Genomic DNA, 57671 nt, shown 5'->3' with positions numbered 1-57671 from the left:
ACGACTGGTAGATAGCAGTTAAGCCTGAGGGTCTAAAGAAATTGATAGTTTCTTCTACTCCGTCAATTAGAATTTTAGCGCCAGAGTCATACTCAGATAACCCAATTCCAATAATCCTAAGTTTTGTCCCTGTAAAGTTAAATTTTATAGAAACTGGGTTAGAATCAGGTGGGATGTTTGAACCTGCATGTTTATAATGAATGGTTTTGTTGTAGCATCTACCATCAGCATCGCTTGTTGCCCATACACCATTGTATTCAATATTACTATCTGTATCGTCAATTCGTTGCCAACCAGGTTGAGGCTCGAATAATACATCACCAAGGTTAGTAGGAGTTTCTACTAATTCTCCTCCTTTTATATCAAAAGCGTCTACTGTCATTAACGTACCAGTGAGTTTCACTGTATGAACGCCGTTGGGTAAGTTTTTCTCGTATAGTATAACCTGATACTGAGTCTTGTCCTGGTCAGTTGTAGTGTTAACCTTATATTTCTCAGTCACACCGTCAATTTCAATGGTAACATCCTCCCAAGAACTTTCGGAGTAGGTTGCTGAAATGACACGAAGGCCTGTACCCTTGAAAGAGAACTCTACTGTCCCTAATGTCCTGTTCGAATAGCTTGGGACTCTATAAGTTGCTGTTTTATTGTATCCGCCTTTATACCCTCCATCCTTAGCTAAAGTCCAGTAATCACCTCTGTAATGAATTAGCGGATTTGTATCATCTACACGAGTCCATCCTGGTTCAGGTTGTAATAAAATGTCTCCTACTTTAGCAGGTGGGTTTGGTTTTACTAAAGACCCCGTTTTGTCAATATCGATTGCATCTAGCGTTATGTCTATACCAGATAACTCAACTAAATGCTCTTTATCTTCAAGTTCAGTTGCTTCGAACATTAAAGTTTGCTGAACTCCGTTAATTGGTGATCTTCCTTCAACCTTAGTTAAGTCGTAAGATATTCCGTCGATCTTTAAAATAGCTTTTTTCTGGAAGTAACTGCTTAATGCTACAAGTCTTAACTTAGTCCCTTTAAATTTAAAGCTAGCAGACGCTTCTTCTGTACTCCCCGATGGTGCAGAATAATAATGAATAGTTTCATTGTATGCACCTTTCTGAGTAGTTATGAAATTCCATTTTCCATCATATTGAATATTTGAATCTGCGTCATCCATACGCTTCCATCCAAATTCTGGTTGGAGTAATTGGTCTCCTACTTTAACAGGTGGTTTTTCAATACTTCCGTCAATATCAATATCAATAGCATCAAAAGTTAACGGGAAAGGCGAATTAGTTCCGGATTTAATAACCACATCGTGAACACCTTCTGCCAAACCTAATTTCTCATAAACCAATGTTTGATATCCAACTTTAGTAGCTTGCTCACTGTAAAATTCCTCTTGGCCATCGATTATAATCTTAATATCGTTACTTCGATACTGGGACTCGTGTATACAACCAATAATTCTAAGTTTAGTGCCTGAAAATTGGAATTGTACTTCCCCTAAAGCTCCGTCAACATAGTGGAATGTATTGTTAAACCATTCAGGAGTAGTATTACCCGACTTCCACCAATCACCTACATATTTAAAACTAGAATCGGTATCGTCAATACGCTTCCAACCCGGTTCTGGTTGAATTAATTGGTCACCTACTTTAGCAGGTGGTTTTTCAATACTTCCGTTACTATCAATATCAATAGCATCGAAGGTTATATTAAAACCGGATAGTTTAACTTTATGCTCACCGTTTGCTAAACCTAGTTTCTCATAAACTAAGGACTGATATTGAGTATTTGGTTGCTCGAAGTTTATAGTCTCAACCGGTTGTTCGTCAATCCAAATTTGACCTTCTCTATACCCAGCAGAAAGTAATCCTATTAGTCGTAACTTAGTGCCATTGAATACAAACTCAACAGTAGCAAGTTTATCTGAGTTCGGGCAATAGTGAGTAGACCCTCCAGACCATTTGGCATCTGAATGAGTTGCCCATCCGTCTCCTGTATATTTAAAGCTCGAATTAGAATCTTCAATTCGTTTCCAACCATCTTCAGGTTGTAACAGTTGGTCCCCAACCTTTACTGGTGGCTTACCTCCAATTGAACCAGATTCATCAATGTCAATAGCATCGAGATTCATAAATTTACCTTTTATTTCAACAGTATGCAACTGATTAGGTAAACCTGTCTTCTCGTATATTAACGCCTTGTGGATAGGTGGGAAGTCTTTAGGTCTGAAGAAATTGATAGTTTCCTCTACACCATCGATTAAAATCTTAGCATTTGCGTCATACAATGATAATGCAAGTCCGATAATTCTAAGTTTTGTTCCTGAAAAGTTAAACTTTATCGAAACCGGGTTAGAATCAGCTGGCGTGTTTGAAGTTGCATGTTTATAATGAAACGTGTTGTTATAGTATCTATCATCAGCTGTACTCGTTGCCCATACACCAGTGTATTCAATATTATTATCTGTATCGTCAATTCGTTTCCAACCCCGTTGAGGTTCTAGCAATTGTTCACCCACATTTATTTCAGAAACAAAATACTCACCATCTTTTAAGTCTATAGCAGATAAACTTAAATTACCCGACTTATTAGCGTAGATTTCTACGGTATGAATTCCTAATGGTAACCCTAACTTTTCAACAGATATCCGATCTCCATCTGAATCTCCTCGGAAGTTGTAGTAACTCGAGATGCCGTCTATGGTTATCTTTGCATTAGTTGCTGAGTTATTAAAGTGAGTTGATATAACTCTAATAGCACTACCATAGAATTTAAATTTAAGGTAACCGACATCTCGAGTTGTTGTATATTTATCAGTGTCCTTGTAGGGTTCCCATGCACCCTCGGGGTAGTATTTTATAGCTACTGTACCATCACTTAATTTCGCATTAAACTTATGACGCTTCCAACTAGGTTCCGGGTTTGGTAGGAGGTCACCTTGTTTAGCTTTAGGAACAATAGTGCCACCTAAAATATCGAATGCATCAACAACCATGTGAGTTGTTCCGGTTAACTTAATTTCATGTACTTTATCTTCGAGACCTAGGACTTCGTGAGCTACAATTTGACCCTTAAGGTTATTTACTTTCGAATCCCATATTTTATAACTACCGTAAGGAACACCATCAATTTGAACATTCATATCAGGTCTTTGTGATTGATATCTCGGACTAATTATTCGAATACCTGTACCTTTAAAGTAGAATTGAACAGTACCCTCGTCAGTAGCATTAGAAGACCTGTTTGTGTAAGTGTCTTTGTAATAACCGGTTAACGACGTACGAGGTGTCCAAGTTTGACCTATATACGTAATATTCTCATTTGTATCGTCAATTCGAGTCCAACCAGATTCTGGTTCTGTCAGTACTTGGTCTACTTTAGGAGTAAAAATAGACCCTCCCTGAACATCAACTGCATCGAAATACAATGCATCTGTACTGATAATTACTGTATGAGGACCGGGTTCTAAGTTTAATTCCTCAAACATTATACATTGATATACAGTACTTACAGAACTGTCGTACATTTCAAAGGTTCCGGAATCTACTCCATCAATAACAACATTTGTTTTTAAACCTTTAAACTCAGTAACGGACGTTTTCTGAGCCATTAAACGTAACCCTGTACCGGTGAATGTAAACTTAATCCTGTAAGGTGTAGTCTTAGGGTACGCTTTCATATGAACTGAGTTATTGTAAGTAGCAGGACTATTTGTAGATACTAGCCAATCACCTGTATAAAAAATATTCGTGTTTATATCATCAAAACGACTCCAGCCCGTTTCGGGCTGAAGAAGTACATCACCTAATTTTGCCATAATATCACCTCTCTATTTTGTCTTACGATAATTCCACTTGCTCCACCAGTAAGGTCTACTATGTCATAACCATACTTACCAACAGCTTGATGGATCAATAAATTTAAATATTTCATGCATAACAGAAAGGAACTAATTTACTTACTAAAAGACATTTAAAATACAATTGAACTGCTTAAGCTTTTACTTTTACAACAGCTCTAGCAGTTCAATTTTAAAAATTACATAATGCCATAAAATACAAATATTCGATATCATATACTTAAATAAAAACTAATCTAGCACTCTACTTTATTATCTCGTTTTCTTCCAATTCCAATTATTCCACCAAGATTCCCGGCTATGTTTTAACCATATTTTTGGTTCTTCTTCGATTAATATATCGCTTTCCTCAAATTCAACCGGTTCTTCTGCCTGATAGATATTTTCTAATTTAAACGTATCGTTTTCAACAAGTATACTTTCGTTGTCTAAAATGCGATTAAATTGTTCTATTTCATCTATATTCGTATGAACGAGATTTCTTCTATCCACTGGAGTTGATTGGATCTCTATACTAGATAATTCTCTTACATTTTCAAACATACCGTATGTATTTATGGATGCTTTATGAGTTGATTTTCTTTCCCATTCATATAGCTCATAAATATTTGAAGCCCCTTCAATTGACTTCCGATGCATATCCTTCAATTCCACAATATTCATCATTACATTTCGTACTGTACGATCTAATTCTTCATTCTTCACTACATTTGTATTAAATTCTCTTACACCTTTATGAGATTGATCCGTTACTACTATATTTGCCTCTGCCTCTTTCATAAGCTTTTCCATTGGGGCAGATGTAATATTCTTTACATACCAGTTTCGATCATTCATTGCAGTTTCATATTGTTCAATACTAATCTGTAACTCTCTGTCAATGATCTTAAAATTCTCTTTATCAATTATTTTTGCAGCTAATTCTTTTACGACTTTTACATTATCTATCGTTGCAACAGTCGCATCAACTTCTTGCAAGACATTACCAAACTGATAGAATGAACTAATTTCTGCTCTTGTTTCATTTTCTTTATTCATTATTTCATACGTATCTATATTTGTTTGTAATTCTCTTTGGATTCTTGCAAACAAATCATAATCTGGTAAATAAACTGGAATCCCTAATCCTTCGAATAGATCAAACTCTTCATACAATGCTTCTATTTCTTTTACTTTTTCTAATACAAAAGTATCACTTTCAACAAGTATACTTTCGCTGTCTACTGTTCGGCTGGATTGTTCTATTTCACCAATAGTAGTATTAAAAGTATTGTACTTATTCGTTAAAGTTGTACGGATTTCTTCACTAGCTAGTTCTCTTCCAGATTTACTTACATCATATTCATGTATTGATGCTTTATTATCTGCTTTTCTTTGCCATTCGTCTGCCTCAAAAATATTTGACTCGTACTCATTATTGATTTGTCGCATATCATCAAAATGCTTAATTTTCATTATGAGTTGTTTCGTAAGTCGTTCTAACTCTTCACCCTTGATTACATTTGTATTACGTTCTTTTATTATTCTCTCGAGTTGATCAGTAGCGATTATATGCGTATCTATTTCTGGCACTCGTTTTGTCATCGGATCAGATATAATACTTTCTGCACACCAATTCCTATCATTCGTTGCGGTTTCATATTGTTCAATACTAGTTTGTAACTCTTTCTCAATATGTCCTATATCAGTACTATCAATTATATTAGTTGCTACTTCTTTAACTAGATTACCAATCGAATCAACCGTATTAATTTCTGCTTCTATATTATCTTCTATATTTGCTATTTCAGCTGTCTCTATATTCGTTAGTAATTCCCTTTGAATCCTTGCGAACAAATCATACTCCGGTAAGTAAACTGGAGTTCCTATTAAATCAAAAAGATCAAATTCTTCGTAACGAGATTCCTGTTCTTTTACATGTCTATTAACAAGGTCATATCCTTCTTCATTATGTGCTATCAATTGTTCTTGCTTTGTAAACTCTACAGGGCTAATACATTCTGATTCATTATCGACTTTAACTCTTTCACTTGTTATTGGTTCATTACTTTCTTCACTTATAAACAATCGATCATACAATACAGAATCCGCTACTTTATCATCCTCCACTAACAACTCGTGAAGGTTGCGCTTTGCTAATTCATAGACATTTGTAAATGGAGTTTCTATTTCACCTAGAATCCGATCCATGGAAGATATATCCGCTTGGGCAGTATGATACTGTCCATTTACTCGATTAAAATGTTCATATCCATATATCCCCATTGCTTCTTGCTCATCTATAACTCGATTAGAAAGTTCATAAGAAGGTACATTCACTTCCATTTGTAATACTTTTCTATCTATAGCAGCTACATCGAAAAAGACTCCCTCTTTCTCTTGCATGCTTCTATCTGCTAAATCCGTATCACGAACATTACCATATACTGAACGTATGTCTCTTTTAGCTGAATTAACTGTTATTTGTTTCGCTTGTAGTTCTCTCTGTACACGAGCAAATAAATCATAGTCTGGCATATAAACTGGGATTCCTAAACTATTAAAAAGATCAAATTCCTCATAAAATCCGGTCAATTTTTTGATTTGTCTACTAGCAAATTCATAGTTATCTTGAATAGTCCCCAATAATTGTTTATGTATTAGGTCCATTTCCTCATGGTGTATATATTCAGTCCATACATGTTTCGTTTTCTTATTAACTTGTTCTTCTTCAGCTAATTTTACTTCTACTTCTTTTGTGAGCACATCACTCTGTATCATTTCTGGAAGATTATAATCCATGTACAAATGATTCTGAATTGATACCATCAATGTTTCTACTAAATTTACCTCATTAGAATGGTACTGTCTTTCCAATAACTCATATTCACTTATGAATTTACTTTCATATTCATGCGTTATATGATTCATGTCATTCATTTCTATGTGAGATGAATCATATTCTATTAATAGTTTTTGAGCGTTATTATATACATGGCCACCATATGTATATATGTCTTCCATTATGCGGTCCGCAAATGACACATCATATTCATTAGTTTGAAGTTCTAACTTTTTACGTTCTAAATCTTCTATATTAATAAATCTTCCATCTATCTTCAGCGCTTTTCTATTTACAAATTCAAAATAATTTATTTCACCATTTCGCTGAATGGCATTTCTATTCGCTGTATTGTAATTTATATTACGAGCCTGTATTTCTCTTTGTTTACGAGCAAACAAATCATAATCTGGCATATAAACCGGAATTCCTGTATCAGTAAATAAATGAAATTCCTCATAAGAAGTAGTTACTTCTCTTGGCATGTTATTATAAAGCTCAAAATCACTTATATCTTGTACAGGTAATTCTTTTTGGCTAATCTCTACATGATCCAAATTTCTAACTACAGTACTACATATTTCTTTTTCTCTTCTTTCAGTCAATATTGTTTCATAAAATCCTTCGCCATATAAAATACGTGCAACCTGTACCCATCGTGGTATTTCATCTACATTGGTTGCAAATTCTTGTAACTTCTGTTTTACTCTCTCTTGCTCAATTGGAAGCATATTACCTGCTTTATATATCTTACGATCTGTACTAGACATTTCTGTTACATCTGCATACTTTGTATCTAACCTGCTTCCGTTGTTCCCTTCCATATGTTCCATATCAAAAGTTCGGTCATGTTGTATTGCTTTCTGATAGTAATGAACATCTGCAAGTATTTCTTTAAGCGGTTTAGAATCCTGTATGCTTAACAGTTCCATGTTGATACTCCGCATTAGGTTTGCAATATCCACTTTAGCAATATTAGCAGTCACCTCAACTTGCCTTATTGCCTCTACAACAAGGTCTGTTAATATACCTTTTCCCTTTACTATTTTGGTTGCAAATACCCCAGCATCTTCTTCCTTAACAGCTTTGAATCTTGAATATGGTGGCAAACTGACTGGAAAATTATTCGCATTTTTTACAAAAGGATTTAAAACAGAAAGCGAGAGACTATATGTTTTTTTCATTGTTGATCCCAAAGGAATCGAAACAACATGACTCTTCTTTTTCGTACATAAAGAAGGGGAAGCAATAGAATAAATTTTCTCACTCACTCTCTGCATTCCCCCTTATATGATTAATGATTAAATATCTTCTTTATAAATAGCTAGACCAATCGGATTAAATGGCGTTGCTTTCGCTTGTGTCATCGGAGAGACTGCGGTAGTCGGCAACGTATAACGATATAATTGTGCAAATTCATAACTTGCTGTAATCTCTACCCCGTTAATTGGAATTTCTTTAAACGTCACTGTTTTATCATCTTCATTTAAAATAAAGTCAGTATTAGGAACTAGAGTACAAGCATTGAACAACTTAAGTGTTCCTGCTTTCGGTTTATGCTCTAAATGGAAAACTTTTCTCATTCCATTTCCTTTTCCTAAAGATTCACTTATAACTTCCTTTTCAATTTCCAATTCATCGGCCTGTTGAATATTTTTTGGGTGAACAGCATAAACATCATCTAATTTCCCAACATATCCATCATTAGGATGAACGATATAAATCTGTGACAGATGATATTTCCCACTATAGACAGATGGATTAAATCGACCTTGTCCACTATCAATATCCATATCGTGCGTAATAAATGATAAATAATGTTTTTGATACATTGCACCTGTGTATGATTGAGCTAATAATACAGAATCATTTCCATTACCTGTATTTTCTCCGTAGTCTAAATTTGCATTTCCAATTTTTTTATTAGGCGCATAATTATATTGATCTCCGTTACGACAACCACCAATAATTACAGTGTTTTTACGCGGTGCATTATCAAATGTGTACATTCTTCCAATATATAATGGTACAAATAATGCTCGAACAGGACTTGGAGTTGGATCTACACGCATAAACATAACAATACGGTCTTTGTTTCCATTTCCATACATATAAACGACAGAATCACGTTTCCAATCTTTTGTAAAACGAGCATCTGGTGTAAAACTAATTGGTGTATAAGGCGAAGGGTTTACAAAATTAACTGTAGAATATACTTCAGCCATAATACTTTCCATTTTTTGCACGTCAAATGATGTCTTTGCTACTAAAGTATCTAACGTTCCGTCTGCCTTTGGTGCTAAAAAATACACTCCAGAAAATTTAATGTTCTCGGAACTTTTTGGGGCAGTTTGAAATTCAATTGCTGTATCTGAAATTGTATATTCCCCCGGATCGACCATCTGATTATTTCTATAAACCATAAAACGACTTTCATCAAAATTTGAAAATGGCAAATTAAATGATTTTTTTGAACCGGTACCGTTTCCTAAATCACTTTCAGCATCTGATAACTTTACTTCCTTCTCAATAAAATATTGGTTAAACGTAAAGAAAATCATATCATTATTTGGTTCGTATGCATCATTTGTTAATCGATACTCACAGGTGATTTTATCTCCTTTTGAAATCGCTTGATTAAAAATAACTTTCCCCGCTTTAGCATCAACTTTATATTTATCCTTTTCTAGTAAAATGCTATTTACATACACTAATAAAGAACTTTCAACTACAGGAAATGTCGGAATTTGAAATTCCTTTTTCACTCCATCTCCCATGCCTAGCTTTCCTAATGGAGAATCCACAGGAATAAATCTACCATCTGTAAAATCAGAATCGCTCGTATCATAAGCATTTGCCACTCCAAATCTGCGCCATTCTCCATCGCTACCTAACGATTCAAATAATCGAACATCAATAAATTTATTGATACCACTTCTAATTTTAAAGTATAACTTTCGACTCCATCCTCGCTCTGTAATCATTTTCTCTAATTCAACCGGTAATGTTTGTAAATAAGCTACTTTATCAAACCACATGTTTTTCTCTCCCCTTTACATTGACTTCTCATAAATTCCTAATCCAGCTGGACGATATGGTGTCGCTGGTCTTTTTGTAATTGGCGAAATCGCATCAACATTATAAAAACGATAAATATCAAATGTATCTGGACAAGTATTTTTTCGCACTTTTAATTTATCCCCATTCAATAATCCTAAAGGAGATAGTAAAACCATATGAGGTAAGAAACCTCGCACACCTTCATCTGGATGAACAATATAAGCACGAGATGTATGAACTCGACCACTATATACCGAAGGATTAAATTGATACTTATATTCATCATTATCATGAGACTGCCAAGCTAGTGGATATTGACCACCATTTACTCCTTTTCTATCAGGCGGCATCTCATTTGGAGCAACATTCCAAGCAATATAATGTGCTTGATATCTAGCCCCTAATCGCGAACGCTTAATAATAACGTTATCAATACCATTACCCGGTGATTTAGGATACGTTTTTAAGATTGGCAAACTATCATTCACATTTCTATATGGTTTCTTATCATTAAAATCAAATGCATGTGAGCTATTTTCTGTACCTGTATCAAATGCTGTCCCAGCCCAAAGTGCGTCACCAATTTGATCATCTTTCGCATAGCTTTCAATTTTGCCCATGTATAAAGGTGTAACCGGAACTACATTATTTTCAAATGCAGGTGTATTATCTGCTTGAATTAATAAAACTACACGATCCTTATCTACTTGGCCAGTCACTCTAACTAATGAATCAGGCCACCAATTTGTTTTTACATCAACCCCTTCTAAATTTGGGTTACGTAATGTAATTTTTACAAACGGTGACATCATAACATCCGTATTAGCACTGGTATAATCTATACTTGGATAGCCATTCTTCATAAGAATATCCGTTTTACTCACTTCTACATCTATTAAAATTTTCGTGAAAGAATCATAAGCTACTGCTGTCGCTGTCCCATCTTTAAATGCAGGATCTTTTTCAATCATATAAACATAAAAACAAGAACGATCAAGATTTTTACTATATCTTAATTTTGCATCCTTAATAAATTCTGCTTTATCCTCTTCCGTATTAAATTTATACGAAAGATCCTTTTTAGCAATATTCCAAGATGCAATTTGGACTAATCCATACATAGCCCCTTCTGCATTTTTAATAATCGTATGTTCCGCAATTCCAAACCGGTACAATGTTTCATCCATACCAGAATTCCTTAAAATTTCTAATGGATAACCTGCTTTTTGAAATCTTTTAACCTTTGTCCAGCCGTTACTAGTTGCTACATTTATAAGATCATCTAAGAAACTTCCTTCTTGAAATACCTTTTCAATAAACGCCACTTTACTTCACTCCTAATCTTTTAAAAATTGATAATTAAGCCAAATAGCTTTTTTCTCTAAAGATTTATTTATATATTCAAAACGGATAATCGCTTTCGCAGGAATTTGTTTAACAACAGAAAAATTGAATCCTTCGGGAACATCTTTCATATAAATTTCATCTGCTATTTTTTCATTATTAATATATAAATTCCAATAATCGTTATCGTTATATTTTGATGCACCAATAGAAAATGCAATCATTTCCATATCAACTGGTGCTATAAATTCATTATGATGAATATTTTCATAAACACCTATTCTTCTTCCTTTTATAAAAGGAATTGTTTTGGTTGGAAAGTATGGAGCATCTAATCGGCCACCAGCCATATAATTTACAGCAAAACTCATAATCTCCCTCCAATTACTTCAAAAACTGTAAAGCTATCCATACTTGCTTATTATTAATTCCTTGGTTATGAAATTTAAAAATAATTTTATCTCCGGCCTTTAATTGCATATAGGACATAAGACTTATACCTTCTGGTATTTTTTTTGTATAAATATCCTCACAAACAATACCGTCATTTACAATAAGCGACCATTTATCATCGATTTCATACATAGAACTACTCACGCTAATGGCATAAAACTCCATGTCAATTGGTAATACGTATTCCATCTTATCTTCTGTCCATGCTTTAGAATCCATTATAAAACCTTTCATATACGGAAAAGTTTTCGTTGGATAAAATGGCGCATCTAATCGGCCACCAGCTATATAAGTTGTTTCAAACAAAGGTAATCACCCTTTTTATTGTATTAAAAAATCCCCATACATCATTACGACACATCGGGAATTGGTAAATCTGATAACATACCGTTACCTTTATTAATAAGCCTTGGTTGTACTCGATCTAATTGTTTATTTGCGTTATAAATTAGTTGCATCTCCATCTTTTTACCTGTTATTTTATGGGATATAATGACCTTTTCAAGTAGTGCTTGTCCATTAAAAACCAAATCGTAGTGCAGATATTTATCTCCATCAACTGCCGATAAACGAGCACCATCACGAACCAGTGTATACCCTTCGGTCATAGCCTCTTTAAAAACATCATTTGGATCATCACCAGGCATCGGTTTTCCACCGCTGTAAAATTCTCTATCAATTAATCCTTTCATTAAATACATAATAGGATCATATAAGTTCTTTTGCATTATCATAGAATCACCCCTAATTTACCCTTGTAACAGACCAAGTTTTTGCTGGCCTTTGGGTATAATAGTGATCTTTATCTTGATTTACTCGAGGAAATGATAAATCTGGTAAGGAACCATAATCGAACAAGATATTATTCTTGGTATCTAGTACTTGCAAACGGCCTGTAAGAATCCCTTTAGGATTTCGAACCGCTTCAAATACAATGATATTTACTCCATATTCAAGCGAAATATCAACGTATGTAGGATTGTTCCGAATAAAATAATTTTCTTCGACTAATTTATTGTTACAATAAATATTTAATAAATCTCCATCCTCTACATCCCAATCCCAAAGCTTTAATCTTAATGTATCAACATTTACTGTGATTCCTGCTATATCTGTATATGGGGTAGGTTCATACCCATAGTTAACAGATAAATCTAAAGTTTGATAGAATCCATCATCAGCAGAAATCATTGTGTTAATTCCTTTAACAAAGTAGTTCCATTGTTGCCCAGAATCCCTATTATAGACGGAAACCACATCAAACAATTGAATTCGCGGATCCCCTATCACAGCAACTGTTAATGTTCTGAACTTTTGAATCGCTTTTAAATGATAAGCTGCAGCAACTGCCCTTCTTGCAAAGAATGTTGTTGCCCAAGGTACTTCTATCATTTCCTCTCGCAAATCCCCTAAAGAGACATTTTTAAGTAAGAATGAATTAATAAAACCATTAGCATAATCTCCACATTTAATAACAATACTGTTACTAATGTCCTGATCTGTTAATTGCATATCTAAAGAGATAAGGTTTTCGCCTTCTCTAAAACTAAACTTTGCAGGCTCATTAATTGCATAGTCTGGCATTTTCATAAATGTACAACTTCCATCTGGTTCATGTTTAATGTAGTGGAATGTTGTATCTATAATATCCCTTACAATTTCATCCCACTTTTGAAACCTCTTTCCAGTTGCCCCTTCAACAATCCAGCTTTGATTTGTACCGGGAATATTTACCCTACTACCGTGTAATGTAACTCCTGCTTTTTCAAGGAAGAATTTCACTACATCATACACATTTCCAGTCGGTGCAACAATTTCATCTGATCCCGGCGTTGGAATTACTGATTTTTGTAGAACCTTTTTATAAGATGTTGTGCAGGTAACTGATATTGTGCCGCTTTCGGCATTCACCTTTACGTCAGATACAAAACCATGTATATACGGTAAAGCTTCTTCACCATAACCGATAGAAACCTTAAATTCAGTCTGCGGATATAGTTGGTTTGTGTTTGTTACTTCACTGTTGTAAAACCATTCTTGAATGGAAGAAAACTTACCATACCAGTTATCAGGTGCCATTTGCCCATATTCATTAGCAAAGGTAATAGAAAATGTACTTGCGAACTGATCTGCGTTCTCTTGCACTTCCAGGCTTACTACACGATGTTGTATTTGTACATAAGAAGAAGATTCTCTTTTTTTCATATAAACAATTAAATTAGGAGCATTATTCCCCACTTGGAAATAGCTCCCCAACATTCTGATTAAAGAAATAGATCCTTCTCTCACATTCCATCAACTCCAATACCTGCTTGTGACATAGATATTAATTTACACTTTGCTATTACTAGTGTTCCTTTACGTATTGCATCAACTTCATTAGGTGGAATAATACCACCATAGGTACCGTAATCACCTGTAATAATATGAGGGCGATATATTTCACTCATGAACTCACGCCAATGACTGATATCATTGAATAAAGCAGTAAATTCTACTTCACATCCTTTATTACCAGTACTTTGGTAACGAGGATATCCATGCATAACATTGTAATTTTTTAATCCGTTTAAGGATTTAGGCATTTTCGTTTGTTCAATCATTGCAATTGTAGGTATCGGTCCATATGCATGATAATAAACATCGCGCAAATAGGCTACGTCAGAAGAACCGTAACCGATTGTTGTAAATTCAATTGTTTGTGGCCCTGCACCAACAAAAATTTCTCTTGCTTCCCAGGCATAAGCACCTCTTGCTCTAAATTTTTCAATACCATTTACTCGAACAATAAAGTATTTATCTGGTAACATACCATCAGAACCAATAGGAACTTGGGACATAAAAGAAAAATTATATGTCCCAGGCCATGAAAAATTAATAGTATATTTAATTGTACTTTTTAATTCTGTAACATCCCATAAGAGATGATATGAACCAGCTCTTCTATGCAATGTTTTTAATATACTCATACATTACGCACCGCCATTCCCATTAGATCGTCAGCAACTACGTTTTGTAGTAATTTTCTCATTTTCACAAAATCCTCTGCAGTTTGCAATTTTTCAACAGCAACTTTGAATGTAGCATTTTGAATTGTAACACCTTTATCTGTTTTCTTTTCAACAGAAGAGTGTCCAGCAAATGGATGTGCAGATTTTCCAATCATATCAGCAGAATGTGCCCCCATTTGTCCAATTCGGGTAGATACATCCGTTACTAGTTGCATCGGTTTCGGTGGAACAACCGCTTTATTTAACAATCCAGAAGCCTTGTCCACAGCCGGGATCATTTTTTCCATCCCTACACCAAGACCTTCTGTAATATATCCGCCGTACTCCATCATTAGACGAGAAGGAGATTTTATACCAAAGAAACTTTTAACTGCTTTTGGTATTCCGTCTACAACGCCTTTAGCTTTATCAACAACCCAGCCAGCCATAGATGTCATACCTTTACCAATACCAGCAATAATATCTTTCCCCCAGCTTACAGCGTCGTTTGCTATCCCTTTCACTATAGAACCAACTTTACCGAATACATCCTTTACTGTATCAACAATGCCGTCAAACGCTCCGACGATAGCTTTTTTAATTGCTGCAAAGTTACTTACTATGAAATCTCTAATAGCACCAACAACACTAAATATTGTGTTTTTTATCTTATTAAAGTTATCCACCACAAAGTTAACAAATGTCCGAACAGCAACTATTATTGTTTCTTTAATAAAATTCCATGCGGTTACAATAATAGACTTTACGATATCCATTACAGTCGTAATTGTGTTTTTTATAAAATGAAATGCTGTAACCACAAAATTCTTTATAGTCTCTAATACAGTTATAAAAACTGTTTTAATTACATTCCAAATCGTAGAAATAACCGTCTTTATTCCATTCATTACAGTTGTAATTATGCTATGAATTGCTTGAAACACACTACTTACAACTGATTTTAAGAAGTTTAATACAGTCGTAAAAATTGCCTTTATTCCATTCCACACTGTAGAAATGACGGTTTTTATCCCATTCATCACAGTCGTAATTATGCTGCGAATTGCTTGAAATGCACCACTTATAAATGTTTTCAAAAAGTTTAGCACCGTCGTAAAAACTGTTTTTATAATATCCCAGCCAGTTTTAAAAATATTTTGCCATGTTTTAATAGCAGTAGAAATATAGCTTTTAATAAATTCTAAAGCAAACTTAACAACACTTTTTATTACGTTTAGCACTGTATTGAATATCGTTTTTATTAAATTCCAACCAATTTCAAATGTCTTTTTCCATATGTTGATATACATTGTAATTACAGTAGTAATTATTTTCCATGCGCCGCTAAGTATTTTATCTATAAACGATACCGCAGATTGGAATACTTTTTTTGTTCCTTCCCAAAAACTTGAGAAAAACTTTGACAAGCTATCCCATACTGACTTCGCAACTTTAACGATAGCATCCCAGGCTTTAGAACAAATATCACTGATCCACTGCACTGCTTGCTTTGTATATTTCACAATTGAATCCCAATTTTTATACAGCACATATACTAAAGCAACCATTGCAATTATCGCAAAACCCCATGGGCTTAATACTAATGAAAACATTGATTTTCCAAGACCAGTCAATATCTGTGCGAACTCACTAAAAACTTTAATTAGTTTTAAGGCATCTTTAATAATTGCCGTAATTGCACCCGGTATTTGCATTAATGTTTTAACTATATTTACAAGGCCACCAATGATTTCACTCGCTTTAGATATAAGACTAGAAACAGATTTGATTAACTCAACCGTTTGTTTCAACGATGGTATTACTATATTAGAAATCTTCACGACTTGTTGAGCGATAGGTTGAATAGTTCCAGCCAAACTCTTTGCATCTTTTTCAGTTAACCCCAGCATATCCTGTAGTTTTTTTTGAGAACCTTCCACATCGTTAGCAAATTGTAAAGCTTTGTTATTGACTTGTTCTATCGGTTTTGTGACTTTATTTGAAATAGTGTCACCAAACGTTTGCATTTGCTTGCTAATATTCCCAAGAGAATCTGCTGATTTTTGGATTTTTTCTTGCATTGTATTAGAGGCTTTTTGCACTCTCTCTTCAAACTTTTCTACACCTTTATATGCCTGATCCGCTTTGTTACCAATCTTCCCAAAAACATTGGTCGCCCCGCTACCAAATTTTTGAATTTGGCCATTTATTTGATTAAGTACTTCTGCTGGTTTTTGAAATTTTTCTTGTATGCTCTTAGAAGCCTTTTGTAAACTTTCCTCAAACTTTGCTAAATCCTTATAAGCTTCATCTGCTTTAATTCCAATTGTACCGAACAACTGGAATACTTCTGTAAACATTCACTCCCCCCTTTCTAACTAGGAAGTTTTTTATTCCTTATCGTCTTCAAACTGAAACTCTGCAATCAGCTTATTTGCATGGTCGATACATTCCTCTTTGGACCAAACTTCCATAGTCTCATTTTCTTCCCCATCCGACCTAGATTCCGTAAGTCCAAAAGCTTGCAAATAGTCCTGAAAAGTTGTTCCTTCTTCTAATTGCCTTGTTTGAAATCCGATAAAGGCCATCTTTTTCCATTCATTTAATTCTTCTTGCTGCTCTTCCTGACTAATAAAAGAAAATAAGTCCATTAAACGAGAATACGGTATGGATAAGACATAATCATCTGTCCATCCATACCGTTTTTGGACTTTATCAAAAGCCCTTAGCATATTTTGCTCTGTTTCTTCTATGTATTTATTAGAATCATTTTCTACATTTCTTGTTTGTTCCACTTGAGACTTTGAGATTTGATTAGACCCTTGACCTGATTGAAAAAAGACATTAAATCTTCACTTTCTAATAATCCTTCAATAACTGCTACCATAGCTTCTGGTGGTAACTGATCGAATTCTTCACGCTTAATCTGTAATAGACTAGAGAAAAATTCTGAAAACTCATCTTCACATTCCGGAATCATAGACAATAATTGAAAGACAAACTCTAAACCCTTTTCTTTTTGTTGTTTTTCAATTTCATTTAACTGTTCTTGTTGCCCTTCATTCATTTGGGCCAATTTGATTTTTTCATCGATTTCATTCTTTTCTTTCCCAAACTCCATAAAATCAGTCATTGCATGACGACCAACTTTAGAAATAATCTTAGTAAAGCGCCAAACATCTTTTACATTTAAACGTCTCATCTTCATCTTCTGGCCTGAAATTGTAATTTCTGTACTATTTTGCATCATTTTTTCTAGCATTGTTGTCATATTCAATATCTCCTTTTATAACCTAAAAATAAAACCTACAACTTATTTACTTGTTGTAGGTAATTTAGGTGCTTTTTTCTTTGGTAAATAAATTTCATAAGGGGGTGTATTAGGCGAACTTTCGCTATAATGACCAATAAATTTGCATTTAAGTCCTACAGTTCCTTTACCATCTTTTAAATCAATTTCTACAGAAGAAACAACCATTGCATTTCGGATAACAAAAATAACCGGAATATCACTTCCTGAAACTACACCTACTATTGCAATATCACTATAACTTGTGTCTTTAATTTCATTGGTTGGTTTTACAATGTTATAATCGTTATCAGTCGTACTATCTACATCTACGCCTGGTAGAGCTAACTCTAAATTTTCTTTCGTAAATTCTACAAGTGTAACCTCCATATGTGGTTCATCTTTTAATAGCCATTTTCCGCGAACTAGTTTTCCTAAAACACCATCAATATCAGCATCATAGTATTCTCTAGTAAACCCCACTTTACAGCCACCTGTAGTAGCTCCTAACATCTCACCTAGGTCTTTTACACTTTTAAAACCTTTATACATTACACCCGGTCCAATAACAAAATTATCAGTTGTACCCTCACGTACACCATTAATAAGCTTCCAACTCATTTTTTTCCCTCCTTAATATAATTCCATTCTTCCTACCCGTACAAGAAATTTAATAGTAATATGAATAATTGATGGATCTTCATCCGGAACTGCAACACTGCCTGCTCGATGAATTGTAATAATACCAGAATCTCTTAACAATCCCGCTTCTCTGTCTAACAAAAGTTCTATTCGCCTTGAAATTACATCCGCTTTTTCATAATCACCTTGGCCACAATATATATCAAAAGTGAGGATCATCCGATCAATTACCTCTATATCATCCGGATTATTAGATTCAATTCTCATTACCGCATAAGGCATTTTCATATCTTTTTGTGCAGTTTGAAATGTAAGAGCGGGCTCTCCTTCATATTTCGATAGATTACTTTGCACAATTGTATCTTTCTCAATAATATTTCTGATTGTTGCAATCGCTTTTGTCGTCATTGTTCTCCTCCCAATGTCCTTTTTAATTCCCCACGCTCTTTTTCAAACGTTTTTAAGAAAAAAGGTCGGGCTTCTACAGTACTTGTACCATTTTCCACATACACCGCTCTTTTTAATTGACTTCCAATCGTTCCTACTACTTCGGTATCTGTAATATGTAAGCCATATTTAATGGAATCTTGTAATTCTCCCGTTCTAGAAGCAAATGTCTCTCCTGGTTTTGAAGCAATATATGTGCGACTCGATCGTGGAATTTTATACTTCACACCATTGTGACTACCTGATACTGTTTGTTTCATTTCTCGTTGAAGTTGATTGCAAGCACTTATAATTCTTTCTACCATCATTTTATTAAGTTGTTCTTTAACCTGTTCTACATTACGTGTAACCATGAATTCTGATGTATTCGTCATTTTATTCCAACAACTCACAATACAATTCAATATGGTGATTTAAAAATGATGGATTTCTTGGTTCTCCTCTTACCTCAAATACATAATCATGAAAATAGATTACATCATTTGTATGGATGTTATGTTCTGCAGAAGTATAAATTTTAAAATTCGGCTCAAAATTTTGTTTATTTCTTTTTAACCTTTCATTATCTACCGCTGTGTGTGTTGTTACACGACACTTCATTCTTTCATAAATAATGACAGGCTCTTCTTTAAAATTTCCTGCCGGCTGTTTTACCTTTTGATTCCTTTTCACAGTTACTTCATGTATATATAATTCTTCCATATCTAATGTTCACAGCCTATTCTTTCATTCATAATGCTATTAAAGGGTTTCTACTTCGGTATTTTTTTAATACTTTTAAAATCTTTTTATTAACAGTTTCCTCATCTAGCGATTCAATATTTATTTCATATGAATAATCTCCGATATTTGCTGATTTTTTCATATTTTCATATTGTAGATTTGTTCGAATTACCGCATAACACGTCATATCGATGATGCATTTTTTCATTAAAGTCAAAAGCCCATCATAATCTTGTATGGTATACTCAAATTCATATAATTGATTCTCACTTAAACCATATACAGTGCAACCATCAGAAAAAACTGAATTGGTAACTTCTTCTCCAGAACCAATATGGATTACCTTGATCAAATTTTCTGCTCGAAAAGAAAGCCAAGCCAATTTACTTGTTCTAACTTTCTCTTTCATTGGGTTACTTGGCTTACTCCTCAAATAGTTTTTTGTAATCAATTCATATTGACTAATGAGCTCCTGGATTACCGTATCGGGCATTCGTTGAACATTCACCCTGTTCTTTATGTCCTGTACAGTAATTTCCATCCTTCCACCTCTTTTACTTCTCTTTCTTTTTAACCTCTATACTATCTATTAACTTAAAATGTCCTGTACTTAGTAAATAGTTTGCTTTTTCATTTGCAACCTTTTCCTTTACTCCGTTAAAAAAAGTATAGCCATATGCAGTATATGTACCGCCTAATTTTAATTCTATAATCTTCATATACAAATTACCTTACTTAATTCCCAAATTTATCGGGTATATTAGTAAGAATTGCTACTGCATCCATTTCTTGAATAACTGCATCATCATCCAAATGAATAACATAGAATCGCTTATCTTCCATAACAGCAGATTTACCTTCTACAGTCTTACGAACTCGCGTGTCATACGTATTTACCGCAATAAAGTTTTTAGGATCTGCAAAAATAATTACATCATCTTGAATAGAAGGGACTGTAACAATCTCATACCCCAACGGCTTATTAACTTGATCCCCTGTACCTAATAACGCAGCATCACCTAAGCCAGTTGAACGAGTTGTTAAATATTCAATCCACTTCTCTCTACGAGCAGGTGACATAATCCACTTTAAACCTTCATTTTTATATTTATTAGGCATCGCCTTAGATAAATTAAAGATTGAGTCTTTACTAAACCCAGCACTAGCTTCAGCATCTCCCGTTCCCGTCACTAATTTAAAATGATCGACAATATGAGATTTACTTGATTGTTTAATTTGTTTTAACCAGCCATCATTAATTTGTAGAAATGGGTCCTCTGAAGTTACATCCCCATTCCAATGAAGGTCTTCAAGGTCAATACCTAACTGAGTTGACATTAATGTCATAACAGTATCTTCATATCCTTCACCTTCGATATTTTCTCGAAGTAGCTCCTCCGTAATCTCCCATGGTAAACGAATAGAAACTGTATCATATTCAACTTTCGACGTTTCTACACCTGCTCGATAGCCATCATCACTATTTTCCATTTTCCTACGTAAAATTCGACCACCGATTGCAATTTTATCTAATTCACCTTTTTTCGCTTTGCGAATCTCTTTACGATGCAATTGAGAAAATGGAGTTGCATCAAATACCATTCGGAAAAATTCTTTACTTTGTTCCGGATATAATAGCCCCGCTTTCATTCCTCCTGTTGTCATTGTACTCTTTTCAATTCGTTCAATACGTGCTAATAATTCTTTATTATTCATAGATTCATTTCTCCTTATCTTTATAGATCTAATCCTACCCATTTATTTACTGGTTTTCTCATCTCGTTTGTTGGTTTGGCATCAGCCCCAAGACTTTTACGAACTTGTGCTGATCGCTCAATTACTTCAAGTCTCTTTGAAATGGGGTCTATTACCTTCTGAATAAATTCACTTGTCTTTTTAGATTCTCTGTCATTTTCTAATTCATTAGTATCATGAGTTGATTCAAGTTCTTTATTTAACTGTTCTTCCAACTCCTGTAATCTCTCAAGAAAAGGACCCATTTCTCTCTTTACAATGTCTGCAATCTCATCTGAATTTTGATCTGCGTTTTTTTGTAACTTATTTTCTTTAATTTGGTTCATCAAAGAAATCATTTCATCAAATTTTTTATCATTTTTCTTATATAAGATTTTGCCTACTTCATTTATGGAATTAATAGTAATATCTTCCGGCGAGAAATCTGTATCACCACCCTTCATTGTATTTAAAATGTCCTTCATTTCATCTAAGGTGGAAACCATTCGCTTAATATCTACATTTCCCTCCCAAATCCCAACATAAAATACATCTTCAAACAAATTAAATACATTTTGCATCTTAGAGTTTTGTTTACTATTTACTGACTGATTATCCATCTCCTGAGTTTGTTCCTCGTCATAATGTGACTTAAAAAAATTAAACATCTTACGAATTACACCTTTCTCATCTTGTGTAAACTCATCCATTTGTGGCATCTCCATTCTTTCTCCAACCCCGCCCATCGAAAAGCCTGTAATTTTCCCTTTTTTGATCTCTTTCCATGTTTCACTATCGTCTACTCGAACAGTCATAAGCCATGTTCCCTTTTTAATATTTTGTTTTCCAACAACCGTATTATTTTTAGAAATCCAGCTTTCTACTACTGTTCCTTTTCCTGCCAACTCGTCATGATTTTTATCTATATATCTATATTTCTCCAAAAAATTATAAGCCGCTCTTTCAATTTCCTCAGCCGTCATGATATCACCATGTGCATCTTCTATATTGGGTTCATAAACAACCCCTGTTACAAGTTGTTTTTCATCTTCCCTCTTTAAAATAGGAACATTTTTCAAAACATTAGAGCCATTCATATTCATACCCTTCATAATTGCAAATGGCCTACCATTAGCCCCCTTTGTTACTAATGAAACATAACTAATTTCTACATTTTTCAATTCATTTGGCATAATATATTCCTACTTTCTAGCAAGACTACTAAATCGAATTTGAATCTTCATTTAAAAATTTATCTCCTTCTAGAACCGGTTCGTATCCAATGACCTTTCGGCATTCATTTCTTGTTAATATACTCTTTTCGTATCCGTCTATTGCATATTGCATATCACTCGCTCGATCATCTGTATCAATTTCATTTAATTGAAACTGCCAATCCAATTCCCCTAATGTTCCTGAAAACTCTTTAAATAATTGTGTATTTAATCGATGTTCTAAAATTTGTTGACCCGGTTCAATAATTGATCTTTTATACATTTCATTCATTTCTTTTGCTGTCGTCTGCCCAAGTGATCCTGTCATAGCCCAACCAATTCTATATGGTGGCACCCGATGAGCTACACAAATTTCCATAGCATTATCTTGACGATATAAACGAAAACTCGCTTCTTTGACATCAGGCCCTAATTTCTCTAAGCGAGCTTTGGCTCCTTCAGGGACAGGAACAACTGCTAACTTATGATGTTCTCCTTTTGTTTCGACAGAGAAAAATGTTTTTAATTCTCTTTCAACTGAATCATCTATTTCATCAACACCCTCAACAAACAAAACAGCATCTGGAATTGTTTTACCAGTGAAATAATTAATATTGTAATCTCTTACAGCTTGTGATCCTACAATGGAACCAATAGAACTCACATAATCCGGAATACCATAGTATGATGATCTAGAACCAAATTTACGAATTACAATAACTTCACCAGCTTTTTCTTCAGTGTCTAATAACGAGTTTTCATTTAAGCTATCACTAATTGTTTCTCCATCTACTAACCTAAAATCATATGGATAACTAAATCGTTTAAACCATCTCTCCTCATTATTTACAATTTGCGCAAATCGAATCTTATCTTTATGCGCACGTACCGTATGTGCTGGAATATGGTGAAGCTGCGCTGGTTCACCTTTCAAGTTACGAACAACCTCTATAATTCCCCAACCTACAGTTTCATAATCCTCCCAAACTGCCCTAAGTATTTCGCTACTTGTCATTTCATTGTTGCAATACCTCATAAAACGCTTTAATTCTTTATATTGTTCTTGATTTGCCTCTGTCACTTCATCTAGCGGTGCAAAATCAAATCCCATACCAGCAATATCATTTACTTTTGCACTAATACATGCCGAGTGAATAGGGTTACTTTCTCTCAAATTTAATAATACTTGCATATCATATGGAGGCTTTACTAGTTCCTTATCACCGTACACTTGTGCAAATGGATCAATTGCCATTTGTTTACTTTGAAGTTCCTCATTACGTAAATTCATCTCACGATTTTGTAATTTAAGTACTTTCACATTCTTAATTGCTTTCTTCTCAACCATAAAACCTATGCCTCCTTTCATATACAAATCATCTATTCAATCTTTTTCATAAAAACTTTACCAATATAAAAAAGCTGAACATTACATGTTCAGCTAAACTCTTTTTATTTTTCCACCCATTATTTTTTTTTGCTTAGTAAAAAAGTATTCTAAGGCTTGTGACGTTGTATCTACTTGATCATTATGCTTACCAGATGGGAAAGAAGCTAATTCATCTACATAATCATATACCCAAGATTGTATTTTAGGATTAGGTATATATACATTTCCAGATTGAAATTCAGGGGATATCGCCTCAGCACGTGTTTCTTTTGAACCCTGTGGATTTATAGGAATAATACCACTTATTTCATTCTTCAATGAACTAATAATAGCAGGGCCATTTGCTTTTTTTTCAACTAATTTCGGAATGGACTTTTTAAAACCAGAATTCCGAAGAATCGACTCATATTTATGATGAAAAACAACAAATGCTTTCTTTGTTTCTAGGAAATTCATTTGCGCTCTCACTTGATCAATTAAATATTTGTCTCCATCTATTTTCCCCCAAATCTGTCCGACCACAAATGAACTTTTATTTGTAGTATTATCAAAAGCCATATCCCAGGAAGTAATAATTTGATCAAATTGTTCCCAATTTGGTAACACATCATAATATTGAAACCAGTTCCTTTTAAAAATATTCCCTATATCACTCGATGGTTTTTGTTGCCATAAAGATAACCAAGAGCGTGCAGAGGAAAACTTCTTTTTATCTTCATAATAATTTTGGCCATAGTGTTCAACCCATAAACCTCTGCCTATTTCTCTGTTCAATGGATCATCCCTTGACTCTGCTATAGCAGGAATTGATAACATAGTCCATTTCTCTTGTTCTTTCTCTAACAATCTACCAGCTAAATCGTCCTCATGCCATCGCGTCAAAATTAGAATTACCTTTGCACCTTTTTGTAAACGTGTAGATAGAGTATCTTCCCATTCATCCCATAGTCGATTTCGGTATGTAATTGATTCGGCCTCTTGGCGATTTTTAATAGGGTCATCAATAATTAATAAATCTGCTCCTTCCCCTGTAATTGAACCACCAACTCCTACAGACAACATTCCACCAGAGTGGTTATGTATTGCCCAATCTGTTACTGAACCTTGTCGCTCATCAATTCTAATGTTAAATATTTCTTTACCAAACTCTTCAATCTTAGCACGATTTCTTCTACCAAACTTTTCAGCTAAACTTGATGCATAAGATACCTCTATAACTCTCTTATTTGGATACTTTCCTAAATACCAACTTGGCAATGTTTCTGTTATAGACTGTGATTTTGAATGCCTAGGTGGCATAAACACCATTAATCTATTAGTCGATAATTTCTCTTCAATTAAATCTTGGCAAATCTTTGTTATTAATTTTGTGTGTTTTGCATGTTTATAGAATCCCTTATGTGTATACTGAACATAGAAAGGGGTAGTTCACTTTTGCCAATTCCTTAAATGTATTTTCATCTATTAACTTATGCATATTCATCCGTGTCATGATTGTAATTCTCCTCCTTGAACTTTCTCAAATAATTTCATAGCTAAATCAAGCATTTCCTCATCACACCCAATTTTCATGGCCATTTTATTATGCTCTACTTTCATTTCTCCTGAATGATTTACGTTTGCTTGCAATTGATCTTTCCTTCCCCATTTAGTTGGGAATTTTCTTTCTAATCTCCATGCTGCGGCTTTCCAATTAGATTTTGCATGCTCCCCAATTGTCTCAACGTCTCTAGCTTCACTAAATGCTAATGCCTGATCAATTTCCATGACTAACTTCACATAAATCTTATCTTTTCTCGGTATTACTTCACCTGTCTTTTCACTCGTTTCAATTGCTCTACGCCCTTGTTTTAACCAAACATAAACTATACTTCTACTAATTCCAACTAACGCACATGCGGTTTCAATATAATTCCCTACTTTAATATATTGGGTCAACCTATTTATCAGCTCATCATTCAATTTCATTGGTCGCGCCACTAGCATTCCCTCCCGTTTTAACTCATCATTTGTACTTCTTTTTCTAAACACTCAATACATATTGTTGTTATATTGTCGTCAACTACCTCACGAATTAATATTTGTTCACAATACTGAATTGTGATTGGAAATTTCAAAACCCACAAACATTTTTCAAGACAAATTGAACATATTGGCATTGTTTCTATATCTTGTTCTAACATCTAATCGCATCCTTCTGTAGTTTTTCATGTACTACTGCCTATTTTGTAGTAAATAAAAAGATGCCGTCACTTTTAAAATCTCTCATTTAATTTATAGATATCCTTTGGATCACTCTTTCTTTTTGCTAGTATCCATTCTTCATTTTTTATATTTCATTTAAACTTATTTTATTACTCTCTATTTATAGGTGGCACTATGGTGACAAGAATGTATTTGTAAATGAAAAAAAGCCTTAACTACTTTCGCAGAAAAGACTTTTTCTTACTTGTTTAGCAATTTTTATTTCAGATCTATATAGAATCGTTTTAATTGTGCTTCTTGAAACATTCAAATATTTAGCAATTTTCTCTTGTGTAATGCCTCTTCCTCTTGACATGATATATATTTCTCTTTCATATTTTGTCAAAGTAGAGAGCGCATCTTCTAGTTTTATTCTTTCCCATTCTGAAATGACACTTTCTTTGTTTTCATCATCCCATTCATATGTTGTATCAGTACTACGAAAATACCTTTGCATTAACAAGGAATCATATGATTTTTCTCGTTGATAAGCAGCTCTACGTTCTATTCCCCTGCGATTACCCGGCATCTTTGCATTCTTCATCCACTCCAAAGCATATGTGACATCACTAATCATACTTGTTAATATTTTAATCTCTTCTTCTTTTGCACTTATTTTTGCACTCTCTAGCTTACATAACGTTTCTTTATATTGGATAATTAAATCTCGCATATACCATTCCCACCCTTATAACAAAGCAAAATTGTTAAAAATAGAGACCATCTAAATCTACATTTAATTTCCATTTATTTTTTCTCATCAAAAACTAAAATTATTTTAAAAAAATCTTCCTTAATACTATTTATCATTGCTACTTTGTACTTATATGATATATGTATATAACGATTCGTTTTTATCTCTTTTTCATCATTTTTTTACATAAAAATAACCACCTGTTTGTTTACACAGGTGGTTATAATCCATATTAAAAACTTATTTATGATTAATAATCTTAACAATCCTCAACCTCAATCCCTAATGCATATGCATAGTTGTAAAAAGCAGTATTTCTTTTTCTATAATAATCTCCCTCGGATAAATTCAACTCTTTCATAACCTCATATCTATTAACTCGATTCTTTAACAAATATTTTTGAATAATTATTCTATCACTTTCAATATCTAGCTTTTCTAACCCTTTGTTCATCGCAATAATATAATTGACCCGCTCTTCTTTCGCATTTTCTTTTAATACATTTTCTTTCGAGAGTATCGTTTCATTAAGATAATTACACTTCATAAATAATCTGTATTTCTTTATAGCTTTCAGTACATTTTCTTTAGTAGCTTCTTTATTTAATACTGGTAATTCTATATTTAACATGTTAAGCCCCTTTCTTATCATTTATCCTTAATCATAATTTGAATTTCACATATCAAAATCATTACAATGATTTGCTATTAAGGCTTATATCCCTCATGTATTATTTCATACATTGTATTGCTAACATTTATTTTCTTATCCTTATAATTTTTGATTAATTTTATTAACTCATCACTATTTAATTCGTACAATTGTTTATCCTTATATTTGTAAATTCCATTTTCAACAAGTTGATTAATTAAAAATAACTTCATCTTGCTACACCACCATATCTTCAACGAAAAATTGAATCTCTATATCTTTTGAATTATAATAGCAAATTGCACCCCCATTAATCGGAACACATCCTACTATAATTTGAGATTCACTTCCACTTTTTACAATAGCCACTTTATACAATTTATTATCTCTTTCAACTACATCACCAAGTCTAAACTCATCTATTTTACGCCCTTTGATAGCGAATAATTTTGCCCTTTCAAATAATAATTTTTCACTTTTTTCAGCTTTCCTAATTTTTAATTTCGTACTCTTTTCAAAATGACCATAATTATTAGAGAACTCCTCTCCATTAATCCAGAACCAACTACCATGCTTTATTTCTTTTTCATTTTCTTTACAATATTCAGCGATGAATTTTTCACCTTTTTCATTTTCAATATACAATAGTTCTCCTTTTCGAATAGTTTCTCTACAATCTATAAATTCATTCTCAAAAAAGAAATTAATTTGTTGATAGCTTTCTTTTTTACCTAAATAATCAGCAATCACTCTTTCCCCTTCTATCTTCCAACACATCGGTGTCTCTTGTACTGTTGTAATCCAATTTGTTTTCATTCGTTTAATTGCTTCAAATCCTTTATATGTTCTCATTTTCAAGATGCCTCCATTTAATTATTTAAAACATATAGAATAAACTTAAAAACTGCTTTCAATGTACATATGTGGAATTTCTGATTAAATGCTCTTTCCATTCCTCATATTCTTTCTTAACTTCCGAATCACTTCACTTACTCGCTAATTAAAAGAACCAATTCATACAGTACAAATTTCTTGAACAATATGTTTTCATCTGCATCTATATTTCCTACACAATATATATTCTTTTCCTAAAAAGGTAATTTTCTCTTACGCTTATCTCTTGTTTTTTTAAATTCTATGTGTCGATATGTATTAAACATACGAGATGTAACTCTTTCATCGTACGCTTTTATAATTGCCTCACCTGTTAAATTCGTTGTGATAATTGTTTTTTTCCCTTGTCGTCCATCAAATAGTTTAAATAACACACGATTTACAAATGCTGTTGCTTTTAAATCATTAATATCCATATCCCCTAGCTCTGCTCCTAGATCATCGATGACTAATAAGTCCATAGAAATTAGCATATTTGTTATGCTATGCTCTGTTTCACAAGATTGCGTATTAAATGTCGAACGTATGTAATCAAAGAGTTCTGAACTTGTAACATACATAACTTTATCCGAACTTTGTTCATTCATTTCATGCGCTATAGAGTATGCAATATGACTTTTTCCGGCTCCAACTTTCCCCACAAGAATCAAATTAAATCGAATATCATTTAAATAGTCTGTAAGAGCCTTTTTAGCTAAAATTAAATTCTTTTCATCCTCTTCACATTCTGATATAAATGTCGAAAATCTAGCTAATTTAATAGTTTCATCTTTAATAAGACTATGATCGTAAAATATACTTTTACGTTTTCTTTCCTCTTTCTCATAACGAAAAACATTCATTTCTTTTTCTAATCTTCTATTTTCTTCTTCTAAACGACATACTGGACAAATCGTTTCACCCTGAATCTCCATCAATCTTACCATTCGCTTCCTCTCCTGATTACATATCACACATGTTTCAGAAAGGAAGTTCATTTTCTTCGAAAGACTTTGTACTATATCTGTTACCTTTGTTAAAGCCATTTGATTTCACCATCTTTCTCTGCTGCAAATATCCCTCAAATTTAGTTCCAAATAAGGTTTCTGGTCTTAAATATTTTGCCTGTTCTGTATAAAGCCATTCTTTCGCCTTCGTCTCAATAACTTCTTTGAATTCATTTATATTAAATCCCTCTTGTAGTCTAGATTTAATTAACATTTGTGTCTTTTTAGTTGAAATACGATAACTTGTATTACATACACTGTTGAGATAATTAATTATCTCTACTATATCTTTTTGAGTGGTATTCTCTGAGTTAATCTTTTGTGTAGTCTCTGGTATTGGTTGAGACATATTATCATTTTCCATCATGACAATATGTTCTTTTCGTTGAGACAATTTGTCACAAACGTTATCTATTTCTAATTCAACTAGTCTGTCATAATTTATTGAATACCATTTTGTTTTATCAAACTTTAATTTGTTATAGTTACCACTTATCAATAAATTAAACTCTTCTAGATTTTTAACAATACGTTTCAACGTTCTTTCATTCCAAAACGGGAATTGTTTATGCCAATTTGAAATGCTATTATAGACCCAATAACGATCATCATAATAATGTTTCGAGCGCTTGAGCCAATAATGTATTTGTTGAAGAAAAATTGCCTCGTTCAATCCAATCTTACTTGCTAATCGAGGTAATACTAATAATGGCTCATCCTGTATTAGCAAACTACTCATTTTATCTTCCTCCAGATTTTTTCTTAAAATCAACATATTAAGCTTCTTGAATATTAAAGGTTTTATTCTCCAAAACCTTTAAATTTCCCAACCTATTAATACTTTTATAGCGTGATTAGCTTGCTTCCTTGTAAGATCACTCAGTGATTGAATTTTAAGTTTTACTTTTAATTTATTTTTGATTTCCTCTTTTGAAATTACTCCATCATATTTCAATGCTATTATATGAATTTTGGCATAAATCATTTTTAACTGTTTATTCGAAAGTTTTTCTGATTCGAAACAACTAGTATTTCTAAATTCTTTATTCTCATTAGTACTCTTGCTGACATATCCTTGTTTTTTTGTCACTCTAAAAACCATGATTAATCCTCCTTACAATAGGATTTCCTATAAGATTTGTTTTTTTAAGACGATAGTCTTTCTTTTCTTACACCACATTCTCTGTTAGCCAATTTAATAAAAATGCCTTCGTTTCTTTAGCCGAAAAATACCATTTCCCGTCCACTTTAAATTTTTGTAAACACTGATCAAAATAGAATTCTTTTTGAATAGTAATCCTCGACATGCACGTTCTTTTTTAAAATTCCCTTGTATCCCAAAATAAAAATTCTGCACCCACTTCTTTAAGCTTTGCTTCTAATTTTTCTAAATATAATCTTTTGATCACTCTTTCACCTACTTGAATATTTAGCATTCTATATTTCATCTAGATTTCTATATACCAAATACACTTTAGCGTTTCATTTTTTAGATTTCTTTCCTTCTTTTCTAAGTAAAAACTATATATAAAGTACCTTTAATAGTAGGATTATTAGATATTTTGTTTAAAATACCTCAAAAAAACATCCTATAATCCAGATATAAATACGTGCATTTTTGTCACAAATTATTTAAAAAAAGATCAGGGAATAATTCTTCTATAGATTTCTCTAAATAGCACGATAACATATGTGCCTCTTTCAGAGTGAATTCACTTTTATTATGTTCTTTTGCCCAATATGTACGTGGAGAAACATTAAGAAAATCAGCAACTTCTTCAATAGTTTTTCTCTTTAATTTTCTTTCTAAAAATATCATCTTGTGCATTTTTGTCACCTCTTTTCAAATTCAAATATAGTACTACGTGACAAAACAGTCAAGAATTTTTTTACCAAATCACGAAGAAAGTTGCATTTTTGTCACACCAATTATATAATCAATCAAGACGGAGGTGACAAAAAGTCATGAAATCATTCGGTTTAAAATTATCTCAATTGATGAAGAAAAATAATATGACAGACGAGCAATTAGCTGAATTATTATCTGTTAGTAGAACTACTGTTTTGCGGTGGAGAAATGGTGAAAGAAGCCCTAAAATGTCAAAAATATCTCAAATCGCTAAGATATTAAATGTCTCTGCAACTTACTTTATTGATGAAAATGAATCCTATTGTCCTGAAGATCACGCAATTACCAAACGAAATATTCCCATTTATGGTACAATCGCAGCTGGTAAACCAATTGAAGCTATAGAAAATGTAATTGGGGATATACAGGTACCTGATATCATTTTAGATAAATATGGATTTGAAAAACTATTAGCACTTCGTATAAACGGAGACAGTATGAATAGAATTGTACATGATGGACATATAGCTGTACTTGAGAGGACAACAAATATAAATAATGGCGACATAGCCGCTGTACTCATCAACGGATATGACGCCACTTTAAAAAGAATTTACAAAACCAATAATAGAATTATCCTAGAACCAGATTCTTTTAATCCTAGTATACATCCATTAATGTTTGATTGTACAGATATAGAAAATTGTCCAGAAATAAAAGTAGTTGGAAAATACATTTGGAGTTGTGCACCAATTCAATAATATTTCATCAATGAATTAAGTTATTTTTTAATAAATTTTAAAGTAGGGGGGCTTTCTCCCCTTCTTTTTTATAACAGGAATTTATCTTGGTTAGTTTCAGGAAATTTTGATTTTTTTTGGTGTTTTGTGGGTAAATTACTCTTCTTTGAAATAAAAGTGTTTTACCCTCAACACGTTTTGCGTCAAAGGTTTGAACCTCTTATTATAGAGACATGTACTAATCGCGTTCCCATTGGTGAACTTGTGTACGGAATATATCCTCTGGATTCATCCAGTTTTAAATTGCGCCTAAAATGTTGATTTATCAAGGCTTTATAAAAGTGATGTTTCATAGTGATTCATCACTTTTTTTAATTTTGTGGGTGAATTGTGGGTGGATTTGTGGGTGTAAATAATTTAAAACTTTATACACAAATTTACTTTCCAACTCTTTAATATAAAATATACAATTCATTATATTAAATTCACTATAACATATTAATAGTTCATCAATTTCACACCCTTATAAATAATAAAAAGCCCTATTGTTTTAAGTAGGGCTTTTTATTTCCTTTCTTTTTAAATCCATTTTTAAAGAAAACATAAATTTATTATTTTGGATATACAGTAATCCATAATCTACTTTTCTATTAACAATTTTATCAAGCAGGTATTCTATATACTCACAATCATCTTTTATACCTTGTATATCTATATAATTATCTTCAATATCTTTTTTACTATCTCCAGGTAGACTTTTTAAAACTGCATATTTTTGTTGACCATAGATTAAGATTTTCATTTTATAAAAACAGTATTCGAAAGTTTGTATATTGAAATTGAAATCAACTTTTTGTTCATCGGTTTCCATAAAAGATTCTTGTTCATTTTCTGAAAAATCAGATGAAACTGTCGCATTTTCTTTTCCAAATTTATTTAAAGCTAATTTTACATCCTTACTTTCAAATCTTGTTATTAAAAACTTTATTAAAAAACCCGCACAAGAATGATGACCTAACTCTATACTTTTTAAAATAGCTTTCAAAATTAAATGAATATCTTTTTGAATAATCCTTGTTCGCACAAATCTCAAAGACATGCGTTCTAAAATAGTAAGCGAACTATCCGAATTTTTTTTCTCTTCTCTTACAACTGAATATATAATGTTACATAAAAATTTTACATCTTTGCTTTCAACAGCACGTAAGATTAAGTTTTGGTACACTTTTCCTATTTTATCTTTTTCTATGTTGTTTAATGATTCCAATAACAAATTAAATTTATGTAAATCATCCAATTTAAAATTAGATGTCAGATCAAACAACTCTTGATTGTAACATTGATATAATACATTGTTATTGTTTTTTGGCTTAAGCTCTTCGACTAACATCTTAAGAGTTTCTTGACCTTTAATTATTTTGTTATCATTAAACAGCTTTACGACTAGCTTTACATGATTACTTAGAATTGATTGATATAACTCTCTATATACCCGGAGTTTCTCTTCATTCAAAGGCTCTCCTTCTTCTAATTCAAAGAAATCGATACTATTAAAAACATTTAAAGGTTCCTTTATATCAGTTAACATTTCTTCAAATATTAAATTCATATTTTTTTCGTTCATATAACTCAACATTTGATAAACACTTTCCATATGCGCATGGATTCTCTTTTTTTGTTCTTTTAAAATTTTATGAACCTTTGTTTTTTTTTCTCCATCCCAAATATTTATCATTTCTTTAAAAACAATAATTTCTCTATTAGTTAAATCAATGATTTCGGGTAATAATTTCACAATGTTTATATTACGAAACGCTCTTTTTACAATAAAATATAACAAAATTACTGAAGCAATAACTAAAATGTACCAAATAGAGATAGTTTTTATCCACAATATGATTTCTTTTAACTCAAATATTGTATAGAATACAAGACCAAATGAAAAGGAAAATACCGAAAATACAATAAATAAATTCAACTGTATGTTTTCTATTGTACTACTAATAATTGAGGACGCTATTTGTTTCCTCTCTCTATACGAAAAAGTATATATCGTTATTGTAATTGGCAAGATATATTTTAATAAATCAGTTATCGTCTTACCTAAGTTTTGTACATTATTAGGATAAATTAAACCATTCAGATCAAAAATCACCTGTATTAACATTAAAAATAAGTATAGTAGGATTATTATTAAAACCCCACTAAAAAATGCCCCTTTGCCCGTAGTGATTTTATATATTAAATAATATTTTTGTACAAATAAATTCTCTTTAGATAGTTGCTCAGATATCCACCTTCTATAGGTTTCTATCTTCTCTTTAATGACCTGTATTTGATCAATTATCTTTCCTTTATAAGTATTAAATTTCCCTTTGCAAATTTCCAATTTATTCTTTAATTCCAATAGTTTCTTTTTTACAAAATTAAACTTCCTACTCAAGAATACAATCACACTCCAATAAAAAAACAGACAAGACAATCTTGTCTGTTATTCCAAAATTTTTTTAAAGTATTTTTTCATTATCTTTTTGGATATTAATTCATTACTATTCTCATTGGGTGCGAACCCTTTTCTAGCATTAATCCAAGGCGATTCTTGATGAGTGAGTTCTTCTAAAAACTTACCATCATATTCACCATAAACCTTCCAAACTAAGTCTAAAGTTTTTTTAGCTAATTCATCATTTACTATTGCCTGTGGCTGTTCAGTTGGAGGAATCTCGAAATATTGATACTCTCTATACTCTGTGTACAAATCGGGACATACAGGACCGTGAACCCAAGCACGAATTTCATTATCAAAAAGTGCTTCTCCATTATTTAATGCCATATGCCAACCTTGCGCATAATACACTAATTTTTGCAACTTAAGATGTGTTATAGAATATTCTGTGTTCGGTTTACTTTTACTAAGAAAATAATTCGCTACATCGAATGCTGTAATATTTTTCATGGTTGTAGTCCCCCTTTCTATATTGAGGTTAATTTACTTCTAATTATATTTTACTACATTTTCATTAAAAAATCATTTAATTTATTGTAATTATTACCAAAACATTATATAATACTATATTTTGCGATTATACAAAATGAAATTGTTATATATAGTATTACCGTAATAACTTTTTATTTTTTCATTTGTTCTTTCCTATTTAAAATATCCTTTTTAAAAAACAGCCTATCTCGAACCATCTCTTTAATCGGCACTAATGTCCCCGACTTCACCAACTTATTTAAATTCTGCCTCGAGCATTCTAAAATCCCCAATGCCTCTGAAGTATTCACAATTTCATCATTTACGAATTTTATTAGTTCTTCCTTTGTTTCAAAGTTATACATTTTTCTTCTCCTTTATATATATAGAGAGTAATTATATTTACAATCATTAGTATAAACGATATTATGCTAAATACTATTAAGACATAGCCCCATGTATTTAGATTGTCATAATCCAGTATTGCTAAGATAAATCCTAAAATCAAAACTACGGGAATATTCGTCCAAATAAACTTTTTCATCATATTATATGGAATGTGTTATAATCTTAGTTACAAGGGAGATTACTCTCCCCTGTGGTGTTATTCGGAGTCGACTTCTTGGTGGGAGCGGCTCTTTTCTTTTTTTCTTTTTCCTCTTTGATTTTGTAGTATGTATCTACGCTGTTTTTAACAATTGTTGATACTTGGGAAAAGAATGTTGCGATTGCTGTTAGCATTCCTAAGATTATTAACCAATCCACTTTGTTCACCTCCTGTTCTTTATACTCTTATTATACACCTAAGGTTGACTCAAGTTAACTTAAATGAAGAATATTTTTCCTTAAAATCAAATTTTAACCTATAAAACTAACATATATCTGCTATACTTAATATTGCAATATATTTTAGGAGGAACTAATTTGAAAAAGTATCTATTATTACTTGTATCTGTATTTTTCTCCATAGCACTTGTGGCTTGTGGCTCAGAAGAAAAAACAGAAGAAAAGGGTGCACCTACTGCCTCAGACCAAAAAGGTATTAAAGAAAGCAATTCGAAGACTAACGAAAAAACAGTACTAACTAAAGTTGGAGAAAAGCAAAAATACAATGCTCAAGGCGGAGTTATTGAGCTAATGAAAATTAAAGAAGTTAATCAAACTATTGATGTAGCTCCAATTAAAATGACTGTTCAAAACATCAAGCTTTTCGAACTATCTGACCTTTCAGAACAAACGTTAAATGCGGCTAAAGAAGTCTATCAAGCTACACCTACTAACGATGGAAAACTAAATTATATTCAAGTTATTTACACTGTGGAAAATACCTCAGATGAGAATATTAGCTTCCCTAATTTTGATAAGGTTGTACTAAGTAATGGCGAACAATTAGAAGCGAATCGTAATTTCATTACAGAAAAAAACACTTCTTTTGATTACTTTGGAAAAGTTAAGCAAGAACGTGTCCTAGGTTTGTTCTTCAATGGAGATCCAAAAGATATTACTAATGTCAAATTCATTACAAGTTCAACCTACCAGCAAAAGTCGTATGATACGATTACTGATGGTCAACAAGTTCAATTTGACTTATAAAATATCAAAGCCCTCTCATTCGAGAAGGGCTTTTTTATTTTATGGTATCTCTACATATGTTGAACTAGCTGTAATATAGAAGATACTACTTTTTGAGTTTTTCACTTTATATTGTGTTAAATCATTCACCGCTACCTTATCAAGAAAGGATGGAATATTTGTATATCTTATTTACGGTAATTTATGTTATGGTTTCATATGTTAATTAATTACAATTATTTTGAAAAGGAGTATATATAATGAAAGCAAAGAAACTAATAATGTTAGCTTTACCTGTTATGTTAATGGCAGGTTGTACTACAGAAACATATGGACTAACGCAATCAGAGTATAAACTGGTAGATAAACATTTTAAAGCTGACAAATTAATAGAAGACATGAATAAAATGCACTATAGTGATGAACAAATTGAGCAACAACTAAGAGGTGCATTAGCAACAATCAAGTCTGAACAAGAAGAAGCGAAAAAGAAGTCTAAACCGAAAGAAGAAATCCAATTAGACTCCTATAGTAAAGAAGAGAAATCCGATACAGACAAATCTAAGAAGGATATAGATAATGTTGAGGGATATCCTACAGATAAGGTAGGTAAGAAAGACGTTAGTGCAAAGAAACTATCAGAAAAAGAATATGTCACTCGTTTATTTGAGTTACGTATGGACTTACAACAAGAAATAGATAGACTAGATAAAGAAATTAAAACAATGTTTGATGATGGTGGGGAACTTACAAAACCTACTATAGATGCGATTACAGATACAAGACTGGTACTAAATGAGTTAGAATCTATAAACCCACCTAAAAAGCATGAAGAGTTCCAAGAGTATGTTATAAAATTGGGTATAAAAGATAGTAGAGAAGGCTTAAACCGAGTAGAAGAAGATGTTAGAAAGTTTATGGTTGGTAGTATTAGTACTGCAAGACTAAAAGAAGTTTTAGAAAAAGGTATGCGTGATATAGACTCTGGACCTGAACTGTGGGAAACATCATTCGAAGATTTTGAAAAAGAATTCCCTGGAGTACAACAGAAAGTAATGGATAAGAAACAGAAAGAAATAAAAGAAGCTAATGAAGGAACTGTTAATATCTCCGCAAACGGTAAAGAGTTAGTCGCTGATTGGGGTACATATAGAAATGGTGAATTTAATTTAGGTTTTGACTTAAAGAAGGATGGTACATTCTTAATGTATGAGAGTGAAGACAAAGAAGAGCGTAAACAAACTCATATGTTGGGTGAATGGAAGTACGATGGGATTAAGAAAATAATGACTTTCACGTATAAGAAGTTTATAGAGCATGGTTCAGAGAAAGAAGGTATAGACTTACCACCATATGCCGAATTCAAGATAAAATCCTTTAACGGTGATACATTTGAAATGATGGAATTAGAAAGTAAAGTAGTTATGAAAGCAAGGAAACGCTAAGAAAACAAGTAAGCAGGATAAAGACGTAAACAATAGAATTAACAACTGCACAATTAAAAGAGAAACAAATGAACACAACATATTAGTAATACAAATAAAAGAGCCGACTCAATTGGGGGCACTTCAATTGAGTCGGCTTTTTTTCACTTCACATATACCTAGGCTTCATTTGCTGATATATAGTATGTTTTGCGTTTACTATTATGTACTTTATATTGTGGTGATCCAGTAACACTTACTTTTGCATCAATGGTAAATCCTAACCCCACATCAACAGTACCTACAACATCTTTATCCTGCCAAGATGGAGATTCATAGAAACGTAAATTATCCACTTTAGAAATAACCCTTTTACCAGCTACAGTTGAAGCATACGTCCCATTATAACGGATGTATGAGGAGTCATAATAAATCCATTGGTTACCACCAAGATTTAACCAGTTTCCTAATTTGCCCCATACTTTATAAGCCTCTCCTTTTTGCAGTTTACGAATAACGCTATTATCCGTTGGTGGTCCCGAACGAAGATTTACATTGTATCCCTCGATATATGCAACACCATTCCCCTCTACTGTCCCAGGTACTTCATTTGGTTTTTCTGGTTTAGCATCCACTGTAACAGAGTTCCCGTTATAAGCCTTTAACACGTCTGCTCGGAATTTAGCCTCTGATACACCATGACTACGAAGAAAATCAATTGGATCTTCATGGTCTGTACCACCTAATTTATAAGTAATATCCTTATGTGTCCATAACCCTTTAGAAGGATGAATATTAATAGCTGAAGCTTCTGGGGTAGCTGTAGAATGAGCTACAACGCCCTCATAAGCACCTACACCGTTACGGTATGGTTATTTCGGTAAATCAAGTATTCTATCAGCAGAAGCACTTGCAGAAAAAGAACCAGCAAGTATTAGAATCATAAGTAACGAGGTAATATGTTTCATTGTCTTTTTCATTTAGAATCCTAACCCTTGCCATTCACCCACCATCTTCTACGTTAATAGGAAATAATTTGTCTAATCCCGCTCTACGTTAATTCCTTTATAAAATAAAAAGTAGCGGATTCGCTACTTTGATAATCACTCATTCCATTCATTTAAATCTTTATATAGCACTTTATATACCTTTTCAATAACGTTTCCATGCCAAGGATTTTGTTTTCTATCCTCTTTAAAGTTAAATTCACTTATATCACCATTTATATTTAACCATTCTGGATTCTTATGAGCATACTGATAAATGAACATCCTAGCTTCTTTTAATGAATTGAATTTTTCTTCGAACGGAAGTTCCTCATTACCTTTATGCCTAACTACTTCGTATGTTCCGTTTTCTTTTTCCCCTCTCGTTTCGAAATACGGTTTAGTAAAACGACTCAAATTCCTCACACCAACATCCCCCTTTTCTAATTAGATTCATTATACAAAATAAAAACGACTATTTTTGAAAGGGTACTTAATTTTCCGTTCATTGTGTTCATTTGTTTTGTTATCTTTCCTTAACAACAAACAAGACGCCACCTAGGTCACGGCAGCGCCTAAAACAGTCAATCCTAAATACATATCCTAACTCCATTGAAGTAGTCGGTCTTAGTAATTAATTACCTCATCCAACAGTCTCCTACTACACATCGCAGATGAGCGTTAATGTGTAATTTCTATATAACAAAGAAAAAACAGCCAAACGAATACTTTTTATCTTTTTAGATTTTCTAAGATATACTTTTCAATCATCTCAGCTTTTCCTTCTACCCTTTCAGTCCATGGAACTAATAAAAAGCCTGCTATATCAGTTCCATTTGTTAAATTAATAAATTTTTCCATTCTCTTTCGGTGATTTGTTTCAGTTTCCGGAAATCCTGGTGGTTTTGGAATAAGGCTTGGCGCTACAAAAGTAATATTAAAAGTAGATAACTGGACAAATTCAGCATAACCTACATTGATGATTCTTAACTCTTTATTTTGAAACACCTTTGCTGTTTCTTTTTCATCCAACATACGGATAAAATAATCTAATTTCACTCTCTCATGTATCGGATCTTCTATGTGAGGCGCACGAATTTCAAATTCATAATGCCCGTATAACTGATTATCTTCTCTTGTTAAACAAGCAAAATCAAGGCCAACTTCTGCATCTTCATTTACAAGAGAATTAGAAGCGATTCGAGACGCCTGACTTTTTCCACTCCCAAAAATTAAACAACCCTGATCATGAATTTTGAAAATATCTCCATAAAAAATATTATTCGGTCTTGCTGTAGCTATAAATTCCCTCATTTATACCACTCCTTTCTGAATAATCTATTCGGCAAAAAAATGGTGAATCCTACAAAAAAAATAAAACCATCACCGAAAGGTGACCGCTCTAGAGTGGATGAGAGAGAGAACAAACCGTATAAAGTATCTCTTCGAGAATAAAGATTACTCTCATTCTTTTCTCAATCACCGCACTATATACTTTAAACTAAGCGCTTTACGTCAGTGACCAAGAAAAGAGTAAAAACTTCCTTGTTTACCAGCCCCTTACTTGCATTCAGTATAAGGCAGGGTAAATTAATTTTCCTAATTCAAAACTTCTAGGAACACCTAGGTATCCATAAAAAACAAAAGTGAATATCCTTCATTTCTTTTTAGTCCAATTTTTATGTACCTTATCATTTTTTATCTAAAATAAATAACTGCCCAATGTTGAACGGTTATCTTTTATATAAAGTTATACAAGACTCAATACAGTAAATGAAGTTTTATATAACATAATTGTCATTAGTCCCTATCTATTATTAGGTGGCTTTTGTACGACAAAAACTATATGGTTTATAGCTTTTCATTTTTACTTTTTAATTATATTAACGATATCTCGATGTGCCTTTTCTACTAGAAGCTAATTTATTTACTCTTTCTTGTTCCTCTGTTTCCTTTTTTTCAATACACTTATCAATAATTTGCTTATAAAAATGAAACCTTCCAAAATTATTTCTATAATTCTGTACAGCAAATCCTACATAAGCGAGTACGACCATTAATATTAAGAAAACAATCGCTCCACTTGCAAAGACTGTATTAAATGTAAACGCTAAACTATCTGCCTTTTGATTTATATCGCCTACCTTGTCTCCGTTAAGAAAAAGCATCGCAGCGTTTAAAGAAAAACCAGAAAAACAAGTAAACATCGCTATAAAAGTACCCACTAGAATTGTAATAAGAGAATTGTAATAAGAGAATTGTAGAATGTTTGAGTTGGACCAAATAACTTACTTTGTTCTATTTCCCCCTCCAAAATAACACTCATTGACTCTAAGTCTTCTTTTGTATGTCCCTCTTTTAGCTTATTAATAAATTCCGAGCATTGTGTAACAGTTAGTTGTTTATGCTTAACACTGAAATATTCTCTTATTTTCCCATCAAGATATTTTCCAACCTTATTACTTTTTACATCCACGGCACTATACCTCCTTTGAATTAATAAATCATTATATTACATTTTTCCAATTAATTCAATAATAAATATCCATACAATTAATACATTTTACACTATAAATTTCCAATAAATATCAAAAAACTATCAATACGTATAATGATACGTGTTATGATAAGAGTATAGAAAGGAGGGAATACGGGAGACGGACATTCTAGATATTTTAGACAAAGTAAGCGGGATTTCATCTTAGCGATATACATACTTCTCAAAGAAATCAAAGAAGAAAAAAATAAGCGTCCTTAACGCAAAGGTTCCAGCCGACCAAGCAGAAAACCTAAGCGAAGAAAACGCAAGTAACCCATTGGGAAACTCAACCAACTGGTTGAGTTTCTTAAAAAAAATATTATCATCTCCCATATCAATATGTCAAAAACTTCATTGATTTTAAATACTATTTGTTTGTTTTTAACCATTCGTTTCTTTATTGTTACCGACTTTTCTAATTTACAAATGTTAGACACTATCTACTTAATAGTGATTATTTTATGGATTTTGGTCTTCACCATTTCGATTATCAAGAAATTTAAGAAGTAAATCCACTACACTATATTTAGCAGGAGGAAAAGCAAATGAGCACTTACCAAGATCGCTACATCTACCCATCTATTTTTGATTTTTCTAATGAGCAGGTTACTGTTACATTTCCTGACTTAGCAGATTGTCATGCTAATGGTAATAACTATGAAGATGCCTTTGAAATGGCTAAAAAGACGTTAGCAACTCATCTATATGAAATAGAGGAAAATAAAGGCCCTATTCCGCCCGCATCTAATCCAACTTCTATCCAAACTAAAGACGATCAAGTAATTGGCTTAATGGAAGTATGGATGCCACCATTCCGTAGTGAAATTGAAAATAAAGCCGTCAAGAAAACATTAACTATTCCTCATTGGCTCGATAAAATTGGAAAAGCTAATAATGTAAACTACTCACAAGTGTTACAAGATGCATTAAAAAAGCATTTAGATGTTACTGAAAATAAGAACGTATAAAAGAGATGAATTATCTTCATCTTTTTTTCTATCTTCATAATAAAAGAAATAACCCGTTATATTAGGATTATTTCTTCAATTGATACGTAGCTAACCTTTCAACCCCTCTACGATATCCCTTTTAAAAACTAGAAGATTCAATAAAATCTTGAACCCCTAGTCCGAAACACCTCTGTTTGGGACTATTCACGTTACTTAACCTACAAACCTAAAATCTCAACAATCTGACGTGCCTTAGCATTATCTATATAATAATGCATCTCTAACCCTCTTCTTTCTGATCGAAGTACGGTTCCCCTCAATTTTGATAAATGTTGTGAAACAGTGGATTGGGGGAGTCTTAAAATTTCCGTTAACTGTGTAACATTACACATTTTATGGTGCATTAATTCATTTACAATTTGTAATCGAACAGGATGTGCCATTACTTTTAATACATCTACATCGTCTTCGTGGATTTCAGCTAGATTTCTTTCAGATATTAATGTTATCATTTTGCATTCTCCTTTATTATTAATTTCTATTTTCCTTTTATCCTTATAATTAATACTTATAGCTGACTACCATTTTTCCTGTTGAGAAAATATATTCTCTTTTTAAAACAAAACGGCCACCAATTCATTAAAACGTTTTTTTATCGCTTTAATGAATTGGTGTCCTCTAATTTTTTGACCAAAATATATCTTATTTTAAAGGATATTTTCAGTTCCTTTTTTCTCACGTCTAGTAAAATTTTGTATTTTCTTTAAAATTCATATTAAGAATATTCTTCAAACCCTGAAAGCATAAGTTTGCGGTAAACTTATGCTTTCTATCACATTCCACACCAATTAAGACAGTTAACACTATTAACATAGCGCTAACTATCTTAATTGAATATTAGTAATAGTGAATCTACATATTATCAATTCACTTTATATTACATATATGTAAAAATAATAACATGATAAGCTTTTTCAAATTTTTCTCCTAATAAAAATTTGAAATTAGCATTTCAATACTCTCCTTACTGTTAATATGCCTAGAAAAAGAACCCTATAGGGTTCTTTTTCTGTTCACTCCCAAAAATCCCATAAAAAAAGAAGAGGGATATCTCCCCTCTTCACCAATAAAATTGAACATATTTACAATTAAGGAAGGGCATACGTTCATCAAGAGATGAAATGAACAATAATAGTTCACCTAGTGAATTATAACACAAATTCACTTCTGTTAATAGATAATATTAACATTTTTGGGATTATCGTGACAGAATTGTTAAACATCTTAATATTAAAAGGCTTTATATGTATGTAAATTGAAAGTGGATAGTGTAAGAATAAAATATAAGGGGGATATATCATGTTTAACAAAAAACAAATATTCGTAACAACGGTAACAGCTTTAACACTAGGATGTGGATTTACATTCGGATTAACACCGGCCTTTGCAGATTTTAACAAGATTTCCACCAACAATATTCCTGTTCATTCTATTCAGAACCAAGAACAAGAACCTTTTACTGGATATGTCATTTCAGTAGAAAACAATTATTTAGTAGTTGCTGCTACGTCTACAAAAGATGAAGCTCTTGCTTATCAACATGATTGGTGGGATCTTGTTTCTCAAAATAAGATTTTAAGGGTCCCTGTTTCAGATGGTGAAAGCTACACATTAGGTGAGAAATTAAATGTATATGCAGCTGCATGGACTAAATCCCTACCACCAATAGCTGTTACGCCTAAAATCGAAAAAATAGCTCAGTAGATTATATTTAAAATAAGAAGGGCATCATTCTAATTAGAATGATGCCCTTTATCTCACCAGCTTTTTCTCTTATTAATAAAACTGTATAGTGATAAATAAGAAATGGTTACAGTAAACAAATCCCATAACCTTTGTTTACTAACTGATTTACCTTTCACAAAAAGCTCTATCCATTATTCAAATAGGTCCTTATGATTCCATGAAAGATCATTCCAAAAAGCATTATATAAAAATTGAGTATACTGTTCACGAGTTACTGTCATAAATGGAGCAATTAGTCTTATAAAATTTAACCATTATGAGTTAATTTTTATAAGACTATCATACTAGTAAAACATCTATGATATACATACAATGTTCCACTAAATTTGTTGTTTAATTATTCCAAAAATGAAGCTCAAGTACAATAGAATTTACATCTCCATTTGAACATAGAATCAAATTTACTTCACACAATTCTCTAATTCCAATATTTTTTCCCCCTTTAGCTTAAAATTTCTTAATTAGACATTGGCTGATATACCAATTCTTGATTTTGATTATGCCTTTTCCGATAAACAACCTTGACCTCCCTATCACCATTTTTTAATTTTAAAGTGAAGATAGCCCCTAAACCCCTTAGTTTTATATCATTAATGAAAAAACTATGCGTATTTTTATCAATTTTATCTACTTTTATTTTTATAGGTTCTCCTACCTCCATTGCATCATTTCCATGCCAAATATCATTTACCTCTTCCCCTGTGTCATAAATTTCATAAGCTCTCACTTCTATTTCAAGTTTAATTTCTTGATAAATAAAAGGGAAAGAAATTAACAGTTGTGGAGGTATTTTTTTATCTTGATAAAACCGTAGGTCGACTTGCATTGTATATAATGCCAAATCAAGAGTATTTAAAATATACGTTCCCTGCTGGCTGAGTGAAGCATTTAATAAATGCTTTTTACTTGGAATATTTGATATCTCAGTTACATTAGTAAGTTTTGAAATTAACTTATAAAACCAAAAGGTAATAATAATTGCTATCACAATAAATATAGTTAGCAACAAATTTACACCTAAACTACCCGTTTTAATAAAATAGATACAAATAACCCATATGCACCAAATAAATATAAATGCAGCTTTTACAACAGAAACTGTTTTTTTTATAAATTTATCTTCTTGAATAATTTCGAAATATAGATTCAAGTCATCGACTATATCATTATTTAAAACACTACCCAATCTCTTCTGTTTATTAAGGTTTTTATGTATTCCCCATAAGACTTCTCTTCCTTTTGTAATTATATGTTGGGTATTAATTGAGATAAATATAGCAAATAACCCTATAGATGTTAGTATGCAAGTAGTAAGCCCAAAAGTAATTGCAATAACATCGGCTTGTTGGTTCCCCCAAAGGCCTGAATATGGGGTAAATAAATTTAAAACAGACAAAATACTCAAAATACCACCGTCCTTTCAGTTTTTTAATTATTATTTTAAAATTCGATTCAAGTACTAACTAATTCAGTTCATATCTGGATATAAAAAAACACGTTTTAAATTCGTAATTTCAGATAATTTATTTTTCAAAACTAAGAGACAATCAATGTACTAAATCTAAATTTCTTATTATGTGTTAAATTACATCAAAATAATTTGACACATAATCTTATACTAATTCCCTTCGTGTAGTAAACATCTATTTTCACAGTTATTGTTTTAATCACTTATATATGATCTGCTATTTATCAATAACCAACAAAATAATTTTATATTTATTCTTCAATTTATAAAATTAATATGAATTTTGTCGCTTACGAAAGCTCATTACACTTTTAGAAAAACTAAAAGTAATAAGTTCTTTTGATTTATTATAGAGAAATTAACCATTAAAACTATCTCTTTCTCAAAAGAAGAGATTGGTAAAATTCCACCTTCCACCGTATTATGCATTCTTTAATGAATCGCCTATTATTTACATCTTATTTAAAAAGAAAGAGGATATTAATAGTGAAACAGCAAACACTTTCAACATATTACATAATACACCATATTTTTGTAGTTCTTTCAATAACAAAATGCTTAAATTTTTTTACATATCACTTTTCCCTTATTTCATATCCCTATTCATCCTTATTTAAAGTGGACAATTTAAATAAGGATGAATAAAAATAACAAATACTCCAGATAAAATATAGAAAAGAATTTAAATCAAATTATTGAATTATCCCTGCTTTTCATCCAATATTCCCATTAAGTTTTTATATTATCGATATTGATTTAAAATGGATTAATTAAAGTAGGAAATATGTTTTTTTTATTTTATAAATCGTATACCGACATATTTTTTGTTAAATTTTTTTCTTTATTACCCCATATTTAATGTAACCTATTTTATCCAATATATAGATTTTAAATCTTTCTCTAACCACTTATAAATTAAATCTGTCACAGGAGTAGATCCATAGATATCTAGTGCTTGGCTAGTACGTGAAGCCCACAGCCATTCTGATGCTTGTGGCCGATATTTTTTTATTTTTTCATTAATTTCTTCCATTATAGAGTCATCTTCAAAAAAGCGAATTTTCTCTTTACTAATACCTATTTCTATTTTAGGTTCTTCATGTATAGGTAGTGGCTCTAAATACCACTCTAAAGATGGTCCAGATCTATAATCATTTGTCTTATTTGGAACTTCTAAATTACCTTTAAATACATAAGGGTATAAAACATATTTCTTTAATCTGTTTTTTATAGTAGGAAATAAAATCTCTACCAACTGCTTATATTCAATAATCGCTTTTTCATAAATTTTTATAGTTCTTAAGTGTAGTTGATCAGACGTATAAAAATTCCACACCCAAGTATTTGAAGGCTTATCAATATTTGCTCCAGGAATAGGAGAAGTTATAACGTTAATATTTTTTGTTTTTAAACTTTCTATATAATCTCTTAATATGTTCAAGTCATAACTTTTTTTATGAAGGTCCAAAAATTCTACCATTTTGTATTGATTTTCTAGCTTTTCTTGAATTTCTTCTATAGAAACTGTATGAGTGTACAGTGCCCCCTTTCTAGTTATTTTTAAGACCATACTCCAAATTAATTCTTGAAAAATTACTTCTGTACAAATTGGTAATGATTTTTCCTTTATCAATTTTGACAGCTTATCTCTAACTTCTTCCATAGACCATCTCCAATGCCAATTTAAATTTTTCCCAGGCCTCGCCCTCCTATAACTTGGCCAATCTGGAAAATTATTCATTCTTAACTCTAGTATTTCATTGACCTTAGGAATCTTTTCACTCCCTTTATACCAAGATGTCGTTAACCATACATCACCTACACTTACCCCAATGGGAAGTACATCACCATCAAAATCGACTGGTGTTATAAATTTAGAAAATCCGTGAAAACCTTTGATCCAAGACCTCATAGATTCTCTAACTCTTTCTCCGCATTCTAGCGCAGCGGGAAGTGAAATATTACTTTCCATACCCCAGTTAGCAATACTTTCTTCAATTAAAATCGATGCAAAACCTGGATTCTTTTCTACAATTTTAGTTAATATGCTATCTACCTTTGTTTGTTTAAACACAGTTATAAGAATAATAATTGCATACTTCCAATAATCTAAGTTTTTATCTCCATTAATAACTTCATCAATATTTGTCATTTTCTCTGATAACGCCTGCGCTGCAAACCACTGGGCTAATATAGGTAAAGCAAAAGAAAGATAACCATTATTCTCAATTACTAATCCAGTATCCAATAAGGTTTGAATCTCATCAATTGTCCCAATCTCATTTTTAAAAATAGAAACATTTCCTCTATTAGTAGTTAATACTGCTAATTCTTTTAGTAGTTTTTTTGTAAGTTCTTTATTAATATTTACTTTTGTTATTGAATTCTCAATTAAATACACTAATAATTCACCAGTAGAATTAGGTACATGCCTATTCTTACTTAAATATGTTCCCAATATAATAGCAAATAAAGGACGCTGAATAGCATCTTGAATGACCTTAGGAAATCGTTGGTTTAGTAAGTAATCGTACCTAGATCCAGATAAAAAACTAATTATTTTAGTAACATTTTGTTCTGATAATGAATTTATGGTTCTTTTTTCAGGAATATCATTAAATATACTTAAAGGTCTACTAGTCATTAATATCCTAATATTACTCCATCTTTCCGCAGCTATCCGAACCTCATCTAATGTTTTTGATGCTAAAGAAAAGCTCACTTCGTCCATACCGTCTATTATGATTAACTGTTCTTCTCTTTCTTCACATGGCACCTTATTGATAATAGATTCCATAAGCGTTTGAAAATTATTAACCACTTGAGAAGAACTAAAAAAAATAGGTATAGACAAACTTAAATCCTCTTCTGCTTTATTTAAGTACTTTTGAAACATTAAGTCTGCAACAAAAGATTTACCAACTCCAAATTCCCCCACAATGACGGAAATTTTCTTATCTACTGTTGGCTCTAGATACTCATATTCATATTCAATATTTTCTAATAAATAATTTGTCTGTTCTTTCGTTAACCCACTGGCTTGCCATCTTGCTATACATCTAGCTCTTGAATGAATTCTTTGGTCATTAATTGTCTTTTTTTTTTCAAAAACTTCTTTTTCAATTACCTCTTTAATAAACTCACTTACACTTATATAACTAGTAGATTCATGGTCTTGAATATCAAGAATACTACTATGGTCACCTGGAAGAGGTATCCCTCCAGTCCACTTAGAACTAACTGTGTGTGGTACTGCACTACTTTCACTAACAATTCCATCATTAGTACCAAAACAAAATTTAAAATCAGTTTTTATATTCTCTAAATGTTTTTGCCATAACCGAATAGTATCATCTAAGAAGTTACTATTTGGTTCTAATGCAGGAATCTGTGCATGCTGATTTATACTTTGTATTAATTTTGCATAAAGTGCAAAAGAAGAACCATTATACGGTGTGGCAAGACTAATAAATCCTTTAATATTATGATTTTGCTTATGCTCAATCTCTTCTAAAAGATATCTAATAGCAATTAATCCTCCCATACTATGACCGACTAAAATAACTCTTTTATATGCTTTTATTCTGTTTGAATCAATCTCTCGTTTAAGTTCCCTCGCTAATATTTCAACACTTGTAAAAGGGCCTTTATCAACTGAAAATTTTCTAAACATGCTTAATCTAAGATTCTTTACGCCCATGGTACTTAATATTCCAGCAGCTAAATGCGCAGTGTCATACACTACCATAGCTACATCTGTACTGGGTAGATTTAAATCCGTTAGAAATAGATCTTTCCACGCAATATTATTTTTTACCCAAGTATCATTAGGAGCCCCCAAACCATGAATTAATACTATTAAATTCTCACTATTTTCATATTGACTATTTTTATGTAATGTAAGATTTAATGCCAAAATTTATTCCCCCATTAGTATGATCTATTTCCCCCAAATATTCCTTTATAATCCGTATTTCTTTTGATTATATTACCATATTAGCACTTTTTTATTCGTGACACCTATTAAACTTTAGATTCAATAATTCTGTAAAAGTAGAGAGCTATGGATAGAATAAAACAAATTCGTCTTCCAATTTTAGTGAAATTAAAAAGTAAAATTTCACATTGATAGTGCTAAAAATCAAGAATCTGATCGTTTTTGGATTCAAAATTAATAGAAAAAGAGGGCTTACGGGAAGCTTGATGAACATCAACAAAATCGTCTTACTAAACAAATTTCATTATATGTGAAAATGATAAAAACCAATAAAGACATACTCTAATTCTATTTTTAGAAAGTTCATTTCTGATTTAGATAATAAGAACCCAGAAAAAATACTTAATTACACAGCAGCAGCTTCTTAGTATGAGGTTTTTGGTTCCAGAGATGACCAATCACCTAGAATCGTACGGAATAGAAAATAGAAATTGGAGGGTCCTAGAATTATTTAATAACAATGTAGAGGGATTTAAAAATATATTAGAAAATTAATCTGCATTTTATTTCTCAGCATAAATACTTGGAATTAAAATTCCAATAATAGTAATGTAAAGGCACCTTCAGTTATCAATTTTCGTCTCTTTTTGAAAGGCCCTGTTTATAATGACAAGGTCTTTCAGATTCACCTGAATATTCTTTCTGTTTTGTTTTATTTTGAATCCCAGAGGTATGTATCCCCCTCCAAACAAAAATAAGAAGCCCCTTTTTAAAGAGACTTCTCATTTCTAATACAAACGACATACATAGGATAAATATACACAATATTATCAGGATGGTTTGCTTTGTTGCTCCTCTAGCATAACATATAATATCTCATTTTTGTTTAATAATCCCAAATTATAAAACTTTATCAACATTAAAATATTTCATTTAAAGCAAACGAACAAAAATAAACTCAACGAAATATTTACTTATAAAACTGACGTATGTAAAAAAACAGCTACAATTCCATTCATAGTTTTAAAAATTTGTCCTCCTCCTCTTCTTCTAAGAATATTCTAAATCTCAGATAGATTGTCTTATATCGCCACCTTATGTATGCAGAATTACATATCAAATTATATTGAAAATCATTCTCATTGTAACTATAATGGTTTCAAGAAGTGGTAATTTCACTTCCTTTTCAAATCTCAGAATATATTAAAGGAGGAACTAGCATTATGAAAAAAGCTATTTTAGCAGGGGCACTAGGAATTGCAGTACTATCAGGTATGAATTTACCAGGAGCAGAGGCACCAAAAGCGAGTGCGGAAACTACGAATTTAGAAATTCAAGAAGTTACAAAATATTACTCTATGAATTCCTATGAAGTTTCTCAAAAAGAATCATTTAATCTTAGTAAAGGGGAAGAACTTACAGTCTTTGTACAAAATTCCGGGTTCCCAATTTCTTATACAGTCTTTGATGCAGATAATCAAGTAATTGGCACATACAATGCTAATTCACCATATGGTCGCGTATTCAAAGCACAAAAAGACGGTAATATTTCGGTTCAATTTCAAGCAGGAGTAAATTCTTCTTACATGAAGAAAATGAATTTCACAGCTAAATTTGCAGTTTCTAAACTTAACCAACAATAAAAAATTTAACGATCCTCTTTAAAAGCAAATTAAAAAGGTATATCCCTTCAATGGAATATACCTTTAACTTTAGTGAATTTTATATTGACCAGATAACTGCTCTTGCGCCATACGAACTAAACGTTTCGTAATCTCTCCACCTACTGAACCATTTGCTCGTGATGTTGAATCTGGTCCAAGTGTAACGCCAAACTCCTGAGCAATTTCATACTTCATTTGCTCAATTGCACTTGCTGCCGCTGCTATTAAGATTTCGTTTGAATTATTATTTTCGCGAATTTGCATTTTTTAAACACCTCCGTTGAATTTGGGAATATCATGCTCTATTTCCAACAAAATATGCAAAAAAATTATTCGTTTAGCTATTTTTCATATATACCTAAGCTTTCATCTCTAATGTGGGAATAAATAAAGGTATAGATCATACTCTATACCTACACCTTCTCCTATCCTACTTATTTTTGAATTCCCCTATTAACCCCTGTAACTCTTGCGAGAGCCAATTTAAAGAATTTGCTAACTCTGCAATATCTTGTACATATAGTTCTTGCTCTTTCATACTTGTCTCCACATTACTACTGCTATTCACATATGTATTTGCAATGTGTGATAATTCATTTACAAACTGAACAATTGTTTGATTATCTTTTAAAATGTCACTTGAATTATTCGAATTCGCTTTAATTTGATTTGTAACAGATTGTGCAGATTCTGAAATCTTTTCAAAGAAAGCACCACTACTTTGAACAAGTGTTATTCCTGATTCAACTTCCTTTGAACTCTTCTGTATGGATTTTACAGCTCTCTCTGCTTCAGCCTGGGTTTCACCAATTAATTTAGCTATATCCCTTGCAGATGCCTCGGTTCTTTCCGCTAATATACGTACCTCGTCCGCAACACCTGAAAATTCTTCTCCCATCTCTCCAGCACATGAGGATTCAGTAGAAGCATTTAAAGCTAATGAATTTGTTTGATTTGAAATGGTTGTAATTACAGTAAGAATTTCATGAATTTCCTTAGATCGTACTTCTACTGCATAAATACTAGAAGATACATCCTGAACTGTATCTTTGATTCTTTTCATTTGATTCATGATTTGCTTAATCAAATCTTTTCCTTCTACAGAATGCTGGTCCATGTCTTCCAAAGCATTGCCAACTTGTTTTGCAGCTCCTTTAATTTCTTTCATCTTACTTTCCATTTCTTGAACAATCCCTAAACATTTTTGCACTACATATTCATGAGAATGTGCTCCTAAATTTAATCCTGTAATAGCACTTGCAATTTCTTTAAAGGCTATGCTATTCTCTTTTGTACTTACCGACAATTCCTGTGAAGATGTCGACACCTGTTCAGCAGTCTGCCTTACTTTATCTATAATACTATTAAACTTTTTAATAGTATTATTAAAATAGATATTAGTTATTCCTATATCATCAGATCTTTCATTCAATTTAATACTTAAATCCCCTTCACCAACTTTACGTAACCCTTCTTGTAAATCCTTTAAAGGCGATAGAGAGTTTCGTGAGATAAATATTTGAATTGTAATTGCGATTGTTAATGAAATTATAATAAATAGTAAACCTTGTATCATAAATTGTTTCTTTGTAAGAGGAATAATAGAAGCATCCAAATCCGCTGCAACAATTGCAATTATATTTTTATTTTCATCTGTAACTGGCTCTAAGATTGTTACCCAGAACCCTAATTCATCTTCATACACTTCTGTCATTTGTGCCTGTTTTGTTTGTATTACTTTATCATATGTTTTCATCCAATAAGTAGGCTGCTCATAATCTTCACCTGGTTTGACAGAAACAGTATTTGCTAATTTTGTATCCAAAGCTACTATTTGTAATTCAGCTTTATCATTTAGCTTGGCTCCTGTAACATATGTTTGCCCAACACTTTTCATATCTTTTATAGCTTTATCTAATTGCTCTGTCAATTTTTCTTTCTTCACTCTTTGAGCTGTGGGGTCTTTTGCTACATCTTTTACTATTTCTAGATCTAATTGATTTAATACCGCATCACCTGTTTCAAAAGACTGCCTCTCAAATATAGACATCATACTACTTTGAAACATATTAAAACTTAACGCTCCCATACTTCCAACAAGGGTCAGAATTACTAATACCGTTAGTAATACATTTTTTTGAAGCAACGATAGCTTATGCCAATATTTTTTCATTGATTTCTCCTTTCTTATTTTCAACAATACAAAAACAAAGTAGTAACATATTAAGAGGTTCTCTTTCTATTATTAATTTAAACTTTAAAATAGCATACTAATCGTTCAACCAAACGTTCCAATTTTTTTCATTTACAATTTCATCTTTTATATGTCCAGCTGCTCCTGGAAATCTATTAAAAGGAAGACGTAATACTTCTACCACTTCATCTTTTCTATTTGTACTGATTTCTTCTAAATCGATGATATTAAAGGATTTGCCTATAATAATTGCTATAATGTTTAATAGACGACTAAGAATATTTAAAATTCCATATTTATCTCCTAAAGATTTTCAAATTAGATTTGTTTCAGTACCTTCAGCGAGGATTTTTTATAATATCGTTAGTTTTAAATAAAGATAAGAATTTTTAAGAGCCTCATCTTTAGTTATTTTTATCTTGCAGAACAATAAAACCTGAAAGTTTAATTCAATCTCCTATTTTATAACTTTTTTCCTTATTTTTCTATAACATTATAATATTTACCTGTACAATCTGAACTCGGACTCTTTTGGCCTTTACCCTTCAATTGTCTTAAATTCATATGAGGTAGCGCAGAAAGTAAATTTTTAATAAAAAACTTTTGTATTAAAAAATGCAAAAATACATACTCCTTCAAAACTATATGCACTTAAATATTCATATAGTAAAATAAAAAGTACAAGCGTGTCCTATACAACATATTTCCTTAACAGGCTTGATATTATATTCATCATAAAATTGGTGTGACCTTAATATCTCACTTAACTCTTTAATATTTTAATATTAACAATATAGTGTGAATATATCCCTACTTTATCGCTACACCTACATATAAGCCAAGAATTCAATTACAGAACGGTTTTCATCAATAGTAGACAAAAACATGTCAAACAAAAAGAGACTCAATTATTTATTACTTTTCGTATAGATGTAATAAAAGATTATAGGAGAAATATATATGCTCAAAAAAATAAATAGATTTATGTTTGCTTTGCCTACAATTTCTTTTATTTTTCTTATTTTATTAGGATCATTTTTATTTGTAATACCATTAGATCTATTCTTACCTGAAATACAAAAAAAACCAATAACAGAAGCACCTCTTATTCTTCAAGTTTTATTAGGGGTATTAGCGGCACCTATATATGAAACAGTAGTTTTTCAAGTATTTTTATTTTGGCTATTAAGTTGGATTCCTTACATTAAAAATCGCGATTACCTTATCATTTTAATAGCTTCAATTATATTTGGATTAAATCATCAATATGGAATCACTTATATAGTTGGTACAACGATAATTGGTCTTTTATATAACTATGCTTATTGGGTATATAAAAAAAAGAATGAAAAATATCAGGTTACCATGTCTGCTTTTGGGGTTGTTTTTTTAATTCACTTATTACATAATTCTATTGCTTTTATAGCATCAAATTTATAAATGTTTTAAAGGTAATATAGATTAATGAATTATGTTTGTACTTGTTAAAGCTAAGAGACACGAAATAAAAATTAAAGAAAGGCTAATTCACTAATACTTCTAAATAGGCTTGTTTCAGTTTGTTTATTTGAAGAATAAAAAGAGAGGGACCTGTCAGGTAGACAATATTTTCAAAACACAGCTAAGCCACCTGAGTCTATATTTGTTTGGACTCAGGTTATTTAATTTCTCTTGAAATCTTTGATGATTATAACATTGTATATATTTGCGGACTTAAGATAGATGAAGAAGTCTTTTTTATGTGCATTATGATAAAAGTTTTACTTTCGCAACATACTTTCCTTCATTTCTCTAACATCCCATCCTCTTCTTCCAATCGTTTAGTCTTAGTACCCGAACCTTTAGGTTTCATTCTACCTAAACATAACCCTTTTGCTTTCCCACGTTCTTCTTCTAGTTCTTTAGTACCTAAAGTTTCGAATCATTTCATTTAACGTCTTACAATTGGATAATAAATGTCTATTTCTTTCTTAACAGTTTTATATCTTCTTTTAAGTATAAACCCACTTCCTTTTCCTTTCATTTTGCATAGCAAGTAATTCTAATTTACCCCCTAGAAAAATCCCCTCCATAATAAATAGGTTAATGTGTTTTCTTTTTCCTATCTACTATGAGGGGAGAATAGCATACTAAAGATAGCTTCTTTTTTGTAAAAGAACTAAGATTCTAGTGTCGTAATTAATTGCTGACGTTCTTTATCTCTAAAAATTTTAATTTCATGTTTAAATTCATAATTTCCTTCTTCAAATCTAACCCATTCCTTACTTGTCCAATATACAACATCTACATTTGCATCTAAAATTTCAGAACATATGTCTACTAATTCTTCTTCGTAAAACGGTGCTTCTTTTGCTAGTTCAAAAGCTAGTACTTTTGGATCCTTACTTTTAATTTGAAGTTTCCTTGAAGTTTGCCCTAAATACTGCCATGGAGAATACAGGGATTGCACATGAACATTTCGAGTTTCTTTAAACTGTGATGGAGAATGTATTGTAGTAGCAAATGTAGGTTTGCTCACTCCTATTGTTGCACCTAAAGCAATAGAACTAATAATAAGTTTTTTAATCATTTTTTCAGCCCCTTTAATTATTTTGGATATGCTTCATTTTTATACTACGTTCATGTTCGTGTAAATGAAGATGATTTGACATGAGTCATCATTTTTTTCAAAAACTGTATATAAATTAACCGCTATAAATTCACTCAAAACAAAAAAAGTTTCCTTATGGAAACTTTTTTGTTTTGGATATACATTATATGTATAAAAATCTATTTTGAAAATATTTACTTATTTGTTGATAAAATTGTGTATGGATATTTTCCCTACTATTTATCTACACACATCTCATGCAAAGCCTCACTACAACATAAACAAATTCATCTTATGACCACGTTTCTTCTTACGAAATTAAGTGATTGTTTCAATAGCTGGTTTGGGAATCATAGAATTACTTTCTTTCTTAGCCCTATTATTCTGTTCTTTTTACTAAAATTCCAATATCCCCATTACTTCTTTTGTAAATAGTTTAAAATCAGTTAAATGTTTTTCAATAATTTGACGAACAATATCTAAATTTACACTTTGATAATCATGAACAGCAATATTACGAAATCCAACCATCGCCTTTAACTTATTTGCTAGATCAGCGCTAAGTAATCCTGCTGTAACCAATAAATCAAAGGCCTCTCGACTAGATTGGGGTAGTCCTAATTTTTTCCCTGCAACAATATGCATTGCTAAATCAATACTCGCTTCACAAGCTCTTTGTATATTCAATATTATTGAATCTTGTTTTGTAAAGTCCTCTAAATTTTCAGGGTCATTTCCATACACATCTTGGATTCTTTTTATACAACGCTCTATTGTAGAAATTTTATTTAAAATAACCTCATTCTTCATATATAGAACCTCTTTTCTTTATATCATCAAATACTACCTGTCGTTCTTCATTCAATTTTGAATACATTTTTAAGGTTTTCATTTCAAAAATAACCTTACGCTTTTCATCCGAACAAAATATTGTCTTTCCTGTATGTATAATCTGAGCTTGAAAAACTGTAGAAGCTTCGGATAAATCAACTAAATCAACATCTCTATGAACAATGTTAGCTAACTCCTGTGCTAATAAAAAACGTTCATAATTCCCTAAAGTTGTATCACTTACATAAGCTATATCAATATCACTATCTTCCCGTTCTCTATTCTCAGCCGTTGATCCAAATACAATTATCCAATAGGGATTCACCGTCTCTTGTAATTTTTCTATAATAGCTGTAATCATGCTTTGAAAAATCATTTAATTAATCCCCCTTAGTATACTTGAACCTTATTATATCATAACCAACCCAAAATCCTTTCAACTCCTACAAATACCTAAACAAAATTAAGGATCCTTTATACAATTTCGCGTTTAAAAAATACATACTTTTATCAACTTACTACTAGGTGAACTACCCGCCACTTAACGTCCTAGCGGACTGTTTGAAGTGGGGGCTTCTCGGTTAGTCGTTACTTTTGGTAGCTAACGAATTCGTCCTAAGACAGCCGAGCTAACTCCCTTGTTCCAAGGGTTATTTTATTGCTATCTATGCTAACGCCAATAGGCGTATTGCTTCATTTTTG

General features: G+C 31.9%; 56 protein-coding genes and 2 pseudogenes (1 of these 58 running past the window's edge). 7 read left to right on the top strand and 51 right to left on the bottom strand.

Going from position 1 to position 57671, the window contains the following annotated elements; translation table 11 throughout:
- The 32 genes from DOS87_RS12510 to DOS87_RS12355 form a co-directional block, all read right to left on the bottom strand.
- A protein-coding gene (locus tag DOS87_RS12510) for a hypothetical protein (RefSeq protein WP_208730283.1) crosses the window boundary here: on the bottom strand, positions 1-3823 show its 5' portion. It extends 3329 nt beyond the left edge of the window; 3823 of the gene's 7152 nt are visible here — the first part of the coding sequence; its start codon is at positions 3821-3823; its stop codon lies off the left edge, out of view.
- A 294-nt stretch (positions 3824-4117) separates the two neighbouring features.
- Entirely contained in the window at positions 4118-7966 is a 3849-nt protein-coding gene (locus DOS87_RS12505) for a hypothetical protein (protein WP_261795662.1), read from the bottom strand.
- Between the two features lie 21 nt (positions 7967-7987).
- A complete protein-coding gene (locus DOS87_RS12500; RefSeq protein ID WP_208730281.1) occupies positions 7988-9724 on the bottom strand; it encodes a hypothetical protein in 1737 nt (578 codons plus the stop codon).
- A 15-nt stretch (positions 9725-9739) separates the two neighbouring features.
- Positions 9740-11071, bottom strand: a complete 1332-nt coding sequence (locus DOS87_RS12495) for a hypothetical protein (protein WP_000864067.1) — start codon at positions 11069-11071, stop codon at positions 9740-9742.
- A gap of 12 nt (positions 11072-11083) precedes the next feature.
- The gene (locus DOS87_RS12490; protein WP_000006644.1) at positions 11084-11461 is read right to left on the bottom strand and encodes a hypothetical protein; all 378 of its coding nucleotides are present in this window, start codon (positions 11459-11461) and stop codon (positions 11084-11086) included.
- A gap of 13 nt (positions 11462-11474) precedes the next feature.
- A complete protein-coding gene (locus DOS87_RS12485; RefSeq protein ID WP_000464270.1) occupies positions 11475-11849 on the bottom strand; it encodes a hypothetical protein in 375 nt (124 codons plus the stop codon).
- Between the two features lie 44 nt (positions 11850-11893).
- Positions 11894-12277 (bottom strand): hypothetical protein, encoded by a 384-nt coding sequence (locus DOS87_RS12480; protein ID WP_208730280.1) that lies wholly within the window; start codon positions 12275-12277, stop codon positions 11894-11896.
- A 10-nt stretch (positions 12278-12287) separates the two neighbouring features.
- Entirely contained in the window at positions 12288-13832 is a 1545-nt protein-coding gene (locus DOS87_RS12475) for a hypothetical protein (protein ID WP_001206668.1), read from the bottom strand.
- A complete protein-coding gene (locus DOS87_RS12470; RefSeq protein WP_000025596.1) occupies positions 13829-14512 on the bottom strand; it encodes a hypothetical protein in 684 nt (227 codons plus the stop codon). Before DOS87_RS12470 ends, DOS87_RS12475 begins: the two co-directional genes overlap by 4 nt.
- Positions 14509-16893, bottom strand: a complete 2385-nt coding sequence (locus tag DOS87_RS12465; RefSeq protein WP_184121745.1) for a phage tail protein — start codon at positions 16891-16893, stop codon at positions 14509-14511. Before DOS87_RS12465 ends, DOS87_RS12470 begins: the two co-directional genes overlap by 4 nt.
- A 30-nt stretch (positions 16894-16923) precedes the next feature.
- A complete protein-coding gene (locus DOS87_RS12460; protein WP_133964319.1) occupies positions 16924-17328 on the bottom strand; it encodes a hypothetical protein in 405 nt (134 codons plus the stop codon).
- Complete coding sequence (locus DOS87_RS12455; RefSeq protein WP_133964320.1) at positions 17307-17804, bottom strand: hypothetical protein; 498 nt, start codon at positions 17802-17804, stop codon at positions 17307-17309. Before DOS87_RS12455 ends, DOS87_RS12460 begins: the two co-directional genes overlap by 22 nt.
- A gap of 42 nt (positions 17805-17846) precedes the next feature.
- Positions 17847-18443: a hypothetical protein gene (locus tag DOS87_RS12450; RefSeq protein ID WP_000118567.1), complete on the bottom strand. Its 597-nt coding sequence runs from the start codon at positions 18441-18443 to the stop codon at positions 17847-17849.
- Between the two features lie 12 nt (positions 18444-18455).
- Positions 18456-18872, bottom strand: coding sequence for a hypothetical protein (locus tag DOS87_RS12445; protein WP_133964321.1), 417 nt, complete (start codon positions 18870-18872; stop codon positions 18456-18458).
- Entirely contained in the window at positions 18869-19285 is a 417-nt protein-coding gene (locus DOS87_RS12440) for an HK97-gp10 family putative phage morphogenesis protein (protein ID WP_025117878.1), read from the bottom strand. Before DOS87_RS12440 ends, DOS87_RS12445 begins: the two co-directional genes overlap by 4 nt.
- A gap of 1 nt (position 19286) precedes the next feature.
- Positions 19287-19613 (bottom strand): hypothetical protein, encoded by a 327-nt coding sequence (locus tag DOS87_RS12435; RefSeq protein WP_000392019.1) that lies wholly within the window; start codon positions 19611-19613, stop codon positions 19287-19289.
- A gap of 28 nt (positions 19614-19641) precedes the next feature.
- The gene (locus tag DOS87_RS12430) at positions 19642-20175 is read right to left on the bottom strand and encodes a hypothetical protein (protein WP_184121747.1); all 534 of its coding nucleotides are present in this window, start codon (positions 20173-20175) and stop codon (positions 19642-19644) included.
- A 13-nt stretch (positions 20176-20188) separates the two neighbouring features.
- Complete coding sequence (locus DOS87_RS12425; RefSeq protein ID WP_000691127.1) at positions 20189-20353, bottom strand: YqbF domain-containing protein; 165 nt, start codon at positions 20351-20353, stop codon at positions 20189-20191.
- A gap of 16 nt (positions 20354-20369) precedes the next feature.
- The gene (locus tag DOS87_RS12420; protein ID WP_001060156.1) at positions 20370-21350 is read right to left on the bottom strand and encodes a phage major capsid family protein; all 981 of its coding nucleotides are present in this window, start codon (positions 21348-21350) and stop codon (positions 20370-20372) included.
- A gap of 20 nt (positions 21351-21370) precedes the next feature.
- Positions 21371-22561, bottom strand: a complete 1191-nt coding sequence (locus DOS87_RS12415) for an XkdF-like putative serine protease domain-containing protein (RefSeq protein WP_133964323.1) — start codon at positions 22559-22561, stop codon at positions 21371-21373.
- A gap of 28 nt (positions 22562-22589) precedes the next feature.
- Positions 22590-23930, bottom strand: a complete 1341-nt coding sequence (locus DOS87_RS12410) for a phage portal protein (RefSeq protein ID WP_133964324.1) — start codon at positions 23928-23930, stop codon at positions 22590-22592.
- 93 nt (positions 23931-24023) lie between these two features.
- Positions 24024-25271: a phage terminase large subunit gene (gene terL, locus DOS87_RS12405; protein WP_241667513.1), complete on the bottom strand. Its 1248-nt coding sequence runs from the start codon at positions 25269-25271 to the stop codon at positions 24024-24026.
- A 189-nt stretch (positions 25272-25460) separates the two neighbouring features.
- The gene (locus tag DOS87_RS12400; RefSeq protein WP_071714933.1) at positions 25461-25958 is read right to left on the bottom strand and encodes a hypothetical protein; all 498 of its coding nucleotides are present in this window, start codon (positions 25956-25958) and stop codon (positions 25461-25463) included.
- An 11-nt stretch (positions 25959-25969) separates the two neighbouring features.
- A complete protein-coding gene (locus DOS87_RS12395; RefSeq protein ID WP_098285488.1) occupies positions 25970-26155 on the bottom strand; it encodes a hypothetical protein in 186 nt (61 codons plus the stop codon).
- Between the two features lie 233 nt (positions 26156-26388).
- The gene (locus DOS87_RS12390; RefSeq protein ID WP_001205173.1) at positions 26389-26889 is read right to left on the bottom strand and encodes a sigma-70 family RNA polymerase sigma factor; all 501 of its coding nucleotides are present in this window, start codon (positions 26887-26889) and stop codon (positions 26389-26391) included.
- 280 nt (positions 26890-27169) lie between these two features.
- Positions 27170-27541, bottom strand: a complete 372-nt coding sequence (locus DOS87_RS12385) for an ArpU family phage packaging/lysis transcriptional regulator (protein WP_208730279.1) — start codon at positions 27539-27541, stop codon at positions 27170-27172.
- 77 nt (positions 27542-27618) lie between these two features.
- Entirely contained in the window at positions 27619-27795 is a 177-nt protein-coding gene (locus DOS87_RS12380) for a Fur-regulated basic protein FbpA (RefSeq protein WP_080990927.1), read from the bottom strand.
- A 4-nt stretch (positions 27796-27799) separates the two neighbouring features.
- Positions 27800-28414, bottom strand: a complete 615-nt coding sequence (locus DOS87_RS12375) for a hypothetical protein (protein ID WP_208730278.1) — start codon at positions 28412-28414, stop codon at positions 27800-27802.
- A 236-nt stretch (positions 28415-28650) separates the two neighbouring features.
- The gene (locus DOS87_RS12370; protein WP_025117877.1) at positions 28651-29433 is read right to left on the bottom strand and encodes an ATP-binding protein; all 783 of its coding nucleotides are present in this window, start codon (positions 29431-29433) and stop codon (positions 28651-28653) included.
- Positions 29417-30181, bottom strand: coding sequence for a conserved phage C-terminal domain-containing protein (locus DOS87_RS12365; protein ID WP_000096617.1), 765 nt, complete (start codon positions 30179-30181; stop codon positions 29417-29419). The genes DOS87_RS12370 and DOS87_RS12365 overlap by 17 nt, the downstream gene beginning before the upstream one ends.
- Before the next feature lie 78 nt (positions 30182-30259).
- Positions 30260-30544 carry a hypothetical protein gene (locus DOS87_RS12360; RefSeq protein WP_000231992.1) on the bottom strand — a complete coding sequence of 95 codons (285 nt, stop codon included), beginning with the start codon at positions 30542-30544 and terminating at the stop codon, positions 30260-30262.
- 519 nt (positions 30545-31063) lie between these two features.
- Positions 31064-31270 carry a helix-turn-helix transcriptional regulator gene (locus tag DOS87_RS12355; protein ID WP_000549412.1) on the bottom strand — a complete coding sequence of 69 codons (207 nt, stop codon included), beginning with the start codon at positions 31268-31270 and terminating at the stop codon, positions 31064-31066.
- A 137-nt stretch (positions 31271-31407) separates the two neighbouring features.
- Between DOS87_RS12355 and DOS87_RS12350 the strand changes: the two genes are divergently transcribed.
- A complete protein-coding gene (locus tag DOS87_RS12350) occupies positions 31408-32052 on the top strand; it encodes a LexA family protein (RefSeq protein ID WP_000834513.1) in 645 nt (214 codons plus the stop codon).
- Positions 32053-32581: 529 nt separating this feature from the next.
- Here the strand turns inward: DOS87_RS12350 and DOS87_RS12345 are convergent.
- The 4 genes from DOS87_RS12345 to DOS87_RS12330 form a co-directional block, all read right to left on the bottom strand.
- Positions 32582-34474 carry a hypothetical protein gene (locus DOS87_RS12345; RefSeq protein WP_261795661.1) on the bottom strand — a complete coding sequence of 631 codons (1893 nt, stop codon included), beginning with the start codon at positions 34472-34474 and terminating at the stop codon, positions 32582-32584.
- 48 nt (positions 34475-34522) lie between these two features.
- Positions 34523-34987, bottom strand: coding sequence for a Panacea domain-containing protein (locus DOS87_RS12340; protein WP_208730276.1), 465 nt, complete (start codon positions 34985-34987; stop codon positions 34523-34525).
- Between the two features lie 173 nt (positions 34988-35160).
- Positions 35161-35373 (bottom strand): DNA-binding protein, encoded by a 213-nt coding sequence (locus DOS87_RS12335; protein WP_208730275.1) that lies wholly within the window; start codon positions 35371-35373, stop codon positions 35161-35163.
- A 205-nt stretch (positions 35374-35578) separates the two neighbouring features.
- Positions 35579-35773, bottom strand: a complete 195-nt coding sequence (locus DOS87_RS12330) for a hypothetical protein (RefSeq protein ID WP_208730396.1) — start codon at positions 35771-35773, stop codon at positions 35579-35581.
- 159 nt (positions 35774-35932) lie between these two features.
- On the opposite strand from DOS87_RS12330, the gene DOS87_RS12325 reads away from it, so the two are divergent.
- Entirely contained in the window at positions 35933-36601 is a 669-nt protein-coding gene (locus DOS87_RS12325) for a hypothetical protein (protein WP_208730274.1), read from the top strand.
- A 39-nt stretch (positions 36602-36640) separates the two neighbouring features.
- On the opposite strand, the pseudogene DOS87_RS30110 reads toward DOS87_RS12325, so the two are convergent.
- Positions 36641-36751, bottom strand: a pseudogene (locus tag DOS87_RS30110) (N-acetylmuramoyl-L-alanine amidase); the annotation flags it as partial.
- Positions 36752-36840: 89 nt separating this feature from the next.
- Here DOS87_RS30110 and DOS87_RS12320 point away from each other — a divergent pair.
- Positions 36841-38025, top strand: a complete 1185-nt coding sequence (locus tag DOS87_RS12320) for a DUF3994 domain-containing protein (protein WP_208730273.1) — start codon at positions 36841-36843, stop codon at positions 38023-38025.
- 158 nt (positions 38026-38183) lie between these two features.
- On the opposite strand, the pseudogene DOS87_RS12315 reads toward DOS87_RS12320, so the two are convergent.
- The 5 genes and pseudogenes from DOS87_RS12315 to DOS87_RS30100 all read right to left on the bottom strand — a co-directional run bounded on the left by DOS87_RS12315 (position 38184) and on the right by DOS87_RS30100 (position 41466).
- Positions 38184-38984, bottom strand: a pseudogene (locus tag DOS87_RS12315) (hypothetical protein).
- 123 nt (positions 38985-39107) lie between these two features.
- Positions 39108-39416, bottom strand: a complete 309-nt coding sequence (locus tag DOS87_RS12310) for a hypothetical protein (RefSeq protein WP_395938951.1) — start codon at positions 39414-39416, stop codon at positions 39108-39110.
- Positions 39417-39722: 306 nt separating this feature from the next.
- Positions 39723-40304: a hypothetical protein gene (locus DOS87_RS12305; protein ID WP_208730272.1), complete on the bottom strand. Its 582-nt coding sequence runs from the start codon at positions 40302-40304 to the stop codon at positions 39723-39725.
- 569 nt (positions 40305-40873) lie between these two features.
- On the bottom strand, positions 40874-41197 hold the full coding sequence (locus tag DOS87_RS30105) for a hypothetical protein (RefSeq protein ID WP_261795660.1): 324 nt from the start codon (positions 41195-41197) through the stop codon (positions 40874-40876).
- A 17-nt stretch (positions 41198-41214) separates the two neighbouring features.
- A complete protein-coding gene (locus tag DOS87_RS30100; RefSeq protein WP_261795659.1) occupies positions 41215-41466 on the bottom strand; it encodes a hypothetical protein in 252 nt (83 codons plus the stop codon).
- Between the two features lie 608 nt (positions 41467-42074).
- Between DOS87_RS30100 and DOS87_RS12295 the strand changes: the two genes are divergently transcribed.
- Positions 42075-42497 carry a type II toxin-antitoxin system HicB family antitoxin gene (locus DOS87_RS12295; protein WP_208730271.1) on the top strand — a complete coding sequence of 141 codons (423 nt, stop codon included), beginning with the start codon at positions 42075-42077 and terminating at the stop codon, positions 42495-42497.
- A 200-nt stretch (positions 42498-42697) separates the two neighbouring features.
- Here the strand turns inward: DOS87_RS12295 and DOS87_RS12290 are convergent, their stop codons facing one another.
- Positions 42698-42991, bottom strand: coding sequence for an ArsR/SmtB family transcription factor (locus DOS87_RS12290; protein ID WP_061139839.1), 294 nt, complete (start codon positions 42989-42991; stop codon positions 42698-42700).
- 847 nt (positions 42992-43838) lie between these two features.
- Between DOS87_RS12290 and DOS87_RS12285 the strand changes: the two genes are divergently transcribed.
- Entirely contained in the window at positions 43839-44243 is a 405-nt protein-coding gene (locus DOS87_RS12285) for a DUF3221 domain-containing protein (RefSeq protein ID WP_208730270.1), read from the top strand.
- A gap of 499 nt (positions 44244-44742) precedes the next feature.
- On the opposite strand, the gene DOS87_RS12280 is transcribed toward DOS87_RS12285, so the two are convergent.
- Together DOS87_RS12280 and DOS87_RS12275 are read right to left on the bottom strand one after the other, a co-directional pair.
- The gene (locus DOS87_RS12280; RefSeq protein ID WP_098832074.1) at positions 44743-45690 is read right to left on the bottom strand and encodes a hypothetical protein; all 948 of its coding nucleotides are present in this window, start codon (positions 45688-45690) and stop codon (positions 44743-44745) included.
- A 928-nt stretch (positions 45691-46618) separates the two neighbouring features.
- Positions 46619-49669, bottom strand: coding sequence for an alpha/beta fold hydrolase (locus tag DOS87_RS12275; RefSeq protein ID WP_208730269.1), 3051 nt, complete (start codon positions 49667-49669; stop codon positions 46619-46621).
- Positions 49670-50913: 1244 nt separating this feature from the next.
- Here DOS87_RS12275 and DOS87_RS12270 point away from each other — a divergent pair.
- Positions 50914-51333: a hypothetical protein gene (locus tag DOS87_RS12270; protein ID WP_208730268.1), complete on the top strand. Its 420-nt coding sequence runs from the start codon at positions 50914-50916 to the stop codon at positions 51331-51333.
- 69 nt (positions 51334-51402) lie between these two features.
- Here the strand turns inward: DOS87_RS12270 and DOS87_RS12265 are convergent, their stop codons facing one another.
- The gene (locus DOS87_RS12265) at positions 51403-51618 is read right to left on the bottom strand and encodes an alpha/beta-type small acid-soluble spore protein (RefSeq protein WP_001167049.1); all 216 of its coding nucleotides are present in this window, start codon (positions 51616-51618) and stop codon (positions 51403-51405) included.
- 166 nt (positions 51619-51784) lie between these two features.
- Positions 51785-53527 (bottom strand): methyl-accepting chemotaxis protein, encoded by a 1743-nt coding sequence (locus tag DOS87_RS12260; protein WP_208730267.1) that lies wholly within the window; start codon positions 53525-53527, stop codon positions 51785-51787.
- A gap of 981 nt (positions 53528-54508) precedes the next feature.
- Between DOS87_RS12260 and DOS87_RS12255 the strand changes: the two genes are divergently transcribed.
- Positions 54509-54988: a CPBP family intramembrane glutamic endopeptidase gene (locus tag DOS87_RS12255; RefSeq protein ID WP_163051424.1), complete on the top strand. Its 480-nt coding sequence runs from the start codon at positions 54509-54511 to the stop codon at positions 54986-54988.
- Positions 54989-55141: 153 nt separating this feature from the next.
- Here DOS87_RS12255 and DOS87_RS30595 read toward each other — a convergent pair whose 3' ends face one another.
- The 4 genes from DOS87_RS30595 to DOS87_RS12235 form a co-directional block, all read right to left on the bottom strand.
- Positions 55142-55249, bottom strand: a complete 108-nt coding sequence (locus DOS87_RS30595; RefSeq protein WP_163051492.1) for an IS3 family transposase — start codon at positions 55247-55249, stop codon at positions 55142-55144.
- Positions 55250-55706: 457 nt separating this feature from the next.
- On the bottom strand, positions 55707-56117 hold the full coding sequence (locus DOS87_RS12245) for a hypothetical protein (RefSeq protein ID WP_016513563.1): 411 nt from the start codon (positions 56115-56117) through the stop codon (positions 55707-55709).
- Between the two features lie 417 nt (positions 56118-56534).
- Complete coding sequence (locus DOS87_RS12240) at positions 56535-56948, bottom strand: type VII toxin-antitoxin system HepT family RNase toxin (RefSeq protein WP_000787540.1); 414 nt, start codon at positions 56946-56948, stop codon at positions 56535-56537.
- Positions 56938-57345, bottom strand: a complete 408-nt coding sequence (locus DOS87_RS12235) for a type VII toxin-antitoxin system MntA family adenylyltransferase antitoxin (protein ID WP_000577226.1) — start codon at positions 57343-57345, stop codon at positions 56938-56940. The genes DOS87_RS12240 and DOS87_RS12235 overlap by 11 nt, the downstream gene beginning before the upstream one ends.
- Positions 57346-57671: the final 326 nt, after the last annotated feature.

The sequence above is a fragment of the Bacillus sp. CR71 genome (genome assembly GCF_003429245.1).
Taxonomy (GTDB): domain Bacteria; phylum Bacillota; class Bacilli; order Bacillales; family Bacillaceae_G; genus Bacillus_A; species Bacillus_A thuringiensis_S.
The sequence above is the reverse complement of the archived record's forward strand: the minus strand, read 5'-3'. Positions and strand labels throughout refer to the sequence as shown.

Excerpts from the sequence above, each read along its gene's own strand:
- DOS87_RS12235 (WP_000577226.1), bottom strand. The coding sequence starts at position 57,345 with ATGATTTTTCAAAGCATGATTACAGCTATTATAGAAAAATTACAAGAG.
- DOS87_RS12305 (WP_208730272.1), bottom strand. The coding sequence starts at position 40,304 with ATGAGGGAATTTATAGCTACAGCAAGACCGAATAATATTTTTTATGGA.
- DOS87_RS12490 (WP_000006644.1), bottom strand. The coding sequence starts at position 11,461 with ATGAGTTTTGCTGTAAATTATATGGCTGGTGGCCGATTAGATGCTCCA.
- DOS87_RS12255 (WP_163051424.1), top strand. The coding sequence starts at position 54,509 with ATGCTCAAAAAAATAAATAGATTTATGTTTGCTTTGCCTACAATTTCT.
- DOS87_RS12440 (WP_025117878.1), bottom strand. The coding sequence starts at position 19,285 with ATGACGAATACATCAGAATTCATGGTTACACGTAATGTAGAACAGGTT.
- DOS87_RS12295 (WP_208730271.1), top strand. The coding sequence starts at position 42,075 with ATGAGCACTTACCAAGATCGCTACATCTACCCATCTATTTTTGATTTT.
- DOS87_RS12265 (WP_001167049.1), bottom strand. The coding sequence starts at position 51,618 with ATGCAAATTCGCGAAAATAATAATTCAAACGAAATCTTAATAGCAGCG.
- DOS87_RS12500 (WP_208730281.1), bottom strand. The coding sequence starts at position 9,724 with ATGTGGTTTGATAAAGTAGCTTATTTACAAACATTACCGGTTGAATTA.
- DOS87_RS12400 (WP_071714933.1), bottom strand. The coding sequence starts at position 25,958 with ATGCTAGTGGCGCGACCAATGAAATTGAATGATGAGCTGATAAATAGG.
- DOS87_RS12445 (WP_133964321.1), bottom strand. The coding sequence starts at position 18,872 with ATGACGACAAAAGCGATTGCAACAATCAGAAATATTATTGAGAAAGAT.
- DOS87_RS12395 (WP_098285488.1), bottom strand. The coding sequence starts at position 26,155 with ATGTTAGAACAAGATATAGAAACAATGCCAATATGTTCAATTTGTCTT.
- DOS87_RS12270 (WP_208730268.1), top strand. The coding sequence starts at position 50,914 with ATGAAAAAAGCTATTTTAGCAGGGGCACTAGGAATTGCAGTACTATCA.
- DOS87_RS12465 (WP_184121745.1), bottom strand. The coding sequence starts at position 16,893 with ATGTTTACAGAAGTATTCCAGTTGTTCGGTACAATTGGAATTAAAGCA.
- DOS87_RS12380 (WP_080990927.1), bottom strand. The coding sequence starts at position 27,795 with ATGAAGTTATTTTTAATTAATCAACTTGTTGAAAATGGAATTTACAAA.
- DOS87_RS12370 (WP_025117877.1), bottom strand. The coding sequence starts at position 29,433 with ATGAACTTCCTTTCTGAAACATGTGTGATATGTAATCAGGAGAGGAAG.
- DOS87_RS12335 (WP_208730275.1), bottom strand. The coding sequence starts at position 35,373 with ATGTATAACTTTGAAACAAAGGAAGAACTAATAAAATTCGTAAATGAT.
- DOS87_RS12385 (WP_208730279.1), bottom strand. The coding sequence starts at position 27,541 with ATGTTAAATATAGAATTACCAGTATTAAATAAAGAAGCTACTAAAGAA.
- DOS87_RS12505 (WP_261795662.1), bottom strand. The coding sequence starts at position 7,966 with ATGCAGAGAGTGAGTGAGAAAATTTATTCTATTGCTTCCCCTTCTTTA.
- DOS87_RS12450 (WP_000118567.1), bottom strand. The coding sequence starts at position 18,443 with ATGAGTTGGAAGCTTATTAATGGTGTACGTGAGGGTACAACTGATAAT.
- DOS87_RS12470 (WP_000025596.1), bottom strand. The coding sequence starts at position 14,512 with ATGAGTATATTAAAAACATTGCATAGAAGAGCTGGTTCATATCATCTC.
- DOS87_RS12340 (WP_208730276.1), bottom strand. The coding sequence starts at position 34,987 with ATGAAAAATATTACAGCATTCGATGTAGCGAATTATTTTCTTAGTAAA.
- DOS87_RS12480 (WP_208730280.1), bottom strand. The coding sequence starts at position 12,277 with ATGATAATGCAAAAGAACTTATATGATCCTATTATGTATTTAATGAAA.
- terL (WP_241667513.1), bottom strand. The coding sequence starts at position 25,271 with ATGCCACCTAGGCATTCAAAATCACAGTCTATAACAGAAACATTGCCA.
- DOS87_RS12410 (WP_133964324.1), bottom strand. The coding sequence starts at position 23,930 with ATGGTTGAGAAGAAAGCAATTAAGAATGTGAAAGTACTTAAATTACAA.
- DOS87_RS12350 (WP_000834513.1), top strand. The coding sequence starts at position 31,408 with ATGAAATCATTCGGTTTAAAATTATCTCAATTGATGAAGAAAAATAAT.
- DOS87_RS30105 (WP_261795660.1), bottom strand. The coding sequence starts at position 41,197 with ATGTTTACTTGTTTTTCTGGTTTTTCTTTAAACGCTGCGATGCTTTTT.
- DOS87_RS12415 (WP_133964323.1), bottom strand. The coding sequence starts at position 22,561 with ATGCCAAATGAATTGAAAAATGTAGAAATTAGTTATGTTTCATTAGTA.
- DOS87_RS12430 (WP_184121747.1), bottom strand. The coding sequence starts at position 20,175 with ATGGAAATTACTGTACAGGACATAAAGAACAGGGTGAATGTTCAACGA.
- DOS87_RS12365 (WP_000096617.1), bottom strand. The coding sequence starts at position 30,181 with ATGAGTAGTTTGCTAATACAGGATGAGCCATTATTAGTATTACCTCGA.
- DOS87_RS12360 (WP_000231992.1), bottom strand. The coding sequence starts at position 30,544 with ATGGTTTTTAGAGTGACAAAAAAACAAGGATATGTCAGCAAGAGTACT.
- DOS87_RS12390 (WP_001205173.1), bottom strand. The coding sequence starts at position 26,889 with ATGCGAGATTTAATTATCCAATATAAAGAAACGTTATGTAAGCTAGAG.
- DOS87_RS12435 (WP_000392019.1), bottom strand. The coding sequence starts at position 19,613 with ATGGAAGAATTATATATACATGAAGTAACTGTGAAAAGGAATCAAAAG.
- DOS87_RS12425 (WP_000691127.1), bottom strand. The coding sequence starts at position 20,353 with ATGAAGATTATAGAATTAAAATTAGGCGGTACATATACTGCATATGGC.
- DOS87_RS12285 (WP_208730270.1), top strand. The coding sequence starts at position 43,839 with ATGTTTAACAAAAAACAAATATTCGTAACAACGGTAACAGCTTTAACA.
- DOS87_RS12375 (WP_208730278.1), bottom strand. The coding sequence starts at position 28,414 with ATGAGAACATATAAAGGATTTGAAGCAATTAAACGAATGAAAACAAAT.
- DOS87_RS12355 (WP_000549412.1), bottom strand. The coding sequence starts at position 31,270 with ATGCACAAGATGATATTTTTAGAAAGAAAATTAAAGAGAAAAACTATT.
- DOS87_RS12245 (WP_016513563.1), bottom strand. The coding sequence starts at position 56,117 with ATGATTAAAAAACTTATTATTAGTTCTATTGCTTTAGGTGCAACAATA.
- DOS87_RS12320 (WP_208730273.1), top strand. The coding sequence starts at position 36,841 with ATGAAAGCAAAGAAACTAATAATGTTAGCTTTACCTGTTATGTTAATG.
- DOS87_RS12240 (WP_000787540.1), bottom strand. The coding sequence starts at position 56,948 with ATGAAGAATGAGGTTATTTTAAATAAAATTTCTACAATAGAGCGTTGT.
- DOS87_RS12260 (WP_208730267.1), bottom strand. The coding sequence starts at position 53,527 with ATGAAAAAATATTGGCATAAGCTATCGTTGCTTCAAAAAAATGTATTA.
- DOS87_RS12290 (WP_061139839.1), bottom strand. The coding sequence starts at position 42,991 with ATGATAACATTAATATCTGAAAGAAATCTAGCTGAAATCCACGAAGAC.
- DOS87_RS12420 (WP_001060156.1), bottom strand. The coding sequence starts at position 21,350 with ATGAATAATAAAGAATTATTAGCACGTATTGAACGAATTGAAAAGAGT.
- DOS87_RS12455 (WP_133964320.1), bottom strand. The coding sequence starts at position 17,804 with ATGACAACAATGCTAGAAAAAATGATGCAAAATAGTACAGAAATTACA.